We start from the raw sequence: 56,575 nt of genomic DNA on the forward strand, positions 1-56,575 counted from the left end.
CGATGGCCCGGTATGAGGTTGTACCGTGATCCTAGCAGCGGCGCGACGCCAAGCGCGGCGGGCTTCGGCACCCCCAGATCGCGGTATGCCGGGCGCTGACGTCGGGCGGTACGCTCGTCGCGTCGGCACGGTCGAGCCAAGGCGGGTGGAAGCTGATGTCGCAACAACAGCAGAAGGCGAGTACGGGGCCGCACGAACCGTCGCCCGACGGCCCGCCCGACCGCCCCGAGTGGCCGGGCATCCAGGCGCGCACCTGGCAGCGGATCGGCGAGGGACTGTCGCTCGCGTCGATCGTCCTGCTCATCGCCGTCGCCCTGGCCGAACTCGACCGGCTCATCGCGAGCGTGCCGGACGCCGCAGGTCAGAGCCACTCGCTGAACCTCGCGCTGAGCCCGTTTTCGCTCCTGCAACGAACGAGCTGGAGCGCCTGGGCGGAGATGCCGTGGCATACGCAGATCGGACAGTGGATCATCCTCTCGGCGGCACTCGACGCAGTCATGGTGGTGGCGTACGCGATCCTCCTGCACCGTCTGATCCTGACCGCGCCGCGTTCGGCGCAGGCCGTGCCGGCGATCGCCTTCGCCACGATTCTCGCGAGCGAATGCCTCGAGGCCGCCCTGCAGATCGGCGCCGGCGCCGCAGTGGCGACCGGCATGACGGACGTCGCCCACTCCGTCGGTCGTCTCATCGCCTTCGTCACGCTCGCGAAGGTGCTCGGCTTCATCGTGCTCGCGGTCGCCGTGATGCGGATCCCCGAGTACCGCTCGTGGATCGGCGGCCGGCTGCGCCGCCTCGGCCGAGCGATCTGGGTGCACCGGCTCGCCGCGCTCGTGATCCTCGCCCTCTTCGTGCTGGCGTGCATCCCGGCGGCCGATCTCCTCGACCAGCTCCCCGACGTGGAGCGACAGTGGGCCGATGGCCGGCTCGGCGGCTGGCATGCGGCCTTCGGCATCACCGCCCTGCTCGTCACGGGCCTCCTCACCTTCGCACTCAACCGTCGACGCACCCGGTACATGATCGAGACCCGCGTTCACGGCTGGGTCGGGCGCCCCTCGCCGTCATGGCTCCACGCGGCGGGTCCGTGGCTCATCGCGCCGGCGGCCCAGCTCCTGCTCGCCGTCATCACCCTCCTCATCGCCGCGCTCAACGGCTCGGCAGCGGCAATCCACCTTCCGACGTTCCTCGCGATCCTCGGGGTCGAGCTCGCCGTCGCCGTGCTCGCGGCCGTCACCTGGCCTTGGTCGCGCAGGCATCCCGAATCGCCGCGCACCGCCGACGTCGAACGCGCCGCCGACAGCTGGATCGTCGGCGACTCGCTCGCAGCGATCGTGCTCGTGGTCGGCGCGATCGGCGTCGTGCGCTCCTTCCTCGTGCCGATAGTGCTGGGCGGCTCCGACGCGGGAATCCTCGGCTGGGTACTCGTCCCGTTCTCGGTCGTCGTTGTCGTCCTGGCTCCATGGGCGACGCTCACTACTGCGAACGTGCTCACGTCGGGCGCCCGCCTGGCCCGGCGCTCGCGACTCGACCCGACCGACGCCCGGCATCCCGACGGCGTGCACGTCTCGAAATCGGGCTGGGTCGAGTGGCTGGCCTTCGTCGCCGGCGCGGCGGTGCTGCTCGGCGGCCTGCTCTTCCCCGCGCAGATCGGGGCGACCTTCGGCGCGGTCGCGGTCATGCTCGTCTCGCTCGGCGCCTGGGTGGCGGTGTTCGGTGCATTCACGCTCATCGTGCAGGCCCGCGAACTCATCGCACCGTTCCGATGGATGAACATGCGGGCGGCGCCCATCATCACGCTCGGCCTCATCGTCCCGCTCGTGATCAATGTCGCACTCGCGGCGATGCCATGGAAAGGGGCCTCCGACACGGCGCTGCACGAGGTGCACGTGTCGAACACCGAGCCGGCGGCGAACCCCGTCGAGCCTGATGCGTTGCGCGATCGCCTCGAGGCGCTCCGTGCCGACACCGAGTGCGCGGTCCCCCTCGAGGTCGGCGACGACGGTGAACCCGACGAGAGCGGCCCGTCTGCCCGGCCGGTCTTCCTCATCGCCTCGGAGGGCGGCGGCATCCGCGCCGCCTACTGGACGGCCTCGGTGCTCGGAGCGCTCGACGGCTGTGCCGCCCGCTCCGGACTTATCGCGAGCGGAATCAGCGGGGGCTCGGTCGGTCTCGCCCTCGCGAGCGCGATCGACGACCGCGCGCAGCGCGACCCCGAAGCGATCGTCTCCGAGGCCCGCAACCTCTCGGGGCCCGAATCGGTGTCGTCGGCCGCGCTCGGGCTCGTCGTCGGCGATGCCGTCGCGGGCGGCTGGGGCGTGCACGTGCCCTCGTACCTCGACCCCGAACTCGGCGACGACGAGGGTTGGCGATGGCGCGACCGTGCGGCCTTGATCGAGTCGTGGTGGGAGAACGGCACTTCGCTCGGCGAACCGTTCACGAACGAGATCGACCCCCTCACGGGCGCGCTGCTCATGAACTCGGCCGACGTCGTCACGAAGTGCCGGCTGCTCGTACAGCAGGCGCCGATCATCGCCGACCGCAGCGACCCCGCGGCGCATGGCGAGGGGCGGATCGGCCCGTGCGACGGCACGGGCGGGCTTCCGTCGATGCTGCAGTTCGACGAACTGCCCGGCCTCGCCGACGCGCAGGACGCATCCGACTGCCTCGCCGGCCTCGACTGGTCGACGGCGGCGATGCTCTCCGCCCGCTTCGCCGTGATCACCCCGACGGGCAGCCTGCCCGGGCAGTCACCCTGCGGCGATGTGGCCGGCGCACAGTTCGTCGACGGCGGCTACGTCGAACCCACCTCGCTCGCCACGATCGCCGACATCGCGCCTGCACTCATGGCCCGCTTCGCCGAGGTGAACGCCCGACCCGGCTCGAACGTGACGCTCGTCCCGGTGCTGCTCTACCTGCGGAACTCACAGGGGTACGACCTCGTCACCGACATCGCCCGGGCCGAGGCCGAGCCGCTCGCCCCCATCACGGGCAACGCGGCGCGCGTGCGCCTCACCGGACAAGATGCGTGGATCCAGCGCATCGCGCTCTCCATGCCCGAGTCGTGCCCCGGCGAGCGGGCGACGGGCGACGCCGGACAGATGACGGGCGACCGGGAACTCTCAGCGTGCCGGACGGCGTTCGACGCGGTCGTCGGCCCGGGCGGCACGGCCGAGGGCGGCGTGATCGTCGTCGCACCGGCGTCGGAGCCGGCGGTGGTGCCGCCACTCGGCTGGGCGCTCTCGGAGGCGAGTCAGGCTCGCTTCAGCGCGGCGCTGCACACCGCAGCGAACTGCCCCGGCCAAGGCGACCGGTCAACGCGCGCCGAGCGGGCGGCCGCGAGCCACCACTACCCAGGACTCGACACCGTTCCCGCCCTGTTCGGCGAGGAGAAGACGACGGAGATCTGCGGGCGCATCGATGCCCAGCTCGAGGGAGCCGACTGAGCCGGACCGAGAACCCGCCCGTTCGACGGCCGCACGGCCCTCAGATCACTCCGGCCGGTTGCCGTGCGCGTCGTGCTCGAAGGGCGTCTCGACGCCGCGGTAGGCGAGGCTCATCATCATGCCCGCCGCGGCGTGCTCGAGGTCGTGGCAGTGGTCCATCCAGATACCGGGATTGTCTGCGACGAGCAGCACCTCCCACACCTCGCCGGGGCGCACGTCGACGGTGTCGAGCCAGAGCGGTGCCCCGCGTGCGGGCTCGCCGTCGCGTGAGAGCACGAGCACGTGGTGGCCGTGCACGTGCATGGGGTGCACCTCGAACCCGCGGTTCGCGATCGTCAGCCGCACGACGTCGCCCTCGTCGACCTCGACCGGCTCGATGTGGGGGAACACGCGACCGTTCACGGTGTACGCGTAATTCGGGGCGCCGCCGACGAAGCGCGGCATGCGGTCGAGCACGAGCTCGGCGGTGGCGGTGACCTCGCCGAACTCGGCGGGCACCTCGCCCGGCGGCGTCTCGGGCGGTGTGCCGTAGTCGAGCAGGTCGAGCTCGGGCAGTTCGGCAGGGGCGGGCTCGGATGCCTCGGGGCCGGCGTCGGCGCTGTCGCCGGTCGCTCCATCGCCCGGCGGCCGGAACACGAGTGCAGAGCCGTCGGTCGCATCGACGACGAACCGGACCTCGCCGTCGGGCATCTCGAACACGAGGTCTGCGCGGGCCCCGGCGCCGAGCGCGACCGCCTCCCCCGTCAGCTCCCGGCCGCCGTCGAGGTCGCGGCCGTCGACGGCGACGACGCGGAACGGCGCCCCGGCGACCGCGGCGCGCAGCGGCGTGCGGTCGGTGTTCGCGACGCGGAGCCGCACGGCGGTGCCGGGTTCGGCCTCGTGCAGCTGCTCGCCGTCGTCCCCGCCGAGGAGCACGGCGCCGCCGATCGTGTGCACGGGCACCGCGAGGTCGAGCGCCTCGGCGACGCCGCCCGCGGGTTCGACGACGAGCATGCCGTAGAGGCCGCGCCGCACGCCCTCTGAGGAGACCTGGTGGGTGTGGTACCAGTAGCTGCCCGGGGTGTCGGCGACGAAGCGCGAGACGAACTCGCCGCCCGGCATGACCGCGTCCTGCGTCACGCCCGCCACCCCGTCCTCGCCGTTCGGCACGTCGACGCCGTGCCAGTGCAGCGTGACGCCGTCGTCGATGTCGCGATTTCGCAACGTCGCCTCGACGAGCTCGCCCTCGGTCACCCTGATCTCGGGGCCAGGCAGGCGATCGCCGAACGACCAGGCCTCGATCTCGGTGCCGCTCGAGAGGGTGAGCTCGCGATGCGCGGCGACGAGCTCGATGCGCCGCACCGGGGCGTCGAGACCTTCAGGGGTCCGAAGTTCGTCGACCGAGACCGCAGCGGATGCCTCGGCGCCGGCGCCGCTCGCGGGGAGTGCGCCCGCGTTCGCGCCCGGCGCGCCGCCGGCGTGGGCGTGCGCGGCCGAGGCCTCGATCGAGGGCGGCGCGGTGTCGGCGAGCCACACCCAGCCGATCGAGCCGGCGAGCACGATCACGCCGATGCCGGCGAACCCGACGATCGCGCGGCGGCCGCGTCGGGCGAGCACCGCCCACGCGAGTCCGGTGCCGAGCACCACGAGCCCGGCGAGGACCGCCGTCGCGGCGGGCATCGGCGGGTAGCCGAGGATCCAGCACGCCGCCGCGCCGGCTGCGACGGCGAAGCCGCCGCCGAGCATGAGCACCCGCGGACCGGGCTCGGCGGGTTCGCGGCGCCAGCGCACGAGACCGACGACCGCGCAGCCGAGGCCGACCGCGGCGAAGGGCGACGCGACGACGAGCTTCTCGCCGGCGAACCACCAGCCGCGACCGGCGAGGAGCACCGCGAGGACGGTCGAGACGAGCACCGCCGTCGCAGCCCCGGCGACGAGCCCGACGACGAGCCGGCGCTCGCGGACCGTCGGCGGACGGGCGGCCCCGACGGCGACGAACCCGGCGGCGAGCTGCGCACCGGAGGCCGCGAGGATGGCCGCGGCGTACACGGCGAGGAGGGCGGCGGTGGTCATCTCGCCCTCCTCACCGTGAGTGTGGTCGCGACGGACTCAGCGGCTCGCCGCGGGGTCCGGGGCGGCTTCGACGGTCGGCTCGGTCTCCGCGTGCGAGGTGGGTGCCGAGGCATCCGCACCGTCGCCGATGGCGGGCTCACCAGGGCGACCCTCGCGCACGAGCCTGCGCGCCCGGCCGACCAGCACGATCGCCGCGATGAGGATGATCGCGCCGTTGAGGCCGTGCAGCGACACCATGAGCGTCGCGCCGAGCGGCGGTGCGGTGTGGTCGTCGGGACCGAGGCCGAAGACGACGCCCGTGAGGATGAACAGCAGCGTCTGGACGACGAGCAGGATCAGCGGCAGTGCCGAGAGCCAGACGGTGCGCTTGCCGGCCTTCGCGAGGGCCGCGGTGATGATGAGCAGCAGCGCGAGGATCGGCAGCACGATGCGGCCGTTGGTGCCGTGGATCGCGAAGAGCTCGTCTTCGGGATCGGAGAAGACGCCCACCGCGGCAAGGTAGAGCTGCAGCATGACGCCGGCCGTGAAGAGGACGGTGACGGTGAGATAGAGCTTGCGCATTTCGACGCCTCGCTTCCAGGGCGATCGGGGTTCGGACACCTCATCGTGCGCGTCGGCCGTCCTGGGCGGCATCAGTGGCGGCACGGATCCGCGGTCAGCGCCTCCCCCGAGTTCGCCTTCTGGTCATCTCGACTGTAAGCTGAGCATCGCCGCACTTCGAGTCAACCTGACTCGAAGCCGTTCAACCCCCATCCATCACCATCGATCACCGACGGAAGGACGAGGAATGCCGCACCAGCTCGACGCCCCGACCAGGCTCGCCGTCTCCACGGTGATCTTCGCGCTGCGCCCCGACGCCGCAGGCCGAGCCGTGCTCTGGACCCCGCTCGTGCGTCGCACCCGCGAGCCCCAGCGCGGCCTCTGGGCGCTGCCCGGCGGCTGGCTCCCGGTCAACGAGGAGCTCGAGGTCGCCGCCGCCCGCACACTGCGCGCGACGACCGGCCTCGCCCCCAAGTACCTCGAGCAGCTCTACACCTTCGGCGACGTCGACCGCTCCCCCGACGCCCGCGTCGTCTCGGTCGTCTACTGGGCGCTCGTGCAGAGCGATGAGGCCGCACGCGCCGTCGCCGGGCCGAACGTGCGCTGGGTTCCGGCCGACACGTTGCCCGAACTGGCCTTCGACCACCGTCGCATCGTCGAGTACGCGCTCTGGCGGCTCCGCACGAAGGTCGAGTACACCGAGATCGCGCACGCCTTCCTCGGCGAGCAGTTCACGCTCGCCGAGCTCCGGGAGATCTACGAGGCGGTGCTCCAGCGCAGCCTCGATCCGGCGAACTTCCGGCGCACGATGATCGCGTCGGGCCGACTGCGCGAGACCGGCGAACTCCTCGCCGGCGCCGCGCACCGCCCACCGAAGCTCTACCGCTACGACCCCTCGGCACGAACGGCCGAGGCCCGAGAACCCTTCCAGAGCGAGAGGCCCGCCTCATGACCATCACGAACCCCGACGTGCGCAACGCGGCATCCGTCGACCGCACGCTGAAGCTCATCGCGGCGGGCGCGACCGAGGGGGCGAGCTGCGCGCCCGAGCTCGCGGACGGCCCCTGGGAGTTCGACGCGGGCCCCGCCGGCTACGGCCCCGGCGCCTCGATGGGCGACGTCATCCCAACCGGCTCACCCCGCCAGGGTGCGCTCCCCGAGGCGTATCGGCTCGCGAGCGACGACGAACTGCACGCGCGCATCCGTGCCGCGAAAGCGACCCTCGGCGAGCGCGTCGTCGTGCTCGGCCACTTCTACCAGCGCGACGAGGTCGTCGAGCACGCCGACTTCGTGGGCGATTCGTTCCAGCTCGCGAACGCGGCGCTCACGCGGCCCGATGCCGACGCCATCGTCTTCTGCGGCGTGCACTTCATGGCCGAGACGGCCGACCTCCTCTCGCGCCCCGAGCAGGCCGTGATCCTGCCGAACCTCGCCGCGGGCTGCTCGATGGCCGACATGGCCGACGAGAGCTCGGTCGAGGAGTGCTGGGAGCAGCTCGCCGAGGTCTACGGCGACCTCGACGTTGCGGATGCCACGGGGCGGGTGCCGGTCATCCCGGTGACCTACATGAACTCCTCGGCGGCGCTCAAGGGCTTCGTCGGCAGGCACGGCGGCATCGTCTGCACGTCCTCGAACGCGCGCATCGTGCTCGAGCAGGCCTTCGAGCGCGGGCAGCGGGTGCTGTTCTTCCCCGACCAGCACCTCGGACGCAACACGGCGAAGGCGATGGGCGTGCCGCTCTCCCGGATGCCGATGTGGAACCCGCGGAAGCCGCTCGGCGGATCCTCGTCCGACGAGCTCCTCGATGCGAAGGTCATCCTCTGGCACGGATTCTGCTCGGTGCACCGGCGCTTCACCGTCGACCAGATCGCCGCGGCGCGCGCCTCGCACCCCGGCGTGCAGGTCATCGTGCACCCCGAGTGCCCGATGCCCGTCGTCGACGCCGCCGATGCGGCCGGCTCGACCGACTTCATCGTGAAGGCGATCCAGGCCGCCCCGGCGGGCTCCACCTTCGCGATCGGCACCGAGATCAACCTCGTGCAGCGCCTCGCGGCCGAGCACCCCGAGCACGAGATCTTCTGTCTCGACCCCGTCGTCTGCCCCTGCTCGACGATGTACCGGATCCACCCGGGCTACCTCGCGTGGGTGCTCGAGGAGCTCGTCGCCGGCCGCGTCGTCAACCGCATCACGGTTCCGGCCGACGTCGCCGATCCCGCGCGCGTCGCCCTCGAGCGCATGCTCGCGGCGAAGCCGCCGGCGTCTCCTTCCGCCGGTCGAGGAGCGCCGCCGGAGGCGACGCGTCTCGAGACCGGAGCCTGACATGACGCGCGTGCTCGTCATCGGCGGGGGAATCGCGGGCCTCTGGGCCGCGGTGCGCTCGGCCGACGCCGGCTGCTCGGTCGAACTGGTCACGAAGACCGAGCTCGCCGAGAGCAACACGAGGTACGCGCAGGGCGGCATCGCCGCGGCGCTCTTCCCCGACGACTCGGCCGCCCGTCACATGGCCGACACGCTCGGCGCGGGCGCGGGCCTGGCCGACCTCGAGGCGGTGCGGGTGCTCTGCGATGAAGGACCGGCGCGCGTGCGCGACCTGATCCGATTCGGCGTCGCCTTCGACCGCGGCGACTCGGGCCTCTCACGCGGGCTCGAGGCCGCGCACTCGCGCGCCCGCATCGTGCACGCCGGCGGCGACGCGACGGGCGCGGCCATCGAGGCGGCGCTCGTCGGCACGGTGCGACGGCGTGCAGTGCGCATCGACGAGCGCACGATGCTCGTCGACCTCCTGGTCGAGCCGGGGCACGGCGGGCGCCCGGCCGTCGTCGGCGCGCGGCTCCTCGACGGGCAGGGCGCGATCACCCTGCGCCGCGCCGACGCGGTCGTGCTCGCGACCGGCGGCAACGGGCGGCTCTACCGGCACACCACCAACCCCGACGTCGCAACGGGCGACGGTGTCGCCGCCGCCTGGCGCGCGGGCGCGGCCGTCGCCGACCTCGAGTTCACGCAGTTCCACCCGACGGCGCTCGCCGCTCCCGGCACGCCGCTCATCTCCGAGGCCGTGCGAGGAGAGGGCGCGGTACTTCGCGACGTGGCGGGGCGCCGGTTCATGACCGAAGTGCACCCCGACGCCGAGCTCGCCCCCCGCGACGTCGTCGCCCGCGCGGTCTGGCGGCGCATGGCTGCACAGGGCGGCGAGCCTGTGCGGCTCGACGCGACCGCACTCGGCGAGGAGTTCCTCGCCGAGCGGTTCCCCGGACTCGACCGGGTGGTGCGCGACGACGGCTTCGACTGGAGCCGCGAGCCCGTGCCCGTGACGCCCGCCGCGCACTACGCGATGGGGGGCGTCGCCACCGACCTCGACGGCCGCGCGAGCCTCGCCGGCCTCTACGCCGTCGGCGAGTGCGCCCGCACCGGCGTGCACGGCGCCAACCGGCTCGCCTCCAACTCGCTGCTGGAGGCGGCCGTGTTCGCCGAGCGGGCCGCGCGGGCGATCGCCTCGCCGGTCTCGTCGCCGGTCGTCGGCACCCACGATCGGCACACTGCGCAGGAGCCGGTGCGGGACGGCGTGTCGCGGCCGCGTGCTGACGACTCGTCACGTGTCCCGGTCGACCGAGCCGCGCTTCAGGCGCTCATGTGGGAGCACGTCGGGCTCGAGCGCGACGAGCAGGGACTCGCCGAGGCATCCGTACGACTCGACGGGTGGAGCGCCCCCGCGCCCGTCGATCGCCGCTCGGCCGAAGACCGCAACCTGCTCGACCTCGCCCGCCTCACCGTCGCCGCGGCGCTCGCGCGCCGGGCGAGCGCCGGCGCCCACTTCCGCACCGACGACCCGTCGGGCGCGCCCGGCGCCGCCGCACCCGCGCTCGCACCCGAACTGGAGGCCGCCTGATGACCGAAGCCCGTGAGATCGACCGCATCGTGACGATGGCCCTCGACGAGGATGCCCCGTGGGGCGACCTCACGAGCGAGACGCTGATCCCGCAGGCGGCGACCGCGACGGCCGAGCTCGTCGCCCGCGAGCCGGGCGTGCTCAGCGGCATCGAGGTGTTCGCCGCGGCGTTCCGTCTCGTCGATGCCCGCGTCGCCGTCGTGCAGCTCGCCGCTGACGGCGAGGCCTTCGCCGCCGGACAGGTGCTCGCGCGCGTGCAGGGGCCCGCGCGGGGCATCCTGCGCGCCGAACGCGTGGGCCTCAACCTCGTGCAGCGCATGTCGGGCATCGCCACGTTGACGGCGCGCTACGTCACCGCGGCCGCGGGCACCCGAGCGCGCATCGTCGACACCCGCAAGACCACGCCCGGCCTCCGCAGCCTCGAGCGGCAGGCCGTGCGCGACGGCGGCGGGCGCAACCACCGGCGCTCGCTCTCCGACGCGATCATGGCGAAGGACAACCACCTCGCCGTGCTCACAGCCGACGGCACCGACCTGGCCGCCGCGCTGCGCGCGGCGCGCGATCGGATGCCGCACACCGCCCACCTCGAGGTCGAGGTCGACCGCCTCGAGCAGATCGAGGCGGTGCTCGCGGGCGGCGCCGACACGGTCATGCTCGACAACTTCACGACCGACGACCTCGTCGAAGGCGTCGCCCTCATCGCGGGACGCGCCGTCGTCGAGGCGTCGGGCGGGGTGTCGCTCGACACGGTCGCCGCGATCGCCGCGACCGGGGTCGACGTGATCTCGGTCGGCGCGCTGACCCATTCGGTGCGTTCGCTCGACCTCGGGCTCGACGTCGTCGTCGAGGCGCCGGCCACGCGCGTCGAGGTCGCCGCCCCGGCCACCGCACCTGCGGGGCATCCGTGATCTTCCTCGACCACGCGGCGACCACGCCCGTGCGCCGGGAGGCGCTCGAGGCGATGTGGCCCTATCTGACGGGGGCCTTCGGCAACCCATCGAGCCGGCACGGGCTCGGAGACGAGGCCGCGCGGGCCCTCGCTGCCGCGCGCCTCGCAGTCGCGGAGGTCGTAGGCGCCCGCCCTGGCGATGTCGTCTTCACGAGCGGCGGCACCGAGGCCGACAACCTCGCGCTGAAGGGCCTCGCGCTCGCGGCGCCGCGGGGCGGGCACCTCGTCGTCTCCCCCATCGAGCACGAAGCGGTGCTCGAGTCGGCCGCGTACCTCGCCCGGCATCACGGCTTCGAGATCTCAGAGGTCGCGGTGGATGCCGCGGGGCTGGTCTCGCCGGACGCGCTCGCCGCGGTGCTCCGGCCGGACACCGCGCTCATCTCGGTGCAGCTCGCGAACAACGAGATCGGCACCGTGCAGCCCGTCGCGGAGCTCGCGGCGCTCGCGCACGCGCACGGCGCCCTGATGCACAGCGATGCGGTGCAGGCCGCGGGCTGGCTGCCGCTCGGGCTCGACGAGCTCGGCGTGGACGCGCTCTCGCTCGCCGGGCACAAGGTGGGCGCCCCGAAGGGCACGGGCGCGCTCATCGTGCGCGGCCGGCTGCCGCTCGAGGCGGTGCTGCACGGCGGCGGCCAGGAGCGCGGCCGACGCTCGGGCACCGAGAACGTCGCGGGAGCGGTCGCCTTCGCGACGGCGCTCCGGCTCGCCGAAGCCGAGCGCGCCTCGGCCGCGGCCCGCGTCGGCGCCCTCGGCGCCCGACTCGCGGCCCGCGTGCTCGCCGAGGTGCCTGAGGCCCGGCTCACGGGCGACGCGACCCGGCGGCTGCCCGGCACGGTGTCGTTCGTCTTCCCCGGCACGAGCGGCGAAGCGGTGCTGCTCGAACTCGAGCGCGACGGCGTCGTCTGCTCGAGCGGCTCGGCGTGCGCCGCGGGCAGCGACGAGCCCTCGCACGTGCTCACTGCGATCGGCCTGCCGGCCGATCTCGCGCAGACCGCCGTCAGGTTCACGCTCGGTTCGTCGACGACGGCGAGCGAGATCGAGGATGCCGCGACCGCCGTGGCACGGGCCGTGTCCGCGGTGCGCGGTATCGTGACGACATGAGCAATTCGATTCCCGCACCTGCCGCCGACGACGACGCGAACGACCGCCGCGTCGAGAACGAGCTGGCCCCCGAAGAGCAGCTGCTCGAGGGTTGGCTGCCTCGCCCGACGCCGACCGACGGTCCGGCACCGGCTCCGTAGCCCGCGACTCCGCACATTCTCGTGAACGCGGTCGCCGCGGCGGCCGCGTTCCATGCATTCCGATCGATCTCGGCATCTGGGAATAGCGCGTCGCCCCCCGCGGGTTGACCCACCTATTCGATCTCTCTCACGTTTCGACGCCTGACTCCGGCGCACCCGCGCCGATCTCGATTGGACTCACCGCTGTGACCGAACGCGCCGTATCCGACCTCGATCCCTCGACCGCCTCGACCCCGGCCATCAGCGCCGAAGCCGCCGCCCAGGACGCGGCGGTCATCGCCCACCAGCCCGCGCACGGCGCCCGCAACTCGCGGGTGATCTGGCTGCTGCTGGCCGCGACCTTCGTCGTCTTCCTGAACGAGACGATCATGGGCGTCGCGATCCCGCACCTCGTCGACGACCTGCACATCACGCTCTCGGCCGCCCAGTGGCTCACCACGGCGTTCATGCTGACGATGGCGGTCGTCATCCCGATCACGGGGTTCATGCTTCAGCGCATCCCGACGCGTCCGGTGTTCATCCTCGCGATGAGCCTCTTCTCTGCGGGCACGCTCCTCGCGGCCGTCGCCCCGGGCTTCGAGGTACTGCTCGGCGCCCGGGTCGTGCAGGCCACCGGCACCGCGATCATGATGCCGCTGCTCATGACGACCCTCATGACCCTCGTCGCGCCCGCCGACCGCGGCCGCTTCATGGGCCGGGTGTCGATCGTCATGTCGGTCGCCCCCGCCATCGGCCCCACGATCTCGGGCGTCATCCTGACGTTCCTCTCGTGGCGGTTCATGTTCTGGCTCGTGCTGCCGATCGCCCTGGTGATGCTCGTCGTCGGCATCCGCCGCGTCGAGAACGTCAGTGAGACCCGCGAGCTGCCGATCGACGCCTTCTCGATCGTGCTCTCGGCTCTCGGCTTCGGCGGGCTCGTCTACGGCCTGAGCCTCGTCGGCGGCGTCGTGAGCGGCCGCTCCCCCGCCGACCAGGCCGCCATGTGGATCTCGATCGCGGTCGGCGTGGCCGGCATCGCCGCCTTCATCCTGCGGCAGCTCGTGCTCCAGCGCAGCGATCGGGCGCTCCTCGACCTCCGTACCTTCGGCTCGCGCAACTTCTCGATCTCGATCGGCCTGATGACGGTGATGATGGCCGCCCTGTTCGGCACCATCATCCTGCTGCCGATCTACCTGCAGAACGTCCTCGGGCTCGAACCGCTCATGACCGGACTCCTGATGCTGCCGGGCGGGCTCATCATGGGGCTGTTCGGGCCGACCGTCGGCCGGCTCTACGATCGCCTCGGCCCGACGCCGTTGCTCGTGCCCGGCACGATCGGCGTCGCGGCGGTGCTGTGGAGCCTCACCCTCGTCACCGAGTCGACCCCCGCTTGGCTCGTGCTCATCGCGCACATGGTCATGTCGACCTCGCTCGCGTTCGTCTTCACCCCGCTGTTCACCTCGGCGCTCGGCTCGGTCGAACCGCGCTTCTACTCGCACGGTTCGGCGATCCTCGGCACCATCCAGCAGGTCGCCGGCGCGGCCGGCACGGCGTTGTTCATCACGGTGATGACCTCCCGCACCGCGACGGTCGCGGCGGGCGGCGCCCCGGCGATCGCGGCCGAAGCGGCCGGCATCCGCGCGGCATTCCTCGTCGGCGCGATCATCTCGCTCGTCGCGGTGGTCGGCGCGTTCCTGGTGCGCAAGCCTGCCGACATGGAGCAGGGCGCACCGGTCGGCCACTGAGCCGAGCGCAGCATCAGCAGGCACCGACGGCAACGGCCCGGGCGTTCCCGCCCGGGCCGTTGCCGTTCGTTCGTGGAGATTCAGCCGCAGTTCGGGCGGCAGGAGCGCTGCGAAAGCGCGTCGACGAGCACGATGCCGAGGTCTTCGGGCTTCGTGGCCGAGTACGCGGCACCCTTCGTGGCCTGCGCGATCTGCTGCATCGCCGGCACGTCGGTGTCGGGACCGAACCCGACCATGATGACCGGAACGGGCTTCGTCGGGTCGTCGATCTTCTTCAGCTCGGCGAGGAGCGTGTCGAGCGAGATGCCGTTCTCGTCCTCGTTCTTGCCGTCGGTGATGAGCAGCACCGAGTTGACCTTCTCAGGATCGTAGGTCTCGCGCACCCGCTTCACCGCGGCGAGCGTCGTGTCGTAGAGTCCGGTGGCGCCGCCGAGGCGCGCGGGCAGCGACTGGATCACGCCGGCGATCTGCTGCGTATGCGCGGCGTCTGCGAGCGGCGCGATCGGCGAGAGGTCTTCGTAGTCGAGTTCGCCGTTGCGGGCGGTCGAGAACACCCAGACGCCCAGTTCGACCTCGCCCGAGAACTTCTGCATGGCGCCGAGCGCGGCCTGCTGGAAGATGTCGATGCGCCGCAGGCCGTTCGCGGCCGGCTCCTCCATCGACCCCGAGACGTCGATGACGGCGAGCATGCGCGACCGGAGCGTCAGGACGCCCCAGGCGCGCAGGATCTCGAGCTGCGCGGCGGCGTCGGCGGCGGGCTCGGCGGCGGGGCCTTCGGCTCCCACCCCGGCCAGGTCGAGGAGTCCGCTGCCGTCTGCGGCGCGGAACCCGGCCTTCGCGAGGGGCTTCGCGCCGTCGCGCACGGCGGCCTCGAACGCGTCGAGCAGTTCGGCCTTGGTCGTGGACTTCTCGCCGTCCTCCGCGTCGGCGGCGGGCTCTTCACCCTCGGCGTCGCCCTGGGCGGCGAGTCGCACGAAGGGGTAGTCGAGCGCGAGGGTGCCGTCGGCCGGGTACGCGGCGACGAGCGGCTCCGGCGGCTCTTCGCTGTTGTAGGCGGCGACCTGCGCCTCCGTCGTGATGACGACCGAGGGGGTGTCGCCGGCGCCGAGCGCGCTGAACGCAGCGCTCGTCGATGCGGGGATCGACTTGCCGAGCGCGATCATCGCTCCGGCGAACTGACGAGGGTCCTCAGTGGAGGAATGGCCGCGCAGTGCGAGCAGGCCGGCGAGACTCGCCGCGGATGCCTCGGGGTCGGGCAGGATCGTCGGCAGCGCCCCGCCGAGCACCCGCGACCAGCTGACCGGTTCGCTCGCGAGTTCGGTCGCGTCGGTGGCGGCCGCGGCGAAGACGACCGGCGTCGAGGCGATCGAAGCGCGCGCGTCGACCTCGGGAGCGGTCTGCCCGAGGGATGCGGCGGTCGCGTTCATGCGGTCGAGCCACACGCTCGACTCGGGCACCCACGCATCGGCGTCGACACCGCCCGAGGCGAGCACGGCGGCCGTGTCGGCCGAATCCTGTGCGGTGACCTCGGTCGAGACGCACTCGCCCGACTTGCGATCGAAGGTGTCGGCGATGTCGGCGAGCGCCGGGGCGATCGAGCGGTCGGCGACGACGACGAGCTGTTCGGGTTCGGTGCATCCGGCGTCGGCGGTGGCGAGCAGCGGATCGAAGTGACCGCCCACCCAGAGGAAGACCCCCGAACCGACGACGCCGACCGCGGCGACCGCGGCGATGACGGACATGACGAGATGACGGCGCGGCTTCTTCGCCTGCGCCGCGACGGTATGACGTCCCACGGGCTCTCCAAGCAAGCGGGATCGGGTTCCCGCCGAATCCTTGTTCGGGTTCCCCGGTCGGGGAAGGATTGCCTCAGTGTAGGCGACGTCGCGGCGAACGCGAACTCCGCTCGACTTTTCGCCGTCCGTCCGCCGCGCCCCGGCCCGTCCGGCAACGGGTTGACGGACCCGGCCCGAAGGACTAGTCCGGAAGGAGGATGGGCGGCCACGAGGCATCCCGACGACTCACATGGACGCGTTCGCGAATCGCAGCGAAGCCGGCGCGGCGCTCGCCCGGCGGCTCCTCGCCGAACTCGCCGAGTTCGCCGAGTTCGGCACGGCGACGGCGCCGCCGGTCGTGCTCGGGCTTCCGCGCGGCGGCGTGCCCGTGGCCGCCCCGGTCGCGGCGGCGCTCGGCGCTCCCCTCGATGTGCTCGTGGTGCGCAAGCTCGGCATGCCGGGTCGGCCCGAGCTCGCGATGGGGGCGATCGGCGAGACCGGTGCCCGGGTGCTCAACGACGACGTCCTCGCGAGCTCCCGCGCCGCCCGCACGGAACTCGCCGCGGTCGAGCGCCGCGAGCGCGCGGAGCTCGAGGCGCGGGTGACGCGGTTCCGCGGCGGCGGCGAGCCCGTCCCCCTCGCCGGCCGGACCGCCGTGATCGTCGACGACGGCATCGCCACCGGAGCGACGATGCGGGTGGCGTGTCGGGTGGCGCACGCCCGGGGCGCCGCCCGTCTCATCGTCGCAACCCCGGTCGGTGCACCCGAGAGCCTCGCCGAGATCGCGGCGATGCCCGAAGTCGACGAGGTGATCTGCCTGCTCGCGCCACCGGGCTTCATGGCCGTCGGCATGCACTACCTCGACTTCCGCCAGACCGAGGACGAGGAGGTCGCGCGGTTGCTCGCGGCGCGTTCAGGCTGAGGGGCGCGAGCCGACGACGAGGGTCACATCGTCGCCCTGGACGACGACGGCGTCGAGCCCGCCATCGTGCAGGAGCGCTGCGGCCGTCTCGGCCTGGCGCTCGCTCGTCTCGATGACGAGGCTGCCGCCGGGCGCCAGCCAGCGAACGGCGGATGCCGCGACCCGGCGGTGCACGTCGAGCCCGTCGGCTCCGCCGTCGAGCGCGATGCGCGCCTCGTGGTCGCGCGCCTCGGGCGGCATGAACGCGATCTCACCGCTCGGCACATAGGGGGCGTTGACGGCGAGCACGTCGACCCGGCCCGCGTACTCCTGCGGCAGGGCGTCGTAGAGATCGCCCTCGAAGACCCGCCCGCCGCGAGGTTCGAGGTTGCGCCGGGCGGCGCGCACGGCGGCGGGGTCGAGGTCGGCGGCCAGCAGCACGACGGGCGAGGCCGACTCGGCGACGACGGCACCGATCGCGCCGACGCCGCAGCACAGGTCGACGACGACGGCGGGGCGACCATGGCCCTCGGAGGCCAGCCGCGCGCGGCGGGCGGCCTCGGCGGCGAGTGCCTCGGTGCGGTGACGGGGAACGAACGCCCCCGGTTCGACCTCCAGGCGGAGCCCCGCGAACTCGGCCCAGCCGAGCAGCGCCTCGAGCGGTTCGCCCGCGACGCGTCGCGCGACCAGCTCCTCGACGACGGCGGGGTCGATGCTCGCGCCGACGAGCAGCGCCGCCTCGTCCTCGGCGAAGACGCAGCCCGCGGCGCGCAGGCGGGCGACGAGCGCCTCTGGCACGGAGGCGTCCGGCGAGACGTCGAAGAGATCCGCGGAGGGCACCACCGGATCGTAGCGCGACGACGCGACGACGACGGGCGCGTGGCGCCGGCCCACGCCATGCCGTAGTCTCATCGGCATGACCGCGTCGAACCGCAACTGGTGGCCCGCCTCCTAGGCGGCCACGCGTTCCGACGCACGACGACCGCCCGAGGGCGGTCGTTTCGCATTTCTGCGGAGGGTCCGTCCGAGGGCCCGACCGGAGATGACCATGACGCTGCTTTCCACGTTGCTCGCCGCAGACCAGCCGCCGCCCTTCGCCGTGATCCGCCGCGAGCACGAGGCGACGCTCGATGTGCTCGTCGGCGAGGTGGTCGATGTGGCGACCCTCGCCGACATCCCCCTCGACGGCGCCGAAGTACTCGCCCTCGTGCCGTTCCGCCAGGTGCGCGAGCGCGGGTTCGACGCGCTCGACGACGGAGCGCCGCTCCGCTGCCTCGTCGTCCACGAGCGCGAGTCGCTTCCGGTCGACACGGCGATCGGCCTGCTGCCGGAGCATCCCGTCGTCGTCGACGACCTTGCCGTCGACGTGACCGACGCCGACTATGCGAACGCCGTGCGGCGCGTCATCGCCGAGGAGATCGGGCGGGGCGAGGGCGCGAACTTCGTGATCCGCCGCGAGTTCACCGGCACGACGAGCGCCCCAGCCGCACACGCGGTGCTCGCCTGGCTGCGTGCCCTCCTCGAGTTCGAGCGCGGCGCCTTCTGGACGTTCGCCGTCCACACGCCCGGGCTCTCCGCGGCCGGCGCGACGCCCGAGCGGCACGTCGGTCAGGTCGGCGGCGTGGTCTCGATGAATCCGATCAGCGGCACGTTCCGGCATCTCGACGGGCCGCCCGACGAGTCCGCGCTCGAGGAGTTCCTCAGCGATGTGAAGGAGCGGGAGGAGCTCGTCATGGTGGTCGACGAGGAACTCAAGATGATGAGCGCGGTCTGCCCCGGCGGCGGCCGCATCCGCGGCCCGTTCCTGAAGCGGATGTCGCGCCTCACCCACACCGAGTACCTGCTCGAGGGCCGAAGCCGTCTCGACCCTCGCGAAGTGCTGCGCCTCACGATGTTCGCACCCACCGTCACCGGCTCGCCGATGGGCAACGCGTGCACCGTGATCGCGCGCCACGAGACGACCCCGCGCGGCTACTACGCGGGCGTGTTCGCCCGCTTCACCCCGACCGCGTCGGGCTACGACCTCGATGCCCCGATCCTCATCCGCACGGCCTACCTCGACGGCGCCGGCACGGTTCGCGTGCCCGTCGGCGCGACCCTCGTGCGTCACTCCGATGCCGACGGCGAGGTCGCCGAGACCCACGCGAAGGCGGCCGGGGTGCTCACCGCGATCGGCGCCCTCCCCCGGCAGGATGCCTCGCGGCCGACGCGTCCCCGCGGGGTCGACGCCGAGGCATCCGCATCGCACCCGCTGCTCGACGCACGCAACGCGCAGCTCGCCGCCTTCTGGAGTACGCCGCAGCCCTCCGCATCGCCGCGCGGTGCCCGCGCCCTCGTCGTCGACGCCGGCGACGACTTCACCACGATGCTCGCGCACCAGTTGCGCCACCTCGGCCTCGACGCCCGCATCGTGGCGTGGCATGCGGCGCAGACCGCCCCCGACGAGGAGCTCGTCGTCTTCGGCCCGGGCCCGGGCGACCCGCGCGACACCGCCGATCCGCGCATGGCGCGGCTGCACGAGCTCATCGCCGCCCGACTCGCGCAGGGCGCGCCCATGCTCGCAGTGTGTCTCAGCCATCAGGTGCTCGCCCGGTTGGCGGGACTCGCGATCGCGCCGCTCACCGCCCCGCAGCAGGGGGTGCAGCGCACGGCCGACATCTTCGGCGAGCGCGCGACGATCGGGTACTACAACACCTTCACGGCGTTCGACGCCGGACATCGGGCGACGCCGACTCACGCGTTCGAGATCGCCGCCGACGCCGGCACCGGCGTCGTGCACGCCCTGCGCGGGCCGGGGGTGGCCTCGGTGCAGGGCCACCTCGAGTCGGTGCTCTCGGTCGACGGGCTCGCGACGCTCGAGCTGCTCGTCGACGGCGTGCTCGGGGCTACGACTCGGATCGGAGGTGCAGCCTGACCATCGGGATCTTGGGGTCGGGCTCGCCGGTCGCATCGACGATCGCACGGTGCAGGACCGCCCAGGCCTTCGGGCGATCGCGGATGTAGCGCTCGAGCATCGCCCGGCTCTCTGCAGCGTCGAGCAGTTCTGCGCGCGCCGGCACCCTGCGCCGCCAGCCGATGCTCACCCCGCAGCGAGGCTCTGCCCGGAGGTTTCGGTACCACTGCGCGGTCGGGCCGAATCCCGAGGCGACGACGATGCGATCGGCGGACTCGCGCTCGGCCGCCTCGATCACGACGTACCGGCGTTCGCCGCTCGAGCGCCCACGATGCTCGAGCAGGAGCATCCGGCCGAAGAACAGGAACCCGAATCCTGCCTTGAACAGCGGGATCGGCAGTCGCACCGCCCATCTGGTGGTGAGGAACTTCGCTCCGAGGTCCATCGGCATCTCCTTCGAGATCGAGTCGAGGTCAGCCGAGCTCGCTGCGCGCGTGCAGCTGCTCGCCGCCGGCGAGGTCGCCGCCGCTTCCGCGCATCGCGAGCCCGAGCCGCTCGGGCCGCCTCGGTCGCCGAGTCCGAGCCCCACGGCGTCGCTCGGTGCCGAGCAGATGCGGGGCACGGCCGGTCACGGGACGGCTCGCAGGGTTCGCGCCGCCCGCCACTCCTCGGCCAGGATCGCGTAGCTGTACCCGTCGACCCAGCCGAGCTCGGCGTGCCACGAGTCGCGCACGCCGTGCTGCTCGCGGCGCATGCCGAGTTTCTCCATGACGCGCCACGACGCGACGTTGTCGGCGTAGCAGCCCGCGGTGACCCGGTGCACGCCGAGTTCGCCGAAGGCGAGGTCGAGGAGAGCCCGGGCGATGTCGGTCGCGTAGCCGTGACCGGCGTGGGCGGGTGCGACGCCGTAGCCGATGCCGGCCTCGGCGCCCACGTAGTTCGCGGGGTCGCCGTGGGTCTGCCCCATCGCATCGCTCAACCAGAGCGAACCGGTGCCGACGACCTCGTCGCCCAGCACCGCGATCGCGGAGTGGTCGAGCGGATCGCCGATGCCGTCGAGCCAGGTCGTCGTGAACGCCTCGGGCTCGACGACGGTGCGCAGCAGCCATCGCGTCACCTCGGGGCGGTTGCGCCAGAGGAGCACCTCGTCGAGCAGCTCGCGCGTCGGCAGCCGGAGTTCGAGCGGGCCGGCAGGGCGGGGCCACATCACCTCGGAAGTCGTCATCACCCCAGCTTCGCAGCCGGCACCGTCATTTCACGAGTCGGGAGCGCACGCGGTCGGCGAGCGGCTTGCCGCCGGTCTGGCAGCCCGGGCAGTACTGGAAGGTCGAATCGGCGAAGATCACCTGTCTGACGGTGTCGCCGCACACGTCGCAGGTCTCACCCGTTCGCCCGTGCACGCGCATCGCGCGACGCTTGGCGTCCTTCAGCTCGGCGGGCGGGCGACCGGATGCCACGGCGACCGCCTCGGCGAGGGTGTCGCGCATGGCGCGGTAGAGCTGATCGAGCTGTTCGGGCGTGAGCTTCGCGGCGAGGAGGTACGGCGAGAGCCTGGCCGCGTGCAGGATCTCGTCGGAGTAGGCGTTGCCGATTCCGGCGAACACCGATTGGTCGCGCAGGAGACCCTTGATCTGCGTTCGGCGGCCGTCGAGGATGCCGGAGAAGTCGTCGAGTGTGAAGCCGGGAGCCGTCGGGTCGGGGCCGAGCCGCGCGATGCCGGGCACCTCGTCGGGACTCCGCACGACGTACACGGCGAGCGACTTCTTCGTGCCCGCCTCGGTGAGGTCGAAGCCCGAGGCGTCGTCGAGCCTCACCCGAAGCGCGAGCGGCGAGCGGCCGGGCTTCACCGGGGTCGCCGGCACCTCGTCGTACCAGCGGAGCCAGCCCGCCCGGGCGAGGTGGAAGACGAGATGGAGCCCCGCCGATTCGACGTCGACGAACTTGCCGTGGCGGCGCACGCCCTCGATGCGGGCGCCGTCGAGCGCCGAGAGCGGCGGGTCGAAGGTCTTCATCGCCGCGATCGCCGCGACCCTGAGCGAGGCGAAGGCGTGGCCGGTCGCCCGCTCGTCGAGGAACGCGGCGAGCGCCTGCACTTCGGGAAGCTCGGGCACAGTGGCATCCTGTCACCGACCGCCGACGAACGCACGCGCCGGGTGCCACCGCACCCGGCGCGAGCGCCCGCGCTGCTCGGCGATGCTCTACTCGGCCGAGAAGTCGAGCGCCTCGTCGGCCACCGCGATGACCGACCAGGTTCCGCCGTCGGCGTCCGTGAACTCGTACGCCGGCACGACGAGCACGCTGCCGTCGGGCTGCCACTGGGTGGTGAGGCCGAGCCGCGCGTCGACGATCACGACCTCGTTGACGGGCCACGACACGGCGACTCCGTCACCGGGCGTGGCCGGCGGCGCGGTCGGCGGCACCCACTCCTCGGCGACGACGTCGCCCTCGCGGGCGGCGATCGGCATCGCCGTCATCTGGGCGCCGAAGCGGATGTCGGAGAGCCGTTCGAAGGCCGCCTGCTCGCTCACGATCGGGTAGTCGCCGATCGCGACGATCGTCGCGAGCGAACCCGAAGCGCTGACGACGCCCTCTTCGGAGAGCTCCATCGACCAGGCCTGATCGAGCCGCTGGCCGTCGACGACCGGCCAAGCCTGGGCGTACCGCGTCGGCGAGTCCTCCCACGTCTCCGAGGAGTACTCGAACGCGGCGGGGTCGGCTCCCGAGGCCGCGACGAGCGAGCGCAGGGCGTCGATCGCAGCGGCCTCGCCCGGTGCGGTGCCGGTCGGTTCGCACGGGTCGACGGGTGCGATGGGCTCGGAGCTCTCGGTCGTCTCCCCCGCGAACGGCACGGCACCGCAGTTCCACGGGCTCACGAGCGGGTCGTTGAACCAGAATGCGAGCGTGCCGTCGAGGCCGACCGAGAGCATCGGCCCGGTGCCGTCGGGCGGGCCGACGATCCAGCTGCCGTCGCGCAGCTCGACCTCGCCCTCGACGCCGAGCTCTGCGGCGAGCGCGGCGACGCGCAGGGCGGCACCGTCTTCACCCGAATCGTAGGCGTAGCCGGCGGCCGCCCCCGCTTCGCCGGAGAGGCCAGAGGCGCTGAAGACGTTGCGCCCCCACCCGTACGGGTACATCGAGTCGGCCGTACCGCCCATCATCTCCTCGTCGGCTCCGGTGGCCGATTCGGGCGTACCGGCACCGTCGGAGACGCCGGTCGACGTGCCGTCCGCACCTTGGAGAGAGATCGGCGGGGCGGCGGTCGACGCGAGATTCGCCGAACTCGTCGCGCCGCCGAGCCAGAAGCCGGCAGCGCCGACGATCGCGACCGAGGCCGCGGCCGCCGCGATCGGCAGCCACCTCGGCCGGCGCCGTTCGCGCTCGGCACCGAGGTCGGTCACCTGCGCCGACCCGTCCGCCGCGGATGCGGCCGCCGAGGGCGTCGGCGCGGAGGCGGAGCGATCTGCCTCCTCGCCTGCCGCCATTGCGCGAGCCACCGTCTCCTCGGCGAAGCCGACGTTCGGCTCGACGCCTGCCGCCGGGTCGGCTGCGCGCAGCAGTGCGACCGGGTCGGTATCGTCGGACGGGTTCCGCCCCTGCGCGGTCTCGTCGTGGTCGTGGTCGCGGTTCATCTCGATCGCCTCCATGGGTGCTGTGTCGACGCGTGCTCCTGAACTGGATGTGTCCGAGACATCCGGAATCTTGCAGCGTCGAATCGTGCGGTGCCGGGGCTCAGAACGTGAGCCGCTCGCCCCACGCCTCGCGCAGCCGCTTGCGCGCGCGGGAGAGCGCCGCGTCGGCACCCGAGCGCGAGATGCCGAGCACCGCCGCGAGTTCGGCGCCGTCGAGGCCCTCCCAGGCGTGCAGCAGCAGGATGCGCCGGTCGCGTTCGCCGACGCTCTCGAGCGCGCCGCGGAGTTCGGCGTCGAACAGCGCGCTGAGTTCGGGGTCGTCGGAGACGCGCGCGGCCCCCGACTCGGGGACCTCGTCGACCGGGAGATCGACGTGCTTGCGCCGGTGATTGGCGAGGATGAAACCGGCGGTCCGGTAGAGCCACGGCAGGACGGCGTCGCGGGGCACGTCGTCGCGGCGCCGCCACGCGGTCGTGAAGACCTCTGCGGCGAGGTCTTCGGCGTCCTGCCGGGGACCGCGCCTGGCGAAGTAGCGCACCAGGGCGCGGGCGTGCTCGCGGACGACCTCGGTGAACCAGGCGGACTCCGCGGGGTCCCCGCCTCCGGGCTCGTCGGGGGGCGCGATCATCGCCACCCCCTCGCTCACGTCGTCGTCGGCGGCGGCCCTGGCACTCGCGATCCTCACGCACTGACTGTGTCGCCGGTGCCGTGAGTCTTGCACGGGTCGGCGAAGATCGGCGCGAACGCCACGAGAAGGGCGGATGCCACGGGGGCGACCCCGTGGCATCCACCCTGTCCCCCCGGCGTCACACCTCGGGTGGTGGGACGCGATCCTCGGTTCGCGTGACGCGCTCTCCCGCGACGGGGTCGGCGACCGCACGGGTCGCCGAGACGCTCCGCCGGCGGCGCACCGCGAACACGATGCCGAGGATCGTGACGACCGCCCCCGCGATCATCAGGATCATGCCGACGAGATCGAGGTCGATCCAGTCGACCGTGACGTTCAGGGCGTAGCTGAGAACGGCCCCGACGGCCACGAGCAGGATTCCGAACCCGATGCTCATGATGACTCCTTCCGCAATCGGTCGGGGTGCAGGCGATCAGTTCGTCGCGTCGTCGAGTGCGTCCTTGACCTTCTCGCCGGCGCCCTTGACGTCGGCCTTGACCTGGTCGGCCTTGCCCTCGGCCTCGAGCCGCTCGTCGTCGGTCAGCTTGCCGAGGCCTTCCTTCGCCTTGCCCGTCATGCGCTCGGCGGCGTTGCCCATCTTGTCTTCGGTTCCCATGGGGTCCTCCTCGGAAATCGATGTCGCTCGGCGCGTGCGAGGTGCGACGCGCCGTCGGTCCAACGGTAGGCAGGCCGTTCACGCCCCTTCAACGGGTTGACAGCGTGCGGTTCGAGTGGCTAACGGGCGCGATCTCGATGAGCGGATGCACCGTCGTCGCGCTCCGGCGTTAGGGTCGAGCCATGCGCATCGACGAGAAGAACGGCATCCGGGTGCTGATCCTGGCGGGTGACGGCCCCGCGATCTCGACGCCCGACGATGCGGTGGATCTGGTGGGCGACGCATGGGCGCACGCCGCGACGGTCGTCGCGGTGCCGGTCGAACGGCTCGATCCCGCCTTCTTCGACCTCTCGAGCGGTCTCGCCGGAGAAGTCACCCAGACGCTCGTGAACTACCGTCTGCGGCTCGCGATCGTCGGCGACATCGCCGAGCGGGTCGACGCGAGCGGCGAGCTGCGCGATTTCGTCTGGGAGACGAATCGCGGGGCGCACGTCTGGTTCGTGCCCGATGAGGCGTCTCTCGCAGCGAAGCTCCGCTGAGGTGCCCGGACCCGGGATCGGCCGTATCTGCCCCCGACCCGGAGATCGTCGCCCGACTCCTTGCCGGGATCGTGGATCAGAGCGTCTGCCGCTTGGCCGCGGGTCCGTCGATCAACGAACCGACAATGTCGATGTCCTCGTCGACGTCGAAGCACGCAGGGCCGCCGTCGCACACCGAGTCGCCATTCACACCCCCGGTCGCCGACCGTCGCGAATGTCGGCGGGTGCTGAGACACTCTCAGCATGGAGGTCATCGAACTGCGGCAGACTCGCGAAGTGCGGGTCGGCGACGTGCTCGTGAGCGCGGCAGATCGCGCCTACGAGGTGACGAGGGTCACCCGCGTGGGCCGCGGTATCCGCGTGCAGTACCTGTCGCCCGAGGGCCGAGCCGGCCGGTTCACCGCCGCACCCGAGGCGATCAGCCGGGTGCGCGCCGGCGGGGTGCCGATCGCGGCCGCCTGACCCGCCCCGCACGACCCCTTCGCCGCGCTCAGCCCAGGCGGATCCCTCGCCGGAGCATGAACGGCACCGGGTCGATCCGGGTCCCGTTCTGGAAGACCTCGAAATGCAGGTGGCACCCGGTCGCCGCGCCCGTCGCCCCCGTCCAGCCGATCTGCTGCCCCGCGCGCACGAGCTGGCCCGCACGCACGAGGATCCCGCCGTCGACCAGATGTGCGTATCCCGTCTCGATCCCGGTCCCGTGCGCGATCTTCACGAAGTTGCCATACGTGCCCATCGGCCCCGCGGTGCCCACCCGTCCTCCCGATGCGGCGTACACGGGCGCCCGGCATCCGGTTCCCAGGTCGACGCCTCGATGCACGGACTGGCTGCAGCCGCCGGGGGTGCAGATCGGATCGCGCGGCCCGAACCCGTCGGTGATCCGGCCGGCTGCGGGCTTCGCCCAGACGAGTGCACATGGCGTGTTCGCCGCGACGGCGTCGCCGACGACGGCGGTCCCGCCGATGATCACCCTGGTCGGCGGGGAGATCTGATTCAGCGCGACCCACACCGGGTGCGGGATGCAGGCCGGCTGGGTCAGATAGAGCGGCGCACCGAGTCCACCGGCGAGCGCGGCCCCGGCGAGGGCATCGGCGAAGTCCGTCCCCGTGGTGAGGAACGCGCTGCTCACGGAGCCCGAGGTCGAGCCGAACACCGACATGTTGATCGCCGCCGCCGTCAGATATCGATCCAGCCCCTCGTGCCGCTGCACGTCGAATCCGTCGGAGGTGAGCTGACGCGCGATCGACGCACTCACCGCGCCGGTTCCGCCGGCGATTCGCACCGTGCGCACACCGAGCTTGCGCATGGCGGCGACGGTACTCGAACGAACCGTCGTCGCGAGTCCGTCGACGAGGAACACGGGGGCATCGACGGCACCGGCCGCGGCCCCGGCGGCCAGCGCGTCGGCGAAGCCCCGACCCGTCGCGACGAACGCCTGCGTCGCAGTCGGGAAGGCTTCGGCGATCAACCGCTCGCCGGTCTCGTATCGGGTCTGCCCGCCGATGCGAACACGGTTCGGCGTCAGGCCGGCGAGTTCCGCGAAGACGGATGCTCCGACGACGGATTCACCGCCGACGACCACGATGCGCGCGGGTGCGAGACGGACGATCTCGGCACGCACCGCCCCCGGCAGCACATCGCGCTGGGTGAGCAGCAGCGGCCCCCCGCGGAGCGCGGCCGCCGACGCTGCGGCCAGTGCGTCGGGGAAGTCCGCGCCCGTCGCGAGGTAGAGCACGGGAACGTTCGGTGCGAATCGTCGGGAGATCTCGACCGCGGTCTCGTACCTGTCTGCGCCGGAGATGCGCTGCACTCCGGCGGCGAACGGCGCGATCGTCGTCTGCGCGGCGACCGGAAGGCGAGACGGCGCCTCGGGCACCGGGCTCGGCGTGCTCCCCGACGAATTGTCCGGGTCGGCCGACTCCACCGGGTCGGCCGACTCCACCGGGTCGGCCGACTCCACCGGGTCGGCCGACTCCACCGGGTCGGCCGGCTCGGTCGGCTCGGTCGGCTCGACCGGTTCGGCCGACTCCACCGGTTCGGTCGGCTCGGCCGTCGGCGTCGAACTCGGCACAACCCGTTCGGTCGACTCCGTGGCGACCGCCGGCGATATCGTCGCCGCACCGATCATCGCTGCGATCGCGATCGCGATCATCCCCCCGTGCACGACGCGACGCATTCAGGGTCCCCCTCCCCATGGTGGAGGAACCGAGTGCGACGGTGTCCCCCGACCGACCTTCGCGCCTCGAGTCTAGGGGCCGACGATGAACCGAGGCCATTCCGGTTCTCGGGCCGCTGGTCTACGCGGGTCGAAGCGGCAGGCGCGCACCGTCCGTCTGACACGACGGGCAGTACTCGGCGGTCGTGCTCGCGAACGAGAACTCGCGCACGAGATCGCCGCAGACCGGGCACGCGTCACCGGCCCGGCCGTGCACCCGCATGGCCGCGACCTTCTCGGCCTTCAGCCGATCGATCGGCACGCCGCGGCGGGCATCGATCGCGGCGCCCAGCACCCCGACCGTGGCCGCGAATAGCGCCTCGAGCGCGGCATCGTCGAGGCTCGCCGCATGGGCGACGGGCGAAACCTTCGCCGCGTGCAGGATCTCGTCGGAATAGGCGTTGCCGATGCCCGCGAGCGACTCCTGCTCCTGCAGGATCGCCTTGATCTGCTTGCGTCGACCGACGACCGCCGCATCGAAGTCCGCCCGCGTGAACGCCCGGTCGGCGGGGTCGGGCCCGAGTTTCGCCACGGCGGGCACCTCGCGGGGTTCGTCGACCGCCCAGACGCCGAGCGAGACCCAGTCGCCCGCGTCGGTGAGTTCGAGGTCGCCGCCATCGTCGAAAGCGAGGGTCGCGAGGGTGGGCGGCGGCGGATCGGCGGCGGTGCCGACGGCCGGAGCCGGGGTGATCTCGTCGGCCGTCACCGCCCACCGTGCCCAGCCGTGCCGGCCGAGCGACACGACCAGATGACCGGCGCCGCCGAAGCCGAGGTCGATGAGCTTGCCGTGTCGTGCGACCCCCGACAACTGCTCGCCGACGAGCGACTCGGGAGGCCTGCCCCGGGTCTTCTCGACGCGGAACTCGACCACGTCGACGCCGACGAGCACGCGACCCGTGAGCCGCGCGCCGAGTTCTTCTGCAAGTGCCTGCACTTCCGGTGACTCGGGCATGCGCACATGCTCGCACACCCGGCCGACGGCGTCAGCCCGGGCCTGGCTTCAGCCGGCCGCCGCTGCCGCGGTGAACTCGATCACGAGCGCCGTCGAGCGCGAGGCGGGGTCACGCGCCTCGCGCGCGGTGCGGATCTCGCGATACCGGTCGCCGTACTTCGCCGTGAGCGCCTCGTCGAGCGTCTCGCGCACTGCGGCGGTGTCGTCGACGCGGGCGATCGCGTCGAAGCCCGAAGCGCCGACGCCGAGCACCCCGCGCGCGTCGGATGCCACGAGCTGCACCCGCTCGGTGTGGGAAAGGCGCTTGACCTTGCCCGAGCCCGCCACGGTCGTGACGAGCAGCCGATCGCCGTCGCGGACGATCCACACGGGCGTGTGCACGGCGACACCCGTACGACGAAAAGTGGTGAGCCGAACGTACGGCGAGGCGCCGAGTGCGAGGAAGGCATCGCGTGCGGGGGCGTCGGTTTGGGGCATCCGTCGATTCTCTCGCACCGGGGCAGCGGAATCGCCGACGACGGTCATGCCTCGGTGACGTGCCCGCCGTCGACGCTCCAACGCCGGTCGAGGTGCACGTGCTCGAGCATGCGCCGATCGTGCGTGACGAGCACCAGCGTGCCCTCGTAGCCCTCGATCGCCTGTTCGAGCTGCTCGATCGCGGGCAGGTCGAGGTGGTTCGTGGGCTCGTCGAGCACGAGCACGTTGACGCCGCGAGCCTGGAGCAGGGCCATCCCCGCCCGGGTGCGCTCGCCGGGCGAGAGGTCGTCGACGGGTCGCAGCACGTGGTCGGCCTTCAGCCCGAACTTCGCGAGCAGGGTGCGCACCTCGCCCGAGCTCAACTCGGGCACGAGCGACTCGAACGCGTCCGCCAGCGGCGCCCGGCCGGCGAGCTGGGAGCGGGCCTGGTCGATCTCGCCGATCGCGACCGAGGAGCCGAGGCTCGCGCGCCCGTCGTCGGGGTCGATGCGACCGAGGAGGAGCCCCAGCAGCGTCGACTTGCCCGCACCGTTCGGCCCGGTGATGCCGATGCGGTCGCCCGCCTGCACCTGCAGCGACACCGGTCCGAGCGTGAAGTCGCCGCGCGTGACCGAGGCCGCGTCGAGGGTCGCGACGACCGCCGACGAGCGCGGCGCCTGCCCGATGGTGAACTCGAGCTTCCACTCCTTGCGCGGCTCCTCGACCTCCTCGAGTCGGGCGATGCGGCTCTCCATCTGGCGTACCTTCTGCGCCTGCTTCTCGCTCGACTCGGTCGCGGCCTTGCGGCGGATCTTGTCGTTGTCGGGCGACTTCTTCATGGCGTTGCGCACACCCTGGCTCGACCATTCGCGCTGCACACGCGCCCGGGAGACGAGGTCGGCCTTCCTCGAGGCGAACTCCTCGTAGTCCTCGCGCGCGTGACGGCGCACCGTCTCGCGCTCGTCGAGGTAGGCGTCGTAGCCGCCGCCGTAGAGGCGATTCGAGTGCTGGGCCAGGTCGAGTTCGAGCACCTTCGACACGGTGCGGGCGAGGAACTCGCGGTCGTGGCTGACCAGCACGACTCCGCCGCGGAGGCCGCCGACGAACGACTCGAGCCGGGCGAGGCCGTCGAGATCGAGGTCGTTCGTGGGTTCGTCGAGGAGCACGAGGTCGAAGCGCGAGCAGATGAGCGCGGCGAGGCCGACGCGGGCGGCCTGCCCGCCCGAGAGATCGGTCATGAGCGAGTCGGCGGTGACGGCATGGGCATCGCCCTCTCCGCCCCGGCTGCCCACGGCGAGCCCGAGTTCGGCGAGCACCGCGGGCAGGCGTTCGTCGAGATCGGCCGCTCCCGAGGCGAGCCAGCGTTCGAGGGCGACCGAGTACTCCTCGCCCGGGTCGACCCCGGCGGGCGGTTCGGCGAGCGCGAGCAGCTCGGCCGCGGCATCCAGCCGGGCGGATGCCTCGGCGCACCCCGTGCGCCGGGCGACGTACCGGGCGATCGTCTCGCCCTCGACGCGCTCGTGCTCCTGCGGCAGCCAGCCGACGAAGGCGTCGGCGGGGGCGAGCGACACGGTGCCGGCCAGCGGTGCGACGGCCCCGCCGAGGATGCCGAGGAGCGTCGACTTGCCCGCACCGTTCGCGCCGACGACGCCGACGACGTCGCCCGGGGCGACGGTGAGGTCGAGGTCCTCGAACAGCGTGCGGTGGGCGTATCCGCCGGCGAGCCCCTGGGCCACGAGAGTTGCAGTCACCGGACAACCCTACGTGCCGTTCGCGGCGGCCCACTGTGCAGAATTCAGGATGCCTCGGCAGACACGCCGTGACATCATGACGACCGTGCGGCGCGTCGCCGGCGGCATCCTGAATTCTGCACGCGCAGCGGGCGACGCGCAGCAGGCGACGCGCAGCGCGAGCCGACCGCATACCGGCGCAGACATATGCAGTCGCATACGGTTGCCGGATGCTTCGTCGCCTCGTCTCCAGTGTCTACTGGGCTCTCAGCCGGTGGACCCTCGCGGGCGAACCGGCCCCCGGCCGCCCCTCGGTGCTGATCGGCGCCCCCCACACCTCGAACTGGGACTTCGTGCTCATGCTCGCCATCGCCTGGCGGCGCGGCATCGACTTCCGCTGGCTCGGAAAGAAGAGCCTGTTCACGGGCTGGCGCGGTCCGCTCATGCGCGGGCTCGGCGGCATCCCCGTCGATCGTGCCGACCCGAGCCGCGTCGTCGGCGAGGTCGTCGAGCGCATCCGTGCCGGCGAGGTCTTCGGACTCGTCGTCACCCCCGACGGCACCCGCGGCGCGCACGAGTACTGGAAGTCGGGCTTCTACCGCATCGCCCGGGAGACCGGCATGCCGGTCACCCTGGGCTACGTCGACCGCACGACGATGACGACGGGCCTCGGCCCGACCTTCGAGCTCACGGGCGACGTCGCCGCCGACATGGCCGTCATCCGCGCCTTCTACGCCGACAAGGCGGGCGTGCGCCCCGAGCGGCGAGTGGAGCCGCGCCTGCGCGAGGAGCAGGGCTCCGCCGGCTGACCTTCGCCGCCGAGGCCGGCGCCCGCTCCCGGGTACCGGCGCCTCGTCGGATCCGACCCCGCTCTCCGCAGGCGGGGTCCTTCTGCGTGCCGCTACCGAATCGTGCGGCCCATGTGTATCGTTTCTCGATAGGTGTCTACCGATTATCGATAGGAATCACATGCAACGGCCCACGCTTATCGTGCTCAAGGTGCTCATCGTCGTGATGCTCCTGCTCCTCCTCTCGTGCCAGCTGTTCCTCGTGCCGGGCACGGCGCGCACCCTCGCGGCGAGCTACCCCGAGCTCGCCGGCCTCCAGGTTCCGGGCATCGTCATCGCCGTCCTGTTCCTCGTGTGCGTCGAGGTCGTGATGGTCTGCGTGTGGCGACTGCTTTCGATGGTCGGCGAGCAGAACATCTTCAGCTCCGACGCGTTCCGCTGGGTCGACCTCATCCTCGCGTCGATCATCGCGGCGACGCTGCTCATCGCCGTCGCCGGCGTGGTCCTCTTCTCCGCGGGCGTCGCGAACCCCTCGGTGCAGCTGCTCTGCGCGCTCGGCATCGTCGTCGGCACCGGCCTCGCCCTCCTCGTCGGCGTCATGCGCGGGCTGCTGAAGAATGCGGCGCAGTTGCAGCACGATCTCTCCGAGGTCGTCTGATGTCCATCGTCATCGATCTCGACGTCGAACTCGCCCGCCGCAAGATGTCGGTCGCCGACCTCGCGGCCGCGATCGACATCACGCCGGTCAATGTCTCGGTGCTGAAGAACGGCCGGGCGAAGGCGGTGCGGTTCTCGACGCTCGACGCGATCTGCCGCGTGCTCGAGTGCCAGCCGGGCGACATCCTGCGCTGGGTCCCCGATGACGGCGCGGATGCCTCGGCCCACCCCGGAGCGGAGACCTCGGCATGACCACCCTCCCTGCCCACTCCCTCGCCCGCAGTTGGAGCGACGCTGCCGTCGCCTACCTGCTCGACGCGACGGCGTGCCCGGTCTGCGTGCAGGCCCGGCTGCGCGACGGGCGCTGCCCGAGGTGCGGCGCGGTGCTCGATGCCGCGCTGGGCGCCGAACTCGCGGCGACCTCAGCGCGGGCCGCAGCCGCGGTCGGCGCGCGGCAGGCGGTCGTCGACCGGGTCGCCGTGCCCGCGACGGCCGTCATCCCGAGTGAGACCGCGGATGCCTCGGCGGCACCGTCCGAGACGGCCGCCCCCGTGGCATCCGCACCGATCGCCCCCCGCCCCGAGTCGACCGCGACGGTGCAGTCGGTGCTCGCGGTCGCGGGTGCCGGGCTCCTCGCCGTCGCGGCGGTCGTCTTCACCTTCTTCAACCCCGACCTCACCGACCGCAGCGCGCGCAGTGCGATCATCGCGGCGATCACGCTCGTGTTCCTCGGTGGCGCCTGGTGGCTCTCCCGGCGGGGCCTGCGCTTCTCGGCCGAGTCGGTCGGCGCGCTCGGTCTCGTGTTCGGCGCTTTGGATGTCGCGTCGATCGTCGAACTCGCGCTCGATCCGGCGAGCGCGTGGCTCGCCGCCGCACTCGGCACGCTCGCGGGCGGTGCGGTGATGGCGGTGATGGGCCTGGTCGCGCACGTCCGCATCTGGGTCTGGGCCTCGCTCACCGCCCTCGCCGCCGTCCCGGCGATGTTCGGCTACGCGGGCGGTACGGCCGGCTCCGCGCTCCTCGGGCACCTCGCGGCGGCGTTCGCCGCGTTCACGCTCATCGTCATCGCCCGCCGTGCCGCGCACCGCTTCGGTGCACCCCTGCTCGCCGAGGAGCGCACCCTCACCGTCGTGCAGATCGCCGCAGTTCCACTCGCGCTGGCGCTGCTGCCGTTCGTCGAGACCACGTCGAACGCGATGCGCTGGCTGCTCGTCGCGGCCGGATTCGCAGCCGTCGCGCTGCTGGGCGTGCTCTCCGCCCGACACCCGGCGCGCCGGTTCTGGAGCCTCCTCGCGGGCTTCGCCGCAATCGTCGCGGTCGCGGTCCTGCCGTTCGCCGCCGGACTCGGCGACGGACCGGCGGTGTTCTGGGCGATCGCGGTGCTCGCCGGAAGCGCCCAGCTCGGCCTGATCGCCGCGTGGCTGCTGGCGCCGAGGCTGCCCGGTGTCGAGTCGGCCGCATTCGGCGTCGGCGCCCTGGTCGCGGTCGGCGCCACCCTGGTGGCCCCGCTGCTCCTCGGGATGATCACCGTCCTCGTCACGCTCGTCGGCGCCATCGCGACGGTGCCGTACGCCCCACCCCTCACGACGGCCGGCGACCTCCTGGCCGTGACCACGGCGTGCGCTGCTGCGGCCGCCGGTTTCGCCGCGCTCGCGGTGATCGCCGCCCGACGCCGCAGTCGCGGCGCGGTCGAGGCCGACGACCGACCGGTCTCGCCCGTGAGGGTCGCGCTCGACGGGCCGTTCGGCGCTTCCGCGGCAGTGCTCGGGATGCTCGCCTGGCTGCTGCTCGCCTGCATCCCGACGCTCGCGCTCGGGGCGCGCATCGCGATCGCGCTGGCGCTCGTGCTCGCCGTCGCCGCCCTCCTGCGGTTCGGCTCGGCGCTCCGCCCGCGCACCCTCGTCGGCGGCTCGCTCCTCGGCGGCGCGCACCTCGCCGTGGTGCTCGGCTCGGTCGTCGCCGGCACGGATGCCTCGACGCAGCCGTGGGCCGGCATCGCGGTGCTGATCGGGGTCGCCGCGCTCGCGCTCGTGACGCCGGCCAGGCTGCGGTTCCTCTACGTCGGAGCCGGCTTCGCCTACGCGCTGACGGTCGTCGCGACCGTGCTCGGCACGACCGCACTCGCCGGCATCGCCCAATGGTGCCTCACGACCGCCGCGGGCCTGCTCGTCGCGATCGTCGCGACGTTCCTGCCCCGTCTCGGCGCGCGTTCGTGGTGGGCGATCCTCGCAGTGGCGGCCGTGCCCTTCGGCATCGGCATCGTGCAGGTGGTGTTCGAGCGCAGCGGGTGGACGGCGCTGTCGACCGGACTCATGCTGCTGCTCGCCGTCGCGCTCGTGATCACGAAGCGCCCCGGTCTCGGCATCGCCCTGCGCGCTGCGGCCGCCTCACTCGTCGTGCCGAGCGCCGCGGTCGTCGTCGTCTGCCTCGGCGCCGAGCTGCTCGTGGGCAGCGGCTCCCCGGTCGTGCTGCCCGTCATCGCGATGCTCGTGGCCGCCGTGCTGCCCGCGAGCGCCGCGATCGGGCGCGCGCTCGAACGCCGCGGGCTCGGCGCCGGGCCATCCCGCGCCGCTCGCGTCGCCGTCGAGACCTCGACCCTCGCGACCGGCGCGATCACCGTGCTGCTCTCGCTCGTGCGGAGCGCCGCCGGTCTCGAGACGACGTTCACGGTGCTCGTGATCCTCGGTCTCGGTTCGACGGCGATGGCCGTCGTGCAGCGACGTCGACTCGGTTGGTGGCTGGCGGGCTCGAGCTTCACGGGCGCGCTCTGGAGCGCCTGGGGTCTCGCCGGCGTCTCCGATGTCGAGGCGTACCTCGTGCCGCCCGGCCTCGTCGCGGCGTTCGTCGGTGCGATGCTCACCGTTCGCGGTGCGCGCAGCCTCGCCCTCGTGGCATCCGGCCTGCTGGTCGCGATCGTGCCGACCCTCGCGGTACTCGCCGCGTCGGTGCTGTCGATCGCTGACGGCGACGGCCCGAGCCTCGCCGCCGACGTGCGCGGCTGGGCGCTGATCGGGGCGGCCTGGCTGCTCGTCGCGGTCGGACTCCTACTCGGCAGCTCGGGCGGCGGCGACACCCCCGGCGCTGCGGCACGCTCCGCCCGTGCTGCGCGAGGCCGGATGCTGAGACCGGCCGTGTTCTCGGCCGCGATCGTCGCCGCGTCGGGGGCGGCGTTGCAGGGCGCTCGCCTCGCCATCGACGGCATGCCCGACTCGCCGCTCGCCGGCATCCCGCTCGTGCTGGTGTGCGCCGGTGTCGGTCTGCTCGGCGCCGTCGCCGCCCTCATCGCGGGCCGCGCGATCGGGGCCGCATCCGCGCCCGGCTCGGCGCGTTCACGTGCGCGCCTGCTCACCGCACCGGCCCCGGCCTTCGTCGCCCTCGCGGCGTGGCCGGCGATCCGGTCCGATTGGGCCGAGATCTGGTCGATGTGGGCGCTCATGCTCGCGCTGCTCGGGGTCATGCTGCTCGCGGCAGTGCGCTCGGTGAGCGCCCGTACGAGCCTGCCACCCGTGTGGTTCGTGTTCGCGCTCGCGTTCGTGACGGCAGTGGTCGCGTGGAGCCCGCGCGAACTGCGTGTCGAGTGGTTCTCGGTGCCGCTCGGGGTGTTCCTCCTCGCGGCGGGTGTGGTCGCGCTGCGGGCGAGCGGTGGCGACGGCGGTCCGCCGCCCTCGGCGGGCGCGGCGGCTCGCGGCTCGCTCGCCGCACGGCTCACGGCCTGGCCCGCCGGCCGGCGCGGCTCGTGGGCGCTCCTCGCACCTGGGCTCGTGGCGCTCCTCTCCGCCTCGATCGCGGCGACCTTCACCGACCCGCAGACCTGGCGGGCCATCCTCGTCATGCTGTTCGCACTCGCCGCGATCCTCGTCGGCTCGGCGCAGAAGCTCGCGGCGCCGTTCCTCATCGGCATCGTCGTGCTGCCCGTCGAGAACGTCGTCGTGTTCGCCGTGCAGATCGGCCGCGGGATCGAGTCGATGCCGTGGTGGATCACCCTCGCCGTCGTCGGCGCGGTGCTGCTCATCATCGCCGTCACGACCGAGCGGCGAACGGGGGCGCAGCAGGGCATCGCGGCACGGCTCGGAGATCTGCGGTGAGCGTACGCAGGGTCGAGCCGGCGCGCGCGGCCTGCACGATGCGCGGTACCGACTCACGTACCCTGAAATCGGCCGCGACCCATGCGCACCGACGAGAGGCTCCCCGTGAACATCACCCTGCTCCGGCGTTTCGTCGCCGTCGCCGAGGAGCTGCACTTCCCCCGCGCAGCCGACTCCCTCGGCATCCCGCTCGCCTCGCTGTACTCCTCGATCGAGAAGCTCGAGGCCGAGGTAGGGCACCCGCTGTTCACCCAGCAGGGCGGAACCCGGCTCACCGAGGCCGGGGTCGCCTTGCTTCCCGAGGCCCGGGCGGAGATCGCCGCGGCGCCGCCGCCCGCTGAGAAGCCGGTGAAGGCCGGCGGCAAGGCGAAGGCCTCGAAGGGCAAGGGCCGTGCCCCCGTCGTGAAGGGGCAGCCGAAGCCGTACAAGAAGCGCCAGGGCCGCTGACGACGCCGCGATCTCAGCGACAGCGGGCGAGGATCGCACCAAAGGGCCGACGGCCCGGATCGGTTCGCGCGTGCGTCTCGACGGCGTCGAGCCCCGCGGCGTCGAGCGCGGAGCACATCTCGGGCACCGGCCAGACGTACGCGGTCACCACATGATCGAACGGCTCGAGTCGCGGTGTCGGACACGGCGCCGTTGACGATGCAGTCCTCGCGCGACGTGCCCTCGCGTTCGAAGCAGACTGCACTCGATCGGAGTCGGGAGCGTCATGAAGCCATCCTCGCAGGGCCCGCGCACCCCTCGGTCAGACCGAGGCGACGAACTGCCCGACCCGCTCCATGAGCAGGGAGGCCGCCTCCGGATCGTACGCGTCGAGCGAGGAGTCGGCGAAGAGGTGCTGGTCGCCGGGGTAGACGAACAACTCGGCGTCGCTCGTCGAGCCGACGAGCTCGCGTGCCGCCGGCAGGTCCTCGTCGAAGAACTCGTCGCCCTCCTTGCCGTGGATCTGCACCGGGACCCCCGCCGGCCAGGCTCCCCCGAACTCGGCGACGGGGATGCACGAGAACATCAGCAACGCCCCGCGGGCGCCCGGCCGGGTCTGCGCGAGTCGCTGGGCGATCGTCACGCCGAAGGAGAATCCGGCGTACACGAGCCCTGGGCCGTGTTCCTCCGCCGCGGCAGCGCCGCGCTCCCGAATGGCGTCGAATCCCATCTCGCGGGCGAAGCCGAACCCTTCCTCGATGCTGTCGAACGTGCGGCCGTCGAACAGGTCGGGCGTGTGCACGGTATGGCCGGCATCGCGCAGCTCGTCGGCGAAGGCCCGCACGCCGTCGGTCAGGCCCTGGATGTGGTGGTACAGCAGCACTTCGGCCATGTCAGCGGCTTCCCTCCTCGAATGATCGATGTATTTGGATCATTCGACGATGCTAGTCTGTTCGGTCATGGCGGACAACCCACCTGGCTACGAACTCGCCGATCGGATGGTGCTGACCGAGCCGGCCCAGGTGAGAGCCATCGGCAACCCGCTCCGCACCACGATCCTGCAGCTCCTCCACGAGCGGGCCGCGACCGTGACCGAGTTGGCGACGGCCGTCGGCCGCCCCAAGAGCACGGTCGCGCACCACGTCGAGGTCCTCGCCCGCAACGGCCTTCTTCAGATCGTGCGCACGCGAAAGGTGCGGGCGATCGAGGAGCGCTTCTACGGGCGCACCGCGCGCCTGTTCTCCGTGGCGGCGGAGCCGGCAGCGACCGGCGGAGGGGCGTCGGGCGACTTCAACGACTTCGAGGTCGCCGCACGCGAGTCGGCGACGGCCTTCGAGCTGGGACGGCTCTGGGGCTTCATCCGCCACGCGCGGATCTCGGAGGATCAGGCCTCCGAGTTCTGGAACCGAATGGCCGAACTGGTCGATGAGTTCGACCGCCTGCCCAGGTCCGGCGAGACTGTGTACGGGTTCGCGATCGGCATCTATCCCACTGCCTACCCGGCGCTGCCGGCCCCGGAATGAGGCGGGCGCCGACGTCGGGCGCCGACGTCGGGCGCCTCGCGGGTGAACCGGGGCACGACGACGACCTCGAGGTCCTGAAACAGCGAACGTCCCGCGGCACAACCCCTTGTCCGCGGCGTGCGCCGGCTCGTTGAATGATGCTGTCGCCGAAAGGGGATCACTCATGGACACGAGCATCTGGATCTGGATCATCGTCGCGATCGTCGTCGTCGCGATCATCGTGGCCGTCGCGGTCTGGGCCTCGTCCCGGCGCCGCGCCGAAGCCGAGGCCGAAGCCGATCGCCGTCGCGCGGCGAAGCTTCGGGAGAAGGCGGTGTGACGCCGACACCGGTGAGGCGGTGCCGCTCGGCCGATCTCCACGACGTCCGCACCGCACGGACCATCCGGCGGGCGCGCCGGGCTGATCAACCGGCCGCATCGGACGCGGCGCGAAGCATCCGCGCCGCCGCGGCCCTCAGTCGGTCCCGCAGCTCGTCGGGGCGATCGACGACCACCTCGCAGTCGAGCGCCGCGATCACGGGAGGGATCCAGTCGAGACTCTCGGCGTGGATCTCGACCCGATGGAGCGGCGGGCGGGCAGCGTGCGCATCGTCCTCAGCAGGGTCCACCAGCTCGAGCCTCGCAACGCTGGGCGGAAGATGCACGCGGATGACGCTCTCCGCGGCTCGCACGAGGAGCACGACCGTCCAACGCCGGTCGGCGTCGGCGAAGTGGTCGACGAGCCGCGTCGCCGCGTCGTGAGTGGCCGGCGGAGCGAAGGTCTCCGGCAGTGGGCGGGCCGCACCGATGCGGTCGAGGCGGAACGTGCGCTGTCCGCGCTTCTCCGTGTCGAACGCCACGAGATACCACCGGCCTCCGTGCGCATGCAGGCCGTGGGGCTCGACCCTGCGCCGCGAGGGAACACCGTCGCGATCGCGGTAGCGCAGGTCGACGACGCGTCGACGGTTCACGGCCTCGGCGAGCACGAGCATCATGGCGGGGTCGGGCATGACGACGCCGCCATGGCCGCTGCGCGACATCTCGGCGAGCACGATGTCGATACCCTTCGCCTCCTCCGGCCGCATCGCGCGTTTGATCTTCGACATTGCCGTCTGCACGGCGACTTCCGGCTCACCCGAGGCCGCCTGGGCGTGGGCGAGGCCGAGGAAGACCGACACCACTTCCTCGCGACCGAACGTGATCGGGAGGATGCTCCGGCCGGGCGCGAGCCGATAGCCGCCGAGCCTCCCCCGCAGCGACTCGACGTGCACGCCCGCCCTGATCAGCCGCGCCACATCGCGGCGCACCGTCCGTTCGTCGACGGCGAGGCGGTCGGCGAGCTCGGTGACCGTGCGCCGGTCGGAGGACTGGAGCAGCTCCAGCAGCTGGAGCGTGCGCGCGGTCGGGTCGGTCACGACCGCCATTCTCTCCGAAAACCGGGCGGATACCGCCCGGTATCGGAAGTACGGTCGGATCCGCGGCCGCCTCCATGAGCCGCCGAGATCACGACCCGCCCATCAAAGGAGACCACGATGCAACTGGCTGCCACCCGAATCTTCACCGACGACGTGGACACCCTGTCCGCCTTCTACGAGAGGGCGACCGGGCTCACGGCGGCGCGCCTGCATCCGATGTTCGCCGAACTGCGCACGCCGACCGGGACGCTCGCGATCGCAGGCACGGCGACGGTGCCGTTGCTCGGAGAGGGAGTCGCCGCCGCCCGCTCGAACCGCAGCATCGTCCTGGACTTCCAGGTCGATGACGTCGACGCGACCTACCGAGCCCTTCGGGGCGTCGTCGACGTCGTCGTCAAGGAACCGACGGACATGCCGTGGGGCAATCGTTCGCTCCTCGTGAGGGATCCGGACGGCAACCTGATCAACTTCTTCACGCCGGTCAGCGAGCCCGCCCAGGCCCGGTTCGCTCGAGCGTCGTCAGGCTCGCGCGCGACTACAGGTTGAAGCGGAACTCCACGACATCGCCGTCCTGCATGACGTAGTCCTTGCCCTCCATGCGGGCCTTGCCCTTCGCGCGGGCCTCGGCGACCGATCCGGTCTCGACGAGGTCGGCGAACGAGATGACCTCGGCCTTGATGAAGCCGCGCTCGAAGTCGGTGTGGATCACCCCGGCCGCCTGCGGGGCCTTGTCGCCCTGGTGGATCGTCCACGCGCGCGACTCCTTGGGGCCGGCGGTGAGGTAGGTCTGCAGGCCCAGGGTGTCGAAGCCGATGCGGGCGAGCTGGTCGAGGCCCGACTCCTCCTGGCCCGTCGAGGCCAGCAGTTCTGCGGCCTCCTCGGGGTCGAGGTCGATGAGCTCCGACTCGATCTTCGCGTCGAGGAACACCGCTTCGGCGGGGGCGACGAGCGCCGCGAGCTCGGCCTTCTTCGCGTCGTCGGTGAGCACCGCCTCGTCGACGTTGAAGACGTAGATGAACGGCTTCGCGGTCAGCAGGCCGAGCTCCTTGACGGGCGTGAGATCGACGGATGCCGCGGAGAGGGGCGTGCCCTTCTGCAGCACCTCCTGCGCCTCCTTGGCTGCGACGAGCACCGAGGGGTCGAGCTTCTTGCCCTTGATCTCCTTCTCGTAGCGCGGGATGGCGCGCTCGAGGGTCTCGAGGTCGGCGAGGATCAGCTCGGTGTTGATCGTCTCCATGTCGGACTTCGGGTCGACCTTGCCGTCGACGTGCACGACGTCGCCGTCCTCGAAGCCGCGCACGACCTGCGCGATCGCGTCGGCCTCGCGGATGTTGGCGAGGAACTTGTTGCCGAGCCCCTCCCCCTCGGAGGCGCCGCGCACGATGCCCGCGATGTCGACGAACGACACGGCGGCCGGCAGGATGCGCTCGGAGCCGAAGATCGAGGCGAGCGTCGCGAGTCGCGGGTCGGGCAGGTTCACCACGCCGACGTTGGGCTCGATCGTCGCGAACGGGTAGTTCGCTGCGAGCACCTGGTTCTTGGTCAGGGCGTTGAAGAGGGTGGACTTGCCGACGTTGGGCAGACCGACGATACCGATAGTGAGAGCCACGGGGGCACAGTCTACCGGGGCGCGGCCGATGCTCAGCCGAGCCGAGTGCGGAAGCAGCGGGTGAGGTAGGGCACCTCGAGCTCCTCGGCGCCCGCGAGGTCGGGATGCGTCGCGAGCAGCGTCTCGAGGGCGGCGAGCGTCGCGGCCTGCTCGGACTCGCTCGCCGTGATGAAGTAGCTCCGCGAGCGCACGAGGTCGAGGAAGCCGGCCCGCGTCATCCGCGTCGACCAGGCCACCGTGTGCTCCTCGATCGGGCCGAACGGCCGCCCCACCTGGACGTAGGTCTCGAACGTCGCGCTCGCGTCGTGGCGCTCGTGCATGATCCCGCCCGCTTCGCGCAGCCAGTCGACGCTCGTGTCGCGCGAGTTCCAGATGAGTCCGAGCACGCCGCCGGGCCGCAGCACGCGGGCGATCTCGGGCACCGCCCGCTCGGGGATGAACCAGTGCCACGCCTGCCCCGCGACGACGGCGTCGACCGAGGCACCCTCGATCGGGATGTCCTCGGCGGTGCCGAGGATCCGCGGCACGCCGGGCACCGCGATCTCGAGCTCTTCGAGCATCTCCTCGACGGGGTCGACGGCGATCACCTCGCGGTCGAGCTCGACGAGCGCCTCGCTCAGCTTGCCGGTGCCCGCGCCGAGGTCGAGCACGCGCTTCGCATCGCCGACCAGCCATTCGACGGCCTCCGGCGGGTAGCCGGGTCGGGCCCGGTGATAGACGGATGCCGCGGCGCCGAACGATCTCGCCGAGCGCCGGGTACCGGGAGCACCGGGGTCGGCGACGAGCTCGCCCGCACCTCGTTCGGGGGCGTCGCTCATGGGCTCGTCCTCTCGTCGCGCGGGTCGCGCGTCCATTCCACGCCCGCGACGGGGCATCCGTCAACCGGTGCCCGTCACGCAGCCGCTCTGGTGACCCGCCCGGCCGGCGGCCCGCCGGTGTGGGCGATGCGTGGCACGATGTCCTCGTGCCAGTGGACTTCACCGCGATCGACTTCGAAACCGCCAATTCCTCCGGCGCCTCCGCCTGCTCGATGGGGCTCGTGAAAGTGCGCGACGGGCAGGTGGTCGACCGGGTGCACCGGTACATCCGTCCGCCGTTCCCGCACGACGAGTTCTCGGAGTGGAACGTGCGGATCCACGGCATCACGCGCGAGATGGTCGCGGGCGCCCCCGACTGGCGCACGCACCTTCCGGCGCTCCGCGAGTTCGCGGGCGGCGATGTGCTCGTGGCGCACAACGCGACGTTCGATCTCGGTGTCATCGCCAAGACCTCGGCCGCCTGGGGCCTCGAGGTGCCCGACTACCGCTCGTTGTGCAGCCTCCAGGTGGCGCGGCGTACCTACCACCTCGACTCGTACCGACTGCCCGTCGCCGCGATGGCCGCCGGCTTCGAGGGCTTCTCGCACCACGACGCCCTCGCCGACGCCGAGGCCTGCGCGACGATCATCGTGCACGCCGCCGGGCGTCACGGCGCCGACGACGTCGAGCGGCTCGCGCACATCACGAGGGTGAAGCTCGGGTCGATCGGCCCCGTCGCCGTAGCCGCCGACCGCACGGCGAACGGCCCGATGGCGCTGCAGTAGGCGCGCCCGCCGCACGGCGGAGGCCGGATGTCGGCGGCGCCTGCGACACTCGATGACATGGAGATCCTGCTGCTCGTCATCGGCCTCGTCGTGGGCGTCCTGCTCGGCGCGCTCGCCATCCGGCTCAAGCTCGGGCGCGGCGCAGCCCTCGACGACCGGCAGCTCTCGTCAGCCATCCGCGACGAGGTGCGCGCGGGCGGCGGTGAGCTCCGCCAAGAGCTCGCGATGCAGCGCAGCGAGCTGAGCCAGCAACTGAACGCCCTGCAGATGCAGCTCGACCAGCGGCTGCAGTCGACCGCAGTCGCTCAGGCTGAGGAGTCGGGGCGAGAGCGCGAGTCGCGCAAGGCGTCATCCGACGAACTCCGCACAACGGTCGACCGATCCCTCATCGAACTGAGCGACAAGTTCCACACGTCCTCCAAGTCGTCGCTCGAATCGCAGAACGAGCTCAAGCAGGCGGTCGAGGCGCGGTTCGATGCACTGCGCACCGCGAACGACGACAAGCTCGAGCAGGTGCGCGCCACGGTCGAGAGGCTTCAGAAGGCGCTGACCGACGCCCTCTCGGTGAACGCCGAGCGCGTCCAGGCGCTGACCGACGCGAATGCCGCGAAGCACGTCGAACTCCAGCAGTCCATGCGCGACGAACTCGACAAACTCCGTACGGGCAATGAAGCCAAGCTCGACCAGATGCGCGAGACGGTCGACGAGAAGCTCCAGGGCACGCTCGAGAAGCGGCTGGGCGAATCGTTCAAGCTCGTGAGCGAGCGACTCGAGCAGGTACAGGTGGGCCTCGGTGAGATGAAGACGCTCGCGACCGATGTCGGGGGCCTCAAGCGCGTGCTCACCAACGTCAAGAGTCGCGGCACCTGGGGCGAGGTTCAGCTCGCGCGACAGCTCGAAGACCTGCTCACGCCAGAGCAGTACGAGCAGAACGTCGTCATCAAGCCGAACTCACGTGAGAACGTCGAGTTCGCGATCAAACTTCCGGGCCAGAGCGACGGCGACCGTCCGGTGTACCTGCCGATCGATTCGAAGTTCCCCCAGGAGGACTACGAACGTCTGCTCGAAGCTCAGGAGACCGGCGAGAAGGCCGAGATCGAGTCGGCGGCGAAGGCGCTCGAGCGTGCGGTGGTCGCGCAGGCGAAATCCATCCGCGAGAAGTACATCGAGCCGCCGCTGAGCACCGACTTCGCGATCATGTACCTGCCCACGGAGGGCCTCTTCGCCGAGATCGTTCGTCGCCCCGGGCTCATGAGTCGCCTTCAGAACGACTTCCACGTCAATGTCACGGGCCCGGCAACGCTCGCGTCGCTCCTCAACAGCCTGCAAATGGGCTTCCGGACCCTGTCGATCGAGAAGCGCAGCTCCGAGGTGTGGCAGGTGCTCGGGGCTGCGAAGGCCGAGTTCCAGAAGTACGCCCTCGTCTGGGACAAGCTCGGCAAGCAGCTGCAGACCGCGCAGAACACGGTTGCTGCCGCGGGGCAGCGCACGCGGGTGATCGAGCGCAAACTGCGTGGCGTCGAGATCTTGGAGATTGCGGCAGGCTCAGAACCCGACGCGATCGAGGTCGTGCTCGAGAGCATCGACGGCATCGATGCGGCCGAAGGCGCAGCCGATGCGGAAGCGCTCGACCACGGCTTCGCGGGCGCCGACCTCGACCCCGACATCCGCAGCGGCCTCTGACGCGATCGCCGCCTGCACGAGAGAGCGGGCGGCGAGCCGACTCCCGTCGGTCCGGCGCCCGCTCGGCGTTCCAGAACTCAGATGTCGGCGTCAGGCAGCCACTTCTCGATGAGGTGGTCGGCGACGATGCGGCGGACCGTGCCCGACTTGCCACGCAGCACGATCGACTCGGTGCGGATGATCGGGCCCTTCTTGCGCACGCCGTCGAGGAGCTCGCCGTCGGTCACGCCGGTCGCGACGAAGAAGGTGTTGTCGCCGCGCACCAGGTCGTCGAGCTCGTAGATCTTGTCGCAGTCGAGGCCTGCGGCCTCGCCGCGGGCCCGCTCGGTGTCGTCGAGCGGCGCGAGCTTGCCCTGCATGAACCCGCCGAGCGCCTTGATCGCGCACGCCGTGGTGATGCCCTCGGGGCTGCCGCCGATCCCGACGCACATGTCGATGCGCGACTCGTAGCGTGCCGCATTGATGCCGCCCGCGACGTCGCCGTCGCTGATGAGGCGGGTGCCGGCGCCCGCAGCGCGGATGTCGGCGATGAGTTGTTCGTGGCGGGGCCGATTCAGCACGGCGACGCGGAGCTCGCCGACCTCCTTGCCCTTCGCCGCGGCGAGTGCGCGGAGGTTCTCGCCGATCGGCTTGCGGATGTCGACGACGCCGATGCCCGAGGCATCCGTCACGATCTTGTCCATGTAGAAGATGCTCGACGCGTCGAGCATGCTGCCCCGGTCGGAGACGGCGATGACCGACAGAGCGTTCTGACGGCCCGCCGCGGTGAGCGAGGTGCCGTCGATCGGGTCGACGGCGATGTCGCACGCCGGGCCGCGGCCGTTGCCGACCCGCTCGCCGTTGAAGAGCATCGGCGCTTCGTCCTTCTCGCCCTCGCCGATGACGACGACGCCGTCGAAGTTCACGGTGCCGAGGAACGCCCGCATCGCGTCGACCGCCGCGCCGTCGGCCCCCAGCTTGTCGCCGCGCCCGATCCACGGGTACGAGCGGATCGCCGCGGCCTCGGTCGCGCGCACGAGTTCGAGTGCGATGTTGCGGTCGGGGTGCAGGAACAGGCTGGCGGTATCTGTGCTCACCATCGAGGGGTCCTCCGGAGTTCGTGCGATCGGCCTCGATCGGAGGCCGGCGGGAAGGGACGATCGTCCGCTTCCAGCCTAGGCACGAGACCGCGAGAGCAACCTGGTTTTCGCCCGTTCGTCAGTGAAAGAATGTGCATTCTTAACTCCCCGCCTCGACCACGTCGATGGCGGCGCGCCGCTCACCCGTCGAGGCGGTCGGCCCAGCCGTACCCGCCGCCGGGAGCCGACCACCAGTGTGCCCGAACGCCGGCGGGCATCCGCCGAACGCCCGGCAGCGACAGGCCGATCTCGCAGTCGGTGACCGCGGCGAGCACGATCGCGGCGGGTGTCGCGCACAGCTCGTCGAGGTCGGCGAGCGCGTCGATCGCACGCACCCCGTCGAGGTGTTCGAGCACACGATCGCGCTCGGGTCCGGATTGGGGCGCGAAGCGCGCGAGCATCGACCCGCCGAGCGCCCGCACCGCGGCGGCCACGATGACCCCCTCGGGCGCGCCGCCGACGCCGACCACGGCGTCGAGACGGGGGCGCTCGGGTCGCAGGTCGCCACCGGCACCGGGAAGCGCCTGCAGGCTGCGCTCGATGTCGCCGTGCTCGAACAGCTCGACCTGCGCGCCGGCGTCGCGCACGGCCTCGACGTACGGGCGGTTGCGCGGGCGGTCCTGCACAGCGATGCGGATGTCTCGCGGTGCAGCGCCGCGCGCGAGCGCCGCCTCGGCGACGACCTCGTGGATGAGTTCGGCGACGGAGCCACCGGCCGCCCGAGCGATCGTGTAGTCCGGTACCCAGGTGACGAGCTTTTCGAGGTAATGCGCCGGCCCGAGGTCGAAGAACGCCCCGCGCGGCGCCACCGAGATCACGGCCATCGCACCGGGCCGCCCGGCCGCACCGAGCCGCGTGCCGTCGACGGGGTCGACCGCGATATCGATCAGCGTGTCTCCGGCGCCCCCGCGGCCGAACCGCTCGCCGAGGTGCAGCATCGGGGCGTCGTCCTTCTCCCCCTCGCCGACGACGACCCGACCGTCGACCGGCAGCCCCGCAAGCGCGGCGCGCATCGCGGCGACCGCGGCGCCGTCGAGTTCGTCGGCGTCGCCGTGCCCCACGAGCGGAAGGCATGCGGCCGCTGCTGCGACCACGGCCGGTCGCAGCAACGTGGCGAGCATGGCGCCGTCGGCCTTCCCGGCGAGCGCGGCGGCGCCGGCTGGGTCGTGCGCCGCGTGTTCGATCGGGTCGGTCATGACTCCATCCTGCCCCGCGGAGGCCCCGGCCGAGACCCCCGGCCGACGACCGACGTCGCCATGCGGCATCCGACACCTGAGCCGTGCTCGACAAGTCGATAGACTCGAACGAACCCACACTGTCGTCACCGAAGGAGCACCATGCCCATCGCCACCCCCGAGCAGTACGCCGAGATGCTGGACACCGCGAAGGCCAAGGGCTTCGCGTTCCCCGCCTTCAACGTCTCGAGCTCGCAGACCCTGAACGCGGTGCTCCAGGGCCTCACCGAGGCGGGTTCCGACGGCATCATCCAGGTGACCACGGGCGGCGCCGACTACTTCGCGGGCCACACCGTGAAGGCGCGCGCGACCGGCGCCCTCGCCTTCGCACGCTTCGCGCACGAGGTCGCGAAGTCGTACCCGATCACGGTCGCGCTCCACACCGACCACTGCCCGAAGCCGGCCCTCGCCGACTTCGTCTTCCCGCTCATCGAGGCCTCCGAGGCCGAGGTCAGGGCCGGCCGAAACCCCATCTTCCAGTCGCACATGTGGGACGGCTCGGCGGTGCCGCTGACCGAGAACCTCGACATCGCGAAGGAGATCCTGCCTCGCATGAAGGCGATCAACGCGATTCTCGAGGTCGAGATCGGCGTCGTCGGCGGCGAGGAGGACGGCGTGCAGCACGAGGGCTCGAACGACGCCCTCTACACGACCCTCGACGACGCGATCGCGACGGTCGAGGCGCTCGGCCTCGGCGAACAGGGCCGCTACATGGCCGCCCTCACCTTCGGCAACGTGCACGGCGTGTACGCGCCCGGCAACGTCAAGCTGCGCCCGGCGCTCCTCAAGGAGATCCAGGACGGCCTCACTGCGAAGTACGGCACCGGTGAGAAGCCGCTCGACCTCGTCTTCCACGGCGGCTCGGGTTCGACCGACGCCGAGATCGCCGAGGCAGTCGCGAACGGCGTCGTGAAGATGAACATCGACACCGACACCCAGTACGCGTTCACGCGTTCGGTCGCCGGCTACATGCTGCAGAACTACGACGGCGTGCTGAAGGTCGATGGCAGCGTCGGCAACAAGAAGCAGTACGACCCGCGCGCATGGGGCAAGGTCGCCGAGTCGGCGATGGCCGTGCGCGTGGGCGAGTCGACCCGTCAGCTCGGTTCTGCCGGCCAGTCGATCACCTCGGCGTAAGGCAGCACCGGATGACTCGCGACGAGGCCGCTCGGCCGTACGACGGTGGACGGGCCGACGAGACCGCGACCGGCGCAGCCGCTCCGCAGGCGCCGGCCACGCCGACCGTGCCGCCCGCCGACGAGCGGCCTCGTCCGAGGTACGGGGAATACGCCCCCGAGGGGTGGACCTGGCAGCCGCCCGCCGATCCGAACTCGAGCACGCCGCCGGCGCAGACGCCTGATGCCGCCGCCCCGGCCTTCGGCGCTGCACCGACCCTCGGCGGCACCCCGGTCCCGGCGTCTCAGCATCCTGGCGCCGCCGCCGCCCGCCCGACCGACCGCGCCTGGACGATCGCTCTCCTCGTGTTCGGGGCGATGGGCGCCGTCTACAACATCCTCTCGATCATCGCGATGCCCGCGAGCGTGCTCGAGTCGATGAAGCTCTCCGCATCGATGATCGGCACCACGCCGCCGACCGAGTTCACCCCCGGCCCCGCAGTGCCGGTGGCGGTCGCCGTCGGCGTGATCGCGCAACTCGCGCTCTGGGTCGGCGCTCTGCTCTGGTCCCGGGCGCGCATGCGCGCAGGTGGGAGCTCGTGGTGGATCCCGCTGGTGGCCGGGATCGTCGCGTTCATCGTCGTGATGATCGTCGGTGCTGTGGTGCTCACGAGCGACCCCGCGCTCGTCGAGTTCCTTCAGACGCCGCCGGCCGTCTGAACCGAGATTCTCCTCCCCCACCGCCTGGATCGTCTCGCCCCGTTCCGCTCCCGACGTCATCCGATCGGCGTGAAGGCCTTGTCGATGACCTCCTGCGCGACCCGGTGGCCGAGCTCGCTGCCGTCCTCCATCGCCGATCTGAAGTGGTAGCCGAGCCAGATGCGGGCATTCATCGTCTCGTCGTCGAGTTCGGCGACCGAGTCGAAACTCCGCGTGATCGCACCCGCACTCACGTCGAGGTCGATCGAGTCCGGGCCGAACAGGTGCCCGAACACCTCGGACGACGAGCCGGTCGCGCAGGCGTGACCGCTCGCGTACTCGGGGTAGGCCGGCGTCGCGCGCAACGGCTTCCACGCGGCATCCACCGTCGTCGCACCGTTTCCGTCGGTGTCGGCGAGCGTGATCGCCGTGATCGGCCGCCAGAACGGGTGATCGTACTTCTCACGCCAGCACGAGATCAGCGCGTCGGCCTCACTCGTACCGAGCAATGCGAAAGCGCGCGCCGTCTCGCTGATGTCGAATCCGCGCTCCGCGGTCTCGACACGCATCGCACCTTGGAACTGCGTCAGCGGGTTCGCGTTCCAGAAGAGGGCGACGTCGGTCTGGGCCTGGGAGCGCACGGCCGAGACCTCTGCGCCCCAGGCCTTCACCTCGTCGAACTCGGCCGCGTACTCGGCGGAGTCGAGCGCCGGCGGACCGGGGAGCGGGAACTGCGTCGCCGACTCGAGCACCAGCGGATCGACGAAACCGAGCCACGGCACCGCCATGGCACCGTTGCCCGGGGGCGTCGGACGCCAGACTCCGGCCGCAGGAACGGTCTCGAGCGGATGGGGGTCCCCACGACCGTCTCCTTCCCTTGCGGCGATGATCGACGCGGCCGCCGCCGTGCCGACGCGGGTGCCGTGGACGAGCCCGACGCCGCGCGGGACGTCGGCCAGTTCCGCGGCGAGCGCGGCGTCGAGCGCGCCCGCGGCCTCGGGGAAGTCGTGCCGGAGTACCGCGTGCGCCGCGGTCGCCGCGGCGACCTCGGGTGACGCGTGGGCGTGCGCACGCGGTTGCGGCAGGAACGTTCGATAGCCCCCTTCGATCGCCACCACGGCGTCGTACATCGCGATCGAGACGAACGAGAAGTAGAGCGGCGACGCGGGCACCGGGACGGCTGCCGCCGGCGGGGGCGGGGCGATCGTCTGTTCCGCGATGCGGCTCCACGTGCGGATCACCTCGGCGTCGCGCCCGACGTCGGGATCGGCGTGCGCCGGCGCCGCAAGGAGCACGGGCGACAGCACACAGGCGGCGACCGCGACGATCGCGGCGAGGGTTCGTGCAGGCAGGCGGGACATCGGTACCTCCGTGGTGGGAGGGATGCGCTCATTCGGGTGACCCGGGGTGATCGGGCCGAGAGTTTCCCTGATGAATCCTCAGCATATTGCCGTGGCGCACACCGCACCTCACCCCGTTCAGGGGGAGGCGGGGGGGTCGGGTCGGGTTCAGCCCTCTGCGGAGCGGCGACCGCCGAGTGCGCGTTCCTCACGGTTGCCCTGGAGGTCTTTGCGCAGCTCCTTCGGCAGCGAGAACATGAGGTCCTCCTCGGCCGTCTTCACCTCGGCGACGTCGGCATAGCCCGCATCGGCGAGCTCCTGCAGCACCTCTTTCACGAGACCCTCGGGCACCGAGGCGCCGCTGGTGACCCCGACCGAGGCGACGCCGTCGAGCCACTCCTGACGGATCTCGCTCGAGTAGTCGACCCGGTACGCGGCCTTCGCCCCGTTCTCGAGCGCGACCTCGACGAGGCGCACGCTGTTCGACGAGTTCGCCGAACCCACCACGATCACGAGCTCGGCCTCCTGGGCGACCTTCTTGATCGCGACCTGGCGGTTCTGGGTGGCGTAGCAGATGTCGTCACTCGGCGGATCCTGAAGCTTCGGGAACCGCTCGCGCAGGCGGCGGACGGTCTCCATCGTCTCGTCGACCGAGAGGGTCGTCTGCGAGAGCCACACCACCTTGTCGGGGTCGCGCACCTCGATGTTCGGCACGTCGTCGGGGCTGTTCACGAGGGTGACGTGATCGGGGGCCTCCCCCGCCGTGCCCTCGACCTCTTCATGGCCCTCGTGGCCGATCAGCAGGATCTCGAAGTCGTCGCGCGCGAAGCGCACGGCCTCGCGGTGCACCTTGGTGACGAGCGGGCACGTGGCGTCGATCGCGTGCAGCCCGCGGTCGGATGCCGCGTTCACCACCGCAGGCGAGACGCCGTGCGCGCTGAATACGATGTGGGCCCCCTCGGGCACCTCGTCGACCTCGTCGACGAAGATCGCGCCCTGCTTCTCGAGCTCGGTCACGACGTGGATGTTGTGCACGATCTGCTTGCGCACGTACACCGGTGCCCCATAGTGCTCGAGCGCCTTCTCGACGGCGATGACGGCACGGTCGACGCCGGCGCAGTAGCCGCGGGGGGCCGCGAGCAGCACCCGCTTGGCTCCGTCGACCGGGTTATTCTTGAGCCGGCCTCGCACGCTCGGGATTCTGGGCATGCCGAGGTCGATCCGCGGTGCATCCGTCAAGCTCGTCACGATGCCAATCCTACGCGGCGCAACCTGGACGGGCGGTCGGGAGGCCAGCGTGACCGACGCACCGGCTCCGCGCGATGCACCGGCTCCGCGCGATGCACCGGCGACGCGCGAGGCGCCCTGGCCGGTCTCGCAGCTCTCGGCGAAGCTCAAGCAGTACCTCGACCGGCTCGGCACCGTCTGGGTCGAGGGCGAGATCACCCAGTGGGGTGTCTCTGGCGGCAACGTCTACGGCAAGCTGAAAGACCTCGGCGCCGACGCGACCGTGTCGTTCCAGATCTGGTCCTCGGTGAGGTCACGGCTCGGCGGCGAGTTCACGCAGGGCGACCGGGTGGTCGCCCTCGTGAAGCCGAACTGGTGGGTCAAGGGCGGTTCGCTCTCGATGCAGGTCTTCGAGCTGAAGCACGTCGGCCTCGGCGACCTGCTCGAGCGCCTCGAGCGCCTGCGCGCGCAGCTCGCGGCCGAAGGGCTCTTCGACGTCGCCCGCAAGCGGCGGCTGCCGTTCCTCCCGGGCGTCGTCGGGCTCATCACCGGAAAAGACAGCGACGCGGAGAAGGACGTGCTGCGAAACGCCCGCCTCCGCTGGCCCGCCGTGGAGTTCCGGGTCGTGCACGCGGCCGTGCAGGGCGACCGCGCCCCGGGCGAGGTGGTCGCCGCGATCGAACGGCTCGACGCCGACCCCGAGGTCGAGGTCATCATCGTCGCGCGCGGCGGCGGCGACTTCCAGAACCTGCTGGGCTTCAGCGACGAGCGCGTCGTGCGGGCCGCGGCCGCGGCATCCACCCCGCTCGTCTCGGCGATCGGCCACGAAGCCGACCGCCCCCTGCTCGACGAGGTGGCCGACCTGCGCGCCTCGACACCGACCGACGCCGCGAAGCGCGTCGTTCCCGACGTAGGCGAAGAACTGCTGCGGGTCGAACAGGCTCGCGCCCGGATCGCACTGCGTCTGCGCACCCTCGTCGCGCACGAGATCGACCGCATCGGCCACCTCCGCACCCGGCCTGCACTCGCCGACACCGCATGGATCGTCGATCGAAGGGCCGAAGACCTCACGCGCTGGGTCGCCCGGGGCGCCGAGCTCGTCGAACGGCAGATCGAACGGCAGACGCATCGCATCGGCGAACTGCGCGGCCACCTGCGGGCGCTCTCGCCGCAGTCGACCCTCGACCGCGGCTACGCGATCGTGCAGGGTCCCGACGGACACGTCCTCCGTGGCCCGCAGGGAGCTCCGGCCGGCGCGACCCTCACCCTCACGCTCGCCGATGGCCGCCTCGCAGCCCGCTCGGAGGGCGAAGCCGCACCGACGGGCTCGGGCGACGGCCCGGTCAAGGGCACGGGCGACGGCGAATAGAATGAGGGCCATGCCCTCCACCGAACTCGACGTCGCCGAGCTGAGCTACGAGCAGGCCCGCGACGAGCTCGTACGCGTCGTCGGCGAACTCGAGCAGGGTTCCGCGACGCTCGAGCAGTCGCTCGCCCTGTGGGAGCGCGGCGAGGCCCTCGCGGCGCGTTGCGAGGAGTGGCTCGTCGGCGCGAAGGCCCGTCTCGACGCGGCCCGCGCGGGCGCCGTGGCATCCTCGGTCGGTCGCGAATCGGCCGGGCGCGAAGGCGGCGAGGCCTGATGGCCGAGCGCGCACCGCGGGTCGTCGCCGAGCTCGGCCGCCCCGAAACCCCTGAAGAGACGGCGGCACGCAAGGCCGAGAACTCGCTCAAGCACCGCCAGCGGCAGACCACGAAGAACCTCGTGCTCGCCCTCGGCGCGAGCCTCGCGCTCGTCGTCGTCATCGTCCTTCTCGTGCCGCGCAGCGACACCCCGCTCGAACGCGACGTCGACGTCGCCCAGGTCGCCGAACAGGCGCAGATCGCCAGCGACGACCCGATCGCCGTGCCCGAGCTGTCCGAGGACTGGCGGGCCAACGCCGCAGAGCTCCGCACGAGCCAGGCCGACGGCGTCACGGCCTGGTACATCGGTTACCTGACCCCGAGCGACGAGTTCATCGGCGTGTACCAGGGCTTCGACGCGAACCCGACCTGGGTCTCGGGGCTGCTCGCTCGCACGCTCGCGACCGGCACGACCACGATCGACGGCGTCGAGTGGACGATCTACGACAACCGCGAGACCGGCGACGACGTCGGCAACGCGCGCTACGCGCTCACCACCGAGTCGGGCGGCAGCACCTTCGTGCTGCTCGGCACTGCCACCCCCGACGAGTTCATCGAGCTCGCGACGGCCATCGCCCCGACGGTCGACGCACAGGACTGACCACCGACGAGGAGCCACGTGACCGAGCAGCCGAACACCCCGACCGTCGAACGGCCCGACACCCCCGCTGCGACGTGGCGCGAGCTCCGGCGCGGCAACGAGCGGTTCGTCGCAGGCACCCCCGATCACCCCCGTCAAGACATCGACCGGCGCACCTCGCTCGCGCACACGCAGCGGCCCATGGTCGCGGTGTTCGGCTGCAGCGACTCGCGTCTCGCCGCCGAGATCATCTTCGACGTGGGCCTCGGCGACGCCTTCGTCGTGCGCAACGCCGGCCAGGTCGTCTCGCCCTCGGCGATCGGCTCGCTCGAGTACGCGGTGGGCATCCTGCACGTGCCGGTCATCGTCGTGCTCGCCCACGACTCCTGCGGTGCCGTGCGCGCCGCGATCGATTCGCAGGCGAGCGACGCCGCGCCGCTGCCCTCGTTCATCGCCGGCCTCGTCTCGAAGATCGTGCCCGCGGTGCGGAAGGTCGCCGGTGTCAGGGCGGGCGACGAAGGCGCGATCGACCCCTCGCACGTCGATGCCGGTTTCGTCGGCCGAGAGCACCTGCGCAACACCGTGACCGAGCTCGTCGAGAGCTCGGAGATGATCAGCGACGCGATCGCAGCGGGTACGCTGGCTATCGTCGGCGCGAACTACCGCCTGTTCGAGGGTCGCGTCGAGACCGACATCGTCCTCGGTCGCATCTGAGGCCGCGCAGCGGCACCTGCCGGCGGGGCCGGCTTCGCAAACCGAAAGGGAACACACCGTGGTGGACAACGCCGCCGACTACCGCATCGAGCACGACACGATGGGCGAGGTGCGGGTTCCCGCCCATGCCCTCTACCGCGCGCAGACGCAGCGCGCCGTCGAGAACTTCCCCATCTCGGGCTCGGGTCTCGAGCCGCAGCAGATCCAGGCGCTCGCGCGCATCAAGAAGGCCGCGGCGCAGGCGAACGCGCAGCTCGGCGTGCTCGACGCCGGCATCGCGCAGGCGATCGAGGCCGCCGCCGACGAGGTCATCTCCGGCGCGCACGACTACGCCGAGCATTTCCCGGTCGACGTGTACCAGACCGGCTCGGGCACGAGCTCCAACATGAACATGAACGAGGTGCTGGCGACCCTCGCGACCACGAAGCTCGGCAGCCCCGTTCACCCGAACGACCACGTCAACGCCTCGCAGTCGTCGAACGACGTGTTCCCGACCTCGGTGCACATCGCAGTGACGGCGGCGCTCATCGACGAGCTGATCCCCTCGCTCGACCACCTCGCGGTCGCCCTCGAGGCGAAGGCCGAGCTGTGGGCGGGTGTCGTGAAGGCCGGCCGCACCCACCTGATGGACGCGACGCCCGTCACCCTCGGCCAGGAGTTCGGCGGCTACGCCCGCCAGGTGCGCCTCGGCATCGAGCGCGTGCGCACGGCGCTCCCCCGCGTCGCCGAAGTGCCGCTCGGCGGCACGGCCGTCGGCACCGGAATCAACACCCCCGCGGGCTTCCCGCAGCTCGTCATCGAGCTGCTGCAGCGCGAGACCGAGCTGCCGATCACCGAAGCGGCCGACCACTTCGAGGCTCAGGCCAACCGCGACGGTCTCGTCGACGCCTCCGGCGCGCTGCGCACGATCGCCGTGAGCCTCACGAAGATCGCGAACGACCTCCGCTGGATGGGCTCCGGCCCGAACACCGGTCTCGGCGAACTGCGCATCCCCGACCTCCAGCCGGGCTCGTCGATCATGCCGGGCAAGGTCAACCCCGTCGTGCCCGAGGCCGTGCTCATGGTGTGCGCGCGGGTCATCGGCAACGACGCGACCATCGCCTGGGGCGGCGCCTCGGGCGCGTTCGAGCTCAACGTGCAGATCCCCGTGATGGGCACCGCGCTCCTCGAGTCCATCCGCCTGCTCGCGAACTCGGTGCGCGTGCTCGCTGACAAGACGATCGACGGCCTCGAGGCGAACATCGAGCGTACGACGGCCCTCGCCGGCATGTCGCCCTCGATCGTGACCCCGCTCAACAAGCTCATCGGCTACGAGGCCGCCGCGAAGATCGCGAAGCACTCGGTCGCCGAGGGCATCACTGTGCGCGAGGCCGTCATCGACCTCGGCTACGTCGAGCGCGGTGAGCTCACCGAGGGGCAGCTCGACAGCGCCCTCGACCTCCTGTCGATGACGCGCCCGCCGCAGGCGAAGTAGCCCTCGAAGCAAGTCGGATGCCTCGTGCCGGTCTCGGCACGAGGCATCCGTCGTCTCGGCCGCATCGCGGGCGCCCCATCAGCGGGCGGCCCCATCAGCGGGCGCCTCGCCCGTCGGGAGGAGTTCGCACGATCGGGAGGACTCGATCGATGAAACGCTCCTCCCCATCGGCCGAACTCCTCCCCACCCGGGCAAGCCTCGGCTCGAGTCCGCACCACCATCGCGACGGGGCCTGCCGCCAGCAGCACGCCGACGATCACGGCGAGCGGCGCGGTGAGTGGCGAACAGGGGGCGAGGCATCCGGCATGCCTCACCGCACCAACCTCACGGGAGGAGAACGCACGATCGGGAGGACCGCAGGCGCGATCGGATCCTCCCGAACGTGCGAACTCCTCCGAACCGCGCGGCCCCGGGAGACCCCGCCCCCTAGGTCAGCTCGGCCCCGTCGAGCACCTCCGCGACGAGCGCGGCGATCGCCGAGCGCTCGCTGCGGGTGAGCGTGATGTGCGCGAAGAGGGGATGTCCCTTCAGCGTCTCGATCACCGAGGCGATGCCGTCGTGCCGGCCGACCCGCAGGTTGTCGCGCTGGGCGACGTCGTGAGTGAGCACCACACGTGAGTTCTGCCCGATGCGGCTGAGCACGGTGAGCAGCACGTTGCGCTCGAGCGACTGCGCCTCGTCGACGATCACGAACGCGTCGTGCAGCGAGCGACCGCGGATGTGGGTGAGCGGCAGCACCTCGAGGATGCCGCGATCGACGACCTCCTCGAGCACGTTGTCGGAAACGACGGAACCCAGCGTGTCGAACACCGCCTGGCCCCACGGGTTCATCTTCTCGCCCTGGTCACCCGGCAGGTAGCCGAGCTCCTGCCCGCCGACCGCGTAGAGCGGGCGGAACACCATGATCTTCTTGTGCTGCTGGCGTTCGAGCACCATCTCGAGACCGGCGCAGAGCGCCAGCGCCGACTTGCCGGTGCCGGCCCGTCCGCCGAGCGAGAGGATGCCGACCTCGGGGTCGAGCAGCAGGTCGATCGCGAGCCGCTGCTCGGCCGAGCGACCGTGCACGCCGAACACGTCGCGGTCGCCGCGCACGAGCTTCACCTCGCGTTCGCCGACGACCCGGCCGAGTGCCGACCCCCGGTCGGAGTGGATGACGAGACCCGTGTTCACGGGCATCCCGTCGACCTCCTTCGTCGTCATCTGCTCGTGCTCGTAGAGCGAGGCCATGTCGTTCGAGCCGAGCGAGAGCTCGGCCATGCCCGTCCAGCCCGAGTCGAGCGCGAGCTCGTGCCGGTACTCCTGCGCGTCGAGACCGATCGAGGCGGCCTTCACGCGCAGCGGAAGGTCCTTGGACACGACGGTGACGGGGATGCCGTCCTGCTGCAGGTTCGCGGCGCACGCGAGGATGCGGGAATCGTTGTCGCCGAGCTGGAGCCCTGAG

At 71.9% G+C, this 56,575-nt stretch carries 54 protein-coding genes and 1 riboswitch (2 of these 55 only partly in view); of the genes, 29 read left to right on the forward strand and 25 right to left on the reverse strand.

Translation table 11 applies throughout. From position 1 onward, the window contains the following. Positions 1–2: riboswitch (glycine riboswitch) on the reverse strand (it extends 103 nt beyond the left edge of the window). 153 nt (positions 3–155) lie between these two features. Beyond that, the gene (locus H516_RS0115600; protein ID WP_022890642.1) at positions 156–3,440 is read left to right on the forward strand and encodes a hypothetical protein; all 3,285 of its coding nucleotides are present in this window, start codon (positions 156–158) and stop codon (positions 3,438–3,440) included. 45 nt (positions 3,441–3,485) lie between these two features. On the opposite strand, the gene H516_RS0115605 is transcribed toward H516_RS0115600, so the two are convergent. After that, a complete protein-coding gene (locus H516_RS0115605; RefSeq protein WP_022890643.1) occupies positions 3,486–5,492 on the reverse strand; it encodes a multicopper oxidase family protein in 2,007 nt (668 codons plus the stop codon). Between the two features lie 36 nt (positions 5,493–5,528). Beyond that, positions 5,529–6,053: a DUF6220 domain-containing protein gene (locus tag H516_RS21455; RefSeq protein ID WP_022890644.1), complete on the reverse strand. Its 525-nt coding sequence runs from the start codon at positions 6,051–6,053 to the stop codon at positions 5,529–5,531. 226 nt (positions 6,054–6,279) lie between these two features. Here H516_RS21455 and H516_RS20550 point away from each other — a divergent pair, with 226 nt between their 5' ends. The 7 genes from H516_RS20550 (at position 6,280) to H516_RS0115645 (ending at position 13,832) form a co-directional block, all read left to right on the forward strand. Continuing rightward, a complete protein-coding gene (locus tag H516_RS20550) occupies positions 6,280–6,984 on the forward strand; it encodes an NUDIX hydrolase (RefSeq protein WP_022890645.1) in 705 nt (234 codons plus the stop codon). Further along, entirely contained in the window at positions 6,981–8,351 is a 1,371-nt protein-coding gene (nadA, locus tag H516_RS20555) for a quinolinate synthase NadA (protein WP_022890646.1), read from the forward strand. Before H516_RS20550 ends, nadA begins: the two co-directional genes overlap by 4 nt. Position 8,352: 1 nt before the next feature. After that, complete coding sequence (nadB, locus tag H516_RS0115625; protein ID WP_022890647.1) at positions 8,353–9,918, forward strand: L-aspartate oxidase; 1,566 nt, start codon at positions 8,353–8,355, stop codon at positions 9,916–9,918. Next, entirely contained in the window at positions 9,918–10,826 is a 909-nt protein-coding gene (gene nadC, locus H516_RS20560; protein ID WP_022890648.1) for a carboxylating nicotinate-nucleotide diphosphorylase, read from the forward strand. Before nadB ends, nadC begins: the two co-directional genes overlap by 1 nt. Next, positions 10,823–11,968 carry a cysteine desulfurase family protein gene (locus H516_RS0115635; protein WP_022890649.1) on the forward strand — a complete coding sequence of 382 codons (1,146 nt, stop codon included), beginning with the start codon at positions 10,823–10,825 and terminating at the stop codon, positions 11,966–11,968. The genes nadC and H516_RS0115635 overlap by 4 nt, the downstream gene beginning before the upstream one ends. After that, on the forward strand, positions 11,965–12,108 hold the full coding sequence (locus H516_RS22450) for a hypothetical protein (RefSeq protein WP_022890650.1): 144 nt from the start codon (positions 11,965–11,967) through the stop codon (positions 12,106–12,108). The genes H516_RS0115635 and H516_RS22450 overlap by 4 nt, the downstream gene beginning before the upstream one ends. A gap of 185 nt (positions 12,109–12,293) precedes the next feature. After that, a complete protein-coding gene (locus H516_RS0115645) occupies positions 12,294–13,832 on the forward strand; it encodes an MDR family MFS transporter (protein WP_022890651.1) in 1,539 nt (512 codons plus the stop codon). A gap of 80 nt (positions 13,833–13,912) precedes the next feature. Here H516_RS0115645 and H516_RS20565 read toward each other — a convergent pair whose 3' ends face one another. Next, complete coding sequence (locus tag H516_RS20565; protein WP_022890652.1) at positions 13,913–15,628, reverse strand: VWA domain-containing protein; 1,716 nt, start codon at positions 15,626–15,628, stop codon at positions 13,913–13,915. Between the two features lie 229 nt (positions 15,629–15,857). Between H516_RS20565 and H516_RS0115655 the strand changes: the two genes are divergently transcribed. Next, positions 15,858–16,529, forward strand: a complete 672-nt coding sequence (locus H516_RS0115655) for a phosphoribosyltransferase (protein ID WP_022890653.1) — start codon at positions 15,858–15,860, stop codon at positions 16,527–16,529. Here H516_RS0115655 and H516_RS0115660 read toward each other — a convergent pair. After that, positions 16,521–17,348 (reverse strand): putative protein N(5)-glutamine methyltransferase, encoded by an 828-nt coding sequence (locus H516_RS0115660; RefSeq protein ID WP_051138870.1) that lies wholly within the window; start codon positions 17,346–17,348, stop codon positions 16,521–16,523. The two genes, H516_RS0115655 and H516_RS0115660, sit on opposite strands and share 9 nt — an antisense overlap. Positions 17,349–17,550: 202 nt before the next feature. Here H516_RS0115660 and H516_RS22455 point away from each other — a divergent pair, with 202 nt between their 5' ends. Next, positions 17,551–19,422, forward strand: a complete 1,872-nt coding sequence (locus H516_RS22455) for a chorismate-binding protein (RefSeq protein ID WP_022890655.1) — start codon at positions 17,551–17,553, stop codon at positions 19,420–19,422. Here H516_RS22455 and H516_RS0115670 read toward each other — a convergent pair. The 8 genes from H516_RS0115670 to H516_RS0115700 all read right to left on the reverse strand — a co-directional run bounded on the left by H516_RS0115670 (position 19,394) and on the right by H516_RS0115700 (position 24,313). Next, a complete protein-coding gene (locus H516_RS0115670) occupies positions 19,394–19,846 on the reverse strand; it encodes a nitroreductase family deazaflavin-dependent oxidoreductase (RefSeq protein ID WP_245561850.1) in 453 nt (150 codons plus the stop codon). The two genes, H516_RS22455 and H516_RS0115670, sit on opposite strands and share 29 nt — an antisense overlap. Before the next feature lie 28 nt (positions 19,847–19,874). Then, positions 19,875–20,033, reverse strand: a complete 159-nt coding sequence (locus H516_RS22460) for a hypothetical protein (protein WP_169513528.1) — start codon at positions 20,031–20,033, stop codon at positions 19,875–19,877. Continuing rightward, positions 20,030–20,626: a GNAT family N-acetyltransferase gene (locus H516_RS0115675; RefSeq protein WP_022890657.1), complete on the reverse strand. Its 597-nt coding sequence runs from the start codon at positions 20,624–20,626 to the stop codon at positions 20,030–20,032. Before H516_RS0115675 ends, H516_RS22460 begins: the two co-directional genes overlap by 4 nt. A 25-nt stretch (positions 20,627–20,651) precedes the next feature. Further along, positions 20,652–21,512, reverse strand: coding sequence for an Fpg/Nei family DNA glycosylase (locus H516_RS0115680; protein WP_022890658.1), 861 nt, complete (start codon positions 21,510–21,512; stop codon positions 20,652–20,654). Positions 21,513–21,599: 87 nt separating this feature from the next. Further along, on the reverse strand, positions 21,600–23,045 hold the full coding sequence (locus H516_RS0115685) for a hypothetical protein (RefSeq protein WP_022890659.1): 1,446 nt from the start codon (positions 23,043–23,045) through the stop codon (positions 21,600–21,602). An 85-nt stretch (positions 23,046–23,130) separates the two neighbouring features. Continuing rightward, positions 23,131–23,715, reverse strand: a complete 585-nt coding sequence (locus tag H516_RS20570) for an RNA polymerase sigma factor (protein ID WP_022890660.1) — start codon at positions 23,713–23,715, stop codon at positions 23,131–23,133. Positions 23,716–23,836: 121 nt separating this feature from the next. Continuing rightward, complete coding sequence (locus H516_RS0115695) at positions 23,837–24,094, reverse strand: DUF6458 family protein (protein WP_022890661.1); 258 nt, start codon at positions 24,092–24,094, stop codon at positions 23,837–23,839. A 36-nt stretch (positions 24,095–24,130) separates the two neighbouring features. Then, on the reverse strand, positions 24,131–24,313 hold the full coding sequence (locus tag H516_RS0115700) for a CsbD family protein (protein ID WP_026378888.1): 183 nt from the start codon (positions 24,311–24,313) through the stop codon (positions 24,131–24,133). 182 nt (positions 24,314–24,495) lie between these two features. On the opposite strand from H516_RS0115700, the gene H516_RS0115705 reads away from it, so the two are divergent. Continuing rightward, positions 24,496–24,852 carry a DUF4180 domain-containing protein gene (locus H516_RS0115705; protein WP_022890663.1) on the forward strand — a complete coding sequence of 119 codons (357 nt, stop codon included), beginning with the start codon at positions 24,496–24,498 and terminating at the stop codon, positions 24,850–24,852. A gap of 243 nt (positions 24,853–25,095) precedes the next feature. Continuing rightward, a complete protein-coding gene (locus H516_RS0115715) occupies positions 25,096–25,314 on the forward strand; it encodes a hypothetical protein (RefSeq protein ID WP_022890665.1) in 219 nt (72 codons plus the stop codon). Between the two features lie 28 nt (positions 25,315–25,342). Here the strand turns inward: H516_RS0115715 and H516_RS21460 are convergent, their stop codons facing one another. The 4 genes from H516_RS21460 to H516_RS0115735 all read right to left on the reverse strand — a co-directional run bounded on the left by H516_RS21460 (position 25,343) and on the right by H516_RS0115735 (position 30,226). Then, complete coding sequence (locus H516_RS21460; RefSeq protein ID WP_022890666.1) at positions 25,343–27,028, reverse strand: cell wall-binding repeat-containing protein; 1,686 nt, start codon at positions 27,026–27,028, stop codon at positions 25,343–25,345. Positions 27,029–27,149: 121 nt separating this feature from the next. Continuing rightward, on the reverse strand, positions 27,150–28,019 hold the full coding sequence (locus H516_RS0115725) for a DNA-formamidopyrimidine glycosylase family protein (protein WP_022890667.1): 870 nt from the start codon (positions 28,017–28,019) through the stop codon (positions 27,150–27,152). A 48-nt stretch (positions 28,020–28,067) separates the two neighbouring features. Next, entirely contained in the window at positions 28,068–28,496 is a 429-nt protein-coding gene (locus H516_RS20580) for a PPOX class F420-dependent oxidoreductase (protein WP_051138871.1), read from the reverse strand. 44 nt (positions 28,497–28,540) lie between these two features. Further along, entirely contained in the window at positions 28,541–30,226 is a 1,686-nt protein-coding gene (locus tag H516_RS0115735; RefSeq protein ID WP_022890669.1) for an ABC-F family ATP-binding cassette domain-containing protein, read from the reverse strand. A 209-nt stretch (positions 30,227–30,435) separates the two neighbouring features. Here H516_RS0115735 and H516_RS0115740 point away from each other — a divergent pair, with 209 nt between their 5' ends. From H516_RS0115740 to H516_RS0115760, 5 genes are all read left to right on the forward strand, one after another. Continuing rightward, positions 30,436–31,014 (forward strand): 1-acyl-sn-glycerol-3-phosphate acyltransferase, encoded by a 579-nt coding sequence (locus H516_RS0115740; RefSeq protein WP_022890670.1) that lies wholly within the window; start codon positions 30,436–30,438, stop codon positions 31,012–31,014. Positions 31,015–31,174: 160 nt separating this feature from the next. Beyond that, positions 31,175–31,651 carry a DUF2975 domain-containing protein gene (locus H516_RS0115745; protein ID WP_022890671.1) on the forward strand — a complete coding sequence of 159 codons (477 nt, stop codon included), beginning with the start codon at positions 31,175–31,177 and terminating at the stop codon, positions 31,649–31,651. Further along, entirely contained in the window at positions 31,651–31,902 is a 252-nt protein-coding gene (locus H516_RS0115750; protein WP_022890672.1) for a helix-turn-helix domain-containing protein, read from the forward strand. The genes H516_RS0115745 and H516_RS0115750 overlap by 1 nt, the downstream gene beginning before the upstream one ends. Then, positions 31,899–35,735, forward strand: coding sequence for an SCO7613 C-terminal domain-containing membrane protein (locus H516_RS0115755; protein WP_022890673.1), 3,837 nt, complete (start codon positions 31,899–31,901; stop codon positions 35,733–35,735). The genes H516_RS0115750 and H516_RS0115755 overlap by 4 nt, the downstream gene beginning before the upstream one ends. A gap of 105 nt (positions 35,736–35,840) precedes the next feature. After that, a complete protein-coding gene (locus tag H516_RS0115760) occupies positions 35,841–36,182 on the forward strand; it encodes a LysR family transcriptional regulator (protein ID WP_026378889.1) in 342 nt (113 codons plus the stop codon). A gap of 301 nt (positions 36,183–36,483) precedes the next feature. Here H516_RS0115760 and H516_RS0115770 read toward each other — a convergent pair whose 3' ends face one another. After that, on the reverse strand, positions 36,484–37,053 hold the full coding sequence (locus tag H516_RS0115770; protein ID WP_026378890.1) for a dienelactone hydrolase family protein: 570 nt from the start codon (positions 37,051–37,053) through the stop codon (positions 36,484–36,486). Positions 37,054–37,120: 67 nt separating this feature from the next. Between H516_RS0115770 and H516_RS0115775 the strand changes: the two genes are divergently transcribed. Together H516_RS0115775 and H516_RS22290 are read left to right on the forward strand one after the other, a co-directional pair. Next, positions 37,121–37,684: a winged helix-turn-helix domain-containing protein gene (locus H516_RS0115775; RefSeq protein ID WP_026378891.1), complete on the forward strand. Its 564-nt coding sequence runs from the start codon at positions 37,121–37,123 to the stop codon at positions 37,682–37,684. Positions 37,685–37,847: 163 nt separating this feature from the next. Then, positions 37,848–38,003, forward strand: coding sequence for a hypothetical protein (locus tag H516_RS22290; protein WP_022890677.1), 156 nt, complete (start codon positions 37,848–37,850; stop codon positions 38,001–38,003). An 85-nt stretch (positions 38,004–38,088) separates the two neighbouring features. On the opposite strand, the gene H516_RS0115785 is transcribed toward H516_RS22290, so the two are convergent. Further along, positions 38,089–39,078 carry a helix-turn-helix transcriptional regulator gene (locus H516_RS0115785; protein WP_026378892.1) on the reverse strand — a complete coding sequence of 330 codons (990 nt, stop codon included), beginning with the start codon at positions 39,076–39,078 and terminating at the stop codon, positions 38,089–38,091. A 117-nt stretch (positions 39,079–39,195) separates the two neighbouring features. Here H516_RS0115785 and H516_RS0115790 point away from each other — a divergent pair, with 117 nt between their 5' ends. Further along, positions 39,196–39,624: a VOC family protein gene (locus H516_RS0115790; RefSeq protein WP_022890679.1), complete on the forward strand. Its 429-nt coding sequence runs from the start codon at positions 39,196–39,198 to the stop codon at positions 39,622–39,624. On the opposite strand, the gene ychF is transcribed toward H516_RS0115790, so the two are convergent. Next, positions 39,614–40,687 (reverse strand): redox-regulated ATPase YchF, encoded by a 1,074-nt coding sequence (gene ychF, locus H516_RS0115795; protein ID WP_022890680.1) that lies wholly within the window; start codon positions 40,685–40,687, stop codon positions 39,614–39,616. The genes H516_RS0115790 and ychF overlap by 11 nt on opposite strands. Before the next feature lie 32 nt (positions 40,688–40,719). Further along, positions 40,720–41,505, reverse strand: coding sequence for a class I SAM-dependent methyltransferase (locus H516_RS20585; protein ID WP_022890681.1), 786 nt, complete (start codon positions 41,503–41,505; stop codon positions 40,720–40,722). A gap of 146 nt (positions 41,506–41,651) precedes the next feature. Here H516_RS20585 and H516_RS0115805 point away from each other — a divergent pair, with 146 nt between their 5' ends. Beyond that, positions 41,652–42,269: a 3'-5' exonuclease gene (locus H516_RS0115805; RefSeq protein ID WP_026378893.1), complete on the forward strand. Its 618-nt coding sequence runs from the start codon at positions 41,652–41,654 to the stop codon at positions 42,267–42,269. A gap of 57 nt (positions 42,270–42,326) precedes the next feature. Next, complete coding sequence (locus tag H516_RS20590) at positions 42,327–43,952, forward strand: DNA recombination protein RmuC (protein WP_022890683.1); 1,626 nt, start codon at positions 42,327–42,329, stop codon at positions 43,950–43,952. Between the two features lie 77 nt (positions 43,953–44,029). Here H516_RS20590 and glpX read toward each other — a convergent pair whose 3' ends face one another. Both glpX and H516_RS20595 read right to left on the reverse strand, forming a co-directional pair. Beyond that, positions 44,030–45,031, reverse strand: a complete 1,002-nt coding sequence (gene glpX / locus H516_RS0115815; protein ID WP_022890684.1) for a class II fructose-bisphosphatase — start codon at positions 45,029–45,031, stop codon at positions 44,030–44,032. Positions 45,032–45,210: 179 nt separating this feature from the next. Next, positions 45,211–46,266, reverse strand: a complete 1,056-nt coding sequence (locus H516_RS20595; protein WP_051138857.1) for a fructose-bisphosphatase class II — start codon at positions 46,264–46,266, stop codon at positions 45,211–45,213. 141 nt (positions 46,267–46,407) lie between these two features. Between H516_RS20595 and fbaA the strand changes: the two genes are divergently transcribed. Further along, positions 46,408–47,442: a class II fructose-bisphosphate aldolase gene (gene fbaA / locus H516_RS0115825; RefSeq protein ID WP_022890686.1), complete on the forward strand. Its 1,035-nt coding sequence runs from the start codon at positions 46,408–46,410 to the stop codon at positions 47,440–47,442. Between the two features lie 11 nt (positions 47,443–47,453). Further along, the gene (locus H516_RS0115830) at positions 47,454–48,140 is read left to right on the forward strand and encodes a DUF6264 family protein (protein WP_022890687.1); all 687 of its coding nucleotides are present in this window, start codon (positions 47,454–47,456) and stop codon (positions 48,138–48,140) included. A gap of 56 nt (positions 48,141–48,196) precedes the next feature. Here the strand turns inward: H516_RS0115830 and H516_RS20600 are convergent, their stop codons facing one another. Then, positions 48,197–49,480, reverse strand: a complete 1,284-nt coding sequence (locus H516_RS20600; protein WP_022890688.1) for a vanadium-dependent haloperoxidase — start codon at positions 49,478–49,480, stop codon at positions 48,197–48,199. A 147-nt stretch (positions 49,481–49,627) separates the two neighbouring features. Beyond that, on the reverse strand, positions 49,628–50,668 hold the full coding sequence (locus tag H516_RS0115840) for a 4-hydroxy-3-methylbut-2-enyl diphosphate reductase (RefSeq protein WP_026378894.1): 1,041 nt from the start codon (positions 50,666–50,668) through the stop codon (positions 49,628–49,630). 88 nt (positions 50,669–50,756) lie between these two features. On the opposite strand from H516_RS0115840, the gene xseA reads away from it, so the two are divergent. From xseA to H516_RS0115865, 5 genes are read left to right on the forward strand one after another with little or no spacing between them, the layout of a single operon-like run. Next, entirely contained in the window at positions 50,757–52,055 is a 1,299-nt protein-coding gene (xseA, locus tag H516_RS20605; protein ID WP_033197314.1) for an exodeoxyribonuclease VII large subunit, read from the forward strand. 10 nt (positions 52,056–52,065) lie between these two features. Continuing rightward, the gene (locus H516_RS0115850; protein ID WP_033197281.1) at positions 52,066–52,326 is read left to right on the forward strand and encodes an exodeoxyribonuclease VII small subunit; all 261 of its coding nucleotides are present in this window, start codon (positions 52,066–52,068) and stop codon (positions 52,324–52,326) included. Continuing rightward, a complete protein-coding gene (locus H516_RS0115855; protein WP_022890692.1) occupies positions 52,326–52,967 on the forward strand; it encodes a DUF4245 domain-containing protein in 642 nt (213 codons plus the stop codon). Before H516_RS0115850 ends, H516_RS0115855 begins: the two co-directional genes overlap by 1 nt. Before the next feature lie 18 nt (positions 52,968–52,985). Beyond that, entirely contained in the window at positions 52,986–53,660 is a 675-nt protein-coding gene (locus H516_RS0115860; RefSeq protein WP_022890693.1) for a carbonic anhydrase, read from the forward strand. A 58-nt stretch (positions 53,661–53,718) separates the two neighbouring features. After that, positions 53,719–55,134, forward strand: coding sequence for a class II fumarate hydratase (locus tag H516_RS0115865; RefSeq protein ID WP_026378895.1), 1,416 nt, complete (start codon positions 53,719–53,721; stop codon positions 55,132–55,134). A 426-nt stretch (positions 55,135–55,560) separates the two neighbouring features. Here the strand turns inward: H516_RS0115865 and phoH2 are convergent, their stop codons facing one another. Next, positions 55,561–56,575, reverse strand: partial view of an RNA 5'-3' helicase PhoH2 gene (gene phoH2, locus H516_RS0115870; protein WP_022890695.1) — the 3' portion only. It continues 296 nt past the right edge of the window; 1,015 of the gene's 1,311 nt are visible here — the last part of the coding sequence; the start codon falls outside the window, past its right edge — the gene reads right to left on this strand; the stop codon is at positions 55,561–55,563.

Source organism: Agromyces italicus DSM 16388, from assembly GCF_000421545.1.
In the GTDB taxonomy this organism is placed as follows: domain Bacteria; phylum Actinomycetota; class Actinomycetes; order Actinomycetales; family Microbacteriaceae; genus Agromyces; species Agromyces italicus.

Coding starts and splice junctions, on each gene's coding strand:
- H516_RS0115600 (WP_022890642.1), top strand. CDS start 156: ATGTCGCAACAACAGCAGAAGGCGAGTACGGGGCCGCACGAACCGTCG.
- H516_RS0115605 (WP_022890643.1), bottom strand. CDS start 5,492: ATGACCACCGCCGCCCTCCTCGCCGTGTACGCCGCGGCCATCCTCGCG.
- H516_RS21455 (WP_022890644.1), bottom strand. CDS start 6,053: ATGCGCAAGCTCTATCTCACCGTCACCGTCCTCTTCACGGCCGGCGTC.
- H516_RS20550 (WP_022890645.1), top strand. CDS start 6,280: ATGCCGCACCAGCTCGACGCCCCGACCAGGCTCGCCGTCTCCACGGTG.
- nadA (WP_022890646.1), top strand. CDS start 6,981: ATGACCATCACGAACCCCGACGTGCGCAACGCGGCATCCGTCGACCGC.
- nadB (WP_022890647.1), top strand. CDS start 8,353: ATGACGCGCGTGCTCGTCATCGGCGGGGGAATCGCGGGCCTCTGGGCC.
- nadC (WP_022890648.1), top strand. CDS start 9,918: ATGACCGAAGCCCGTGAGATCGACCGCATCGTGACGATGGCCCTCGAC.
- H516_RS22450 (WP_022890650.1), top strand. CDS start 11,965: ATGAGCAATTCGATTCCCGCACCTGCCGCCGACGACGACGCGAACGAC.
- H516_RS0115655 (WP_022890653.1), top strand. CDS start 15,858: ATGGACGCGTTCGCGAATCGCAGCGAAGCCGGCGCGGCGCTCGCCCGG.
- H516_RS22455 (WP_022890655.1), top strand. CDS start 17,551: ATGACCATGACGCTGCTTTCCACGTTGCTCGCCGCAGACCAGCCGCCG.
- H516_RS0115670 (WP_245561850.1), bottom strand. CDS start 19,846: ATGGACCTCGGAGCGAAGTTCCTCACCACCAGATGGGCGGTGCGACTG.
- H516_RS0115675 (WP_022890657.1), bottom strand. CDS start 20,626: ATGACGACTTCCGAGGTGATGTGGCCCCGCCCTGCCGGCCCGCTCGAA.
- H516_RS0115685 (WP_022890659.1), bottom strand. CDS start 23,045: ATGGAGGCGATCGAGATGAACCGCGACCACGACCACGACGAGACCGCG.
- H516_RS0115695 (WP_022890661.1), bottom strand. CDS start 24,094: ATGAGCATCGGGTTCGGAATCCTGCTCGTGGCCGTCGGGGCCGTTCTC.
- H516_RS0115700 (WP_026378888.1), bottom strand. CDS start 24,313: ATGGGAACCGAAGACAAGATGGGCAACGCCGCCGAGCGCATGACGGGC.
- H516_RS0115705 (WP_022890663.1), top strand. CDS start 24,496: ATGCGCATCGACGAGAAGAACGGCATCCGGGTGCTGATCCTGGCGGGT.
- H516_RS0115715 (WP_022890665.1), top strand. CDS start 25,096: ATGGAGGTCATCGAACTGCGGCAGACTCGCGAAGTGCGGGTCGGCGAC.
- H516_RS21460 (WP_022890666.1), bottom strand. CDS start 27,028: ATGCGTCGCGTCGTGCACGGGGGGATGATCGCGATCGCGATCGCAGCG.
- H516_RS0115725 (WP_022890667.1), bottom strand. CDS start 28,019: ATGCCCGAGTCACCGGAAGTGCAGGCACTTGCAGAAGAACTCGGCGCG.
- H516_RS20580 (WP_051138871.1), bottom strand. CDS start 28,496: ATGCCCCAAACCGACGCCCCCGCACGCGATGCCTTCCTCGCACTCGGC.
- H516_RS0115740 (WP_022890670.1), top strand. CDS start 30,436: ATGCTTCGTCGCCTCGTCTCCAGTGTCTACTGGGCTCTCAGCCGGTGG.
- H516_RS0115745 (WP_022890671.1), top strand. CDS start 31,175: ATGCAACGGCCCACGCTTATCGTGCTCAAGGTGCTCATCGTCGTGATG.
- H516_RS0115750 (WP_022890672.1), top strand. CDS start 31,651: ATGTCCATCGTCATCGATCTCGACGTCGAACTCGCCCGCCGCAAGATG.
- H516_RS0115755 (WP_022890673.1), top strand. CDS start 31,899: ATGACCACCCTCCCTGCCCACTCCCTCGCCCGCAGTTGGAGCGACGCT.
- H516_RS0115770 (WP_026378890.1), bottom strand. CDS start 37,053: ATGGCCGAAGTGCTGCTGTACCACCACATCCAGGGCCTGACCGACGGC.
- H516_RS0115775 (WP_026378891.1), top strand. CDS start 37,121: ATGGCGGACAACCCACCTGGCTACGAACTCGCCGATCGGATGGTGCTG.
- H516_RS22290 (WP_022890677.1), top strand. CDS start 37,848: ATGGACACGAGCATCTGGATCTGGATCATCGTCGCGATCGTCGTCGTC.
- H516_RS0115790 (WP_022890679.1), top strand. CDS start 39,196: ATGCAACTGGCTGCCACCCGAATCTTCACCGACGACGTGGACACCCTG.
- H516_RS20585 (WP_022890681.1), bottom strand. CDS start 41,505: ATGAGCGACGCCCCCGAACGAGGTGCGGGCGAGCTCGTCGCCGACCCC.
- H516_RS20590 (WP_022890683.1), top strand. CDS start 42,327: ATGGAGATCCTGCTGCTCGTCATCGGCCTCGTCGTGGGCGTCCTGCTC.
- glpX (WP_022890684.1), bottom strand. CDS start 45,031: ATGGTGAGCACAGATACCGCCAGCCTGTTCCTGCACCCCGACCGCAAC.
- H516_RS20595 (WP_051138857.1), bottom strand. CDS start 46,266: ATGACCGACCCGATCGAACACGCGGCGCACGACCCAGCCGGCGCCGCC.
- fbaA (WP_022890686.1), top strand. CDS start 46,408: ATGCCCATCGCCACCCCCGAGCAGTACGCCGAGATGCTGGACACCGCG.
- H516_RS0115830 (WP_022890687.1), top strand. CDS start 47,454: ATGACTCGCGACGAGGCCGCTCGGCCGTACGACGGTGGACGGGCCGAC.
- H516_RS20600 (WP_022890688.1), bottom strand. CDS start 49,480: ATGTCCCGCCTGCCTGCACGAACCCTCGCCGCGATCGTCGCGGTCGCC.
- H516_RS0115840 (WP_026378894.1), bottom strand. CDS start 50,668: ATGCCCAGAATCCCGAGCGTGCGAGGCCGGCTCAAGAATAACCCGGTC.
- H516_RS0115850 (WP_033197281.1), top strand. CDS start 52,066: ATGCCCTCCACCGAACTCGACGTCGCCGAGCTGAGCTACGAGCAGGCC.
- H516_RS0115855 (WP_022890692.1), top strand. CDS start 52,326: ATGGCCGAGCGCGCACCGCGGGTCGTCGCCGAGCTCGGCCGCCCCGAA.